The sequence below is a fragment of the uncultured Nostoc sp. genome (assembly GCF_964247315.1).
In the GTDB taxonomy this organism is placed as follows: domain Bacteria; phylum Cyanobacteriota; class Cyanobacteriia; order Cyanobacteriales; family Nostocaceae; genus Nostoc.
Genome location: NZ_CAXTTT010000056.1, coordinates 1 through 50489 on the forward strand (window position 1 = coordinate 1; position 50489 = coordinate 50489).

The 50489-nt window shown below is 41.1% G+C and carries 55 protein-coding genes; 31 read left to right on the plus strand and 24 right to left on the minus strand.

Annotated features, from left to right (window positions below; all coding sequences use genetic code 11):
* Nucleotides 1-261: 261 nt before the first annotated feature.
* The 8 genes from ACFE93_RS17575 to ACFE93_RS17610 form a co-directional block, all read right to left on the minus strand.
* Nucleotides 262-627, minus strand: a complete 366-nt coding sequence (locus ACFE93_RS17575) for a DOPA 4,5-dioxygenase family protein (RefSeq protein ID WP_375474629.1) — start codon at nucleotides 625-627, stop codon at nucleotides 262-264.
* A 97-nt stretch (nucleotides 628-724) separates the two neighbouring features.
* A complete protein-coding gene (locus ACFE93_RS17580; RefSeq protein ID WP_375474718.1) occupies nucleotides 725-1261 on the minus strand; it encodes a universal stress protein in 537 nt (178 codons plus the stop codon).
* 554 nt (nucleotides 1262-1815) lie between these two features.
* Nucleotides 1816-2325 (minus strand): hypothetical protein, encoded by a 510-nt coding sequence (locus tag ACFE93_RS17585; protein ID WP_375474631.1) that lies wholly within the window; start codon nucleotides 2323-2325, stop codon nucleotides 1816-1818.
* 29 nt (nucleotides 2326-2354) lie between these two features.
* Complete coding sequence (thrB, locus tag ACFE93_RS17590; protein ID WP_375474633.1) at nucleotides 2355-3266, minus strand: homoserine kinase; 912 nt, start codon at nucleotides 3264-3266, stop codon at nucleotides 2355-2357.
* Between the two features lie 98 nt (nucleotides 3267-3364).
* Nucleotides 3365-3784, minus strand: coding sequence for a hypothetical protein (locus ACFE93_RS17595; RefSeq protein ID WP_375474635.1), 420 nt, complete (start codon nucleotides 3782-3784; stop codon nucleotides 3365-3367).
* A gap of 6 nt (nucleotides 3785-3790) precedes the next feature.
* Nucleotides 3791-4345, minus strand: a complete 555-nt coding sequence (locus ACFE93_RS17600; protein WP_375474637.1) for a thermonuclease family protein — start codon at nucleotides 4343-4345, stop codon at nucleotides 3791-3793.
* 361 nt (nucleotides 4346-4706) lie between these two features.
* A complete protein-coding gene (locus ACFE93_RS17605) occupies nucleotides 4707-5006 on the minus strand; it encodes a type II toxin-antitoxin system RelE/ParE family toxin (protein ID WP_375474639.1) in 300 nt (99 codons plus the stop codon).
* On the minus strand, nucleotides 4991-5179 hold the full coding sequence (locus tag ACFE93_RS17610) for a hypothetical protein (protein ID WP_292857507.1): 189 nt from the start codon (nucleotides 5177-5179) through the stop codon (nucleotides 4991-4993). Before ACFE93_RS17610 ends, ACFE93_RS17605 begins: the two co-directional genes overlap by 16 nt.
* 149 nt (nucleotides 5180-5328) lie before the next feature.
* On the opposite strand from ACFE93_RS17610, the gene ACFE93_RS17615 reads away from it, so the two are divergent.
* Nucleotides 5329-5568, plus strand: a complete 240-nt coding sequence (locus tag ACFE93_RS17615; protein WP_375474641.1) for a hypothetical protein — start codon at nucleotides 5329-5331, stop codon at nucleotides 5566-5568.
* Between the two features lie 112 nt (nucleotides 5569-5680).
* On the opposite strand, the gene ACFE93_RS17620 is transcribed toward ACFE93_RS17615, so the two are convergent.
* Together ACFE93_RS17620 and ACFE93_RS17625 are read right to left on the minus strand one after the other, a co-directional pair.
* Nucleotides 5681-7369: an NAD(P)H-quinone oxidoreductase subunit 4 gene (locus ACFE93_RS17620; RefSeq protein ID WP_375474643.1), complete on the minus strand. Its 1689-nt coding sequence runs from the start codon at nucleotides 7367-7369 to the stop codon at nucleotides 5681-5683.
* A 186-nt stretch (nucleotides 7370-7555) separates the two neighbouring features.
* Complete coding sequence (locus tag ACFE93_RS17625; RefSeq protein WP_375474645.1) at nucleotides 7556-8275, minus strand: response regulator; 720 nt, start codon at nucleotides 8273-8275, stop codon at nucleotides 7556-7558.
* A 565-nt stretch (nucleotides 8276-8840) separates the two neighbouring features.
* On the opposite strand from ACFE93_RS17625, the gene ACFE93_RS17630 reads away from it, so the two are divergent.
* Complete coding sequence (locus ACFE93_RS17630) at nucleotides 8841-9935, plus strand: response regulator (RefSeq protein WP_375474647.1); 1095 nt, start codon at nucleotides 8841-8843, stop codon at nucleotides 9933-9935.
* Nucleotides 9936-9956: 21 nt separating this feature from the next.
* Here ACFE93_RS17630 and ACFE93_RS17635 read toward each other — a convergent pair whose 3' ends face one another.
* From ACFE93_RS17635 to ACFE93_RS17645, 3 genes are all read right to left on the minus strand, one after another.
* Nucleotides 9957-10136, minus strand: coding sequence for a hypothetical protein (locus tag ACFE93_RS17635; RefSeq protein ID WP_375474649.1), 180 nt, complete (start codon nucleotides 10134-10136; stop codon nucleotides 9957-9959).
* Between the two features lie 4 nt (nucleotides 10137-10140).
* On the minus strand, nucleotides 10141-10272 hold the full coding sequence (psb35, locus tag ACFE93_RS17640; RefSeq protein WP_375474720.1) for a photosystem II assembly protein Psb35: 132 nt from the start codon (nucleotides 10270-10272) through the stop codon (nucleotides 10141-10143).
* A gap of 303 nt (nucleotides 10273-10575) precedes the next feature.
* Complete coding sequence (locus tag ACFE93_RS17645; protein WP_375474651.1) at nucleotides 10576-10758, minus strand: CsbD family protein; 183 nt, start codon at nucleotides 10756-10758, stop codon at nucleotides 10576-10578.
* Between the two features lie 882 nt (nucleotides 10759-11640).
* Here ACFE93_RS17645 and ACFE93_RS17650 point away from each other — a divergent pair.
* The 8 genes from ACFE93_RS17650 (at nucleotide 11641) to ACFE93_RS17685 (ending at nucleotide 18061) form a co-directional block, all read left to right on the plus strand.
* On the plus strand, nucleotides 11641-11874 hold the full coding sequence (locus ACFE93_RS17650; RefSeq protein ID WP_375474653.1) for a hypothetical protein: 234 nt from the start codon (nucleotides 11641-11643) through the stop codon (nucleotides 11872-11874).
* 62 nt (nucleotides 11875-11936) lie between these two features.
* Nucleotides 11937-12092, plus strand: coding sequence for a hypothetical protein (locus tag ACFE93_RS17655; protein WP_375474655.1), 156 nt, complete (start codon nucleotides 11937-11939; stop codon nucleotides 12090-12092).
* 56 nt (nucleotides 12093-12148) lie between these two features.
* The gene (locus ACFE93_RS17660; RefSeq protein WP_375474657.1) at nucleotides 12149-12382 is read left to right on the plus strand and encodes a hypothetical protein; all 234 of its coding nucleotides are present in this window, start codon (nucleotides 12149-12151) and stop codon (nucleotides 12380-12382) included.
* A 530-nt stretch (nucleotides 12383-12912) separates the two neighbouring features.
* On the plus strand, nucleotides 12913-13239 hold the full coding sequence (locus tag ACFE93_RS17665; protein ID WP_190732485.1) for an RNA-binding protein: 327 nt from the start codon (nucleotides 12913-12915) through the stop codon (nucleotides 13237-13239).
* Nucleotides 13240-13356: 117 nt separating this feature from the next.
* Nucleotides 13357-13545: a 30S ribosomal protein S21 gene (rpsU, locus tag ACFE93_RS17670; protein WP_012407716.1), complete on the plus strand. Its 189-nt coding sequence runs from the start codon at nucleotides 13357-13359 to the stop codon at nucleotides 13543-13545.
* Nucleotides 13546-13801: 256 nt separating this feature from the next.
* Nucleotides 13802-15562 (plus strand): serine/threonine protein kinase, encoded by a 1761-nt coding sequence (locus ACFE93_RS17675; RefSeq protein ID WP_375474659.1) that lies wholly within the window; start codon nucleotides 13802-13804, stop codon nucleotides 15560-15562.
* A 413-nt stretch (nucleotides 15563-15975) separates the two neighbouring features.
* The gene (locus ACFE93_RS17680; RefSeq protein ID WP_375474661.1) at nucleotides 15976-16539 is read left to right on the plus strand and encodes a pentapeptide repeat-containing protein; all 564 of its coding nucleotides are present in this window, start codon (nucleotides 15976-15978) and stop codon (nucleotides 16537-16539) included.
* A gap of 337 nt (nucleotides 16540-16876) precedes the next feature.
* The gene (locus ACFE93_RS17685; RefSeq protein ID WP_375474663.1) at nucleotides 16877-18061 is read left to right on the plus strand and encodes a M20 family metallopeptidase; all 1185 of its coding nucleotides are present in this window, start codon (nucleotides 16877-16879) and stop codon (nucleotides 18059-18061) included.
* A gap of 81 nt (nucleotides 18062-18142) precedes the next feature.
* On the opposite strand, the gene ACFE93_RS17690 is transcribed toward ACFE93_RS17685, so the two are convergent.
* The 3 genes from ACFE93_RS17690 to ACFE93_RS17700 all read right to left on the minus strand — a co-directional run bounded on the left by ACFE93_RS17690 (nucleotide 18143) and on the right by ACFE93_RS17700 (nucleotide 22364).
* Entirely contained in the window at nucleotides 18143-19195 is a 1053-nt protein-coding gene (locus ACFE93_RS17690) for a hemerythrin domain-containing protein (RefSeq protein ID WP_375474665.1), read from the minus strand.
* A gap of 262 nt (nucleotides 19196-19457) precedes the next feature.
* On the minus strand, nucleotides 19458-20921 hold the full coding sequence (locus tag ACFE93_RS17695; RefSeq protein WP_375474667.1) for an ABC transporter substrate-binding protein: 1464 nt from the start codon (nucleotides 20919-20921) through the stop codon (nucleotides 19458-19460).
* Nucleotides 20922-20993: 72 nt separating this feature from the next.
* Nucleotides 20994-22364: a protein kinase gene (locus ACFE93_RS17700; protein WP_375474669.1), complete on the minus strand. Its 1371-nt coding sequence runs from the start codon at nucleotides 22362-22364 to the stop codon at nucleotides 20994-20996.
* 613 nt (nucleotides 22365-22977) lie between these two features.
* On the opposite strand from ACFE93_RS17700, the gene typA reads away from it, so the two are divergent.
* The 11 genes from typA to ACFE93_RS17755 all read left to right on the plus strand — a co-directional run bounded on the left by typA (nucleotide 22978) and on the right by ACFE93_RS17755 (nucleotide 32068).
* Nucleotides 22978-24768 carry a translational GTPase TypA gene (typA, locus tag ACFE93_RS17705; protein ID WP_375474671.1) on the plus strand — a complete coding sequence of 597 codons (1791 nt, stop codon included), beginning with the start codon at nucleotides 22978-22980 and terminating at the stop codon, nucleotides 24766-24768.
* Nucleotides 24769-24910: 142 nt separating this feature from the next.
* Nucleotides 24911-26035, plus strand: a complete 1125-nt coding sequence (locus ACFE93_RS17710; RefSeq protein ID WP_375474673.1) for an AAA family ATPase — start codon at nucleotides 24911-24913, stop codon at nucleotides 26033-26035.
* Between the two features lie 117 nt (nucleotides 26036-26152).
* On the plus strand, nucleotides 26153-26362 hold the full coding sequence (locus tag ACFE93_RS17715; protein ID WP_375474675.1) for a hypothetical protein: 210 nt from the start codon (nucleotides 26153-26155) through the stop codon (nucleotides 26360-26362).
* 75 nt (nucleotides 26363-26437) lie between these two features.
* Nucleotides 26438-26704, plus strand: coding sequence for a type II toxin-antitoxin system ParD family antitoxin (locus ACFE93_RS17720; RefSeq protein ID WP_334960677.1), 267 nt, complete (start codon nucleotides 26438-26440; stop codon nucleotides 26702-26704).
* A complete protein-coding gene (locus ACFE93_RS17725) occupies nucleotides 26701-26931 on the plus strand; it encodes a type II toxin-antitoxin system RelE/ParE family toxin (RefSeq protein WP_375474678.1) in 231 nt (76 codons plus the stop codon). The genes ACFE93_RS17720 and ACFE93_RS17725 overlap by 4 nt, the downstream gene beginning before the upstream one ends.
* Nucleotides 26932-27065: 134 nt before the next feature.
* Complete coding sequence (locus ACFE93_RS17730; RefSeq protein ID WP_375474680.1) at nucleotides 27066-28250, plus strand: DUF58 domain-containing protein; 1185 nt, start codon at nucleotides 27066-27068, stop codon at nucleotides 28248-28250.
* Between the two features lie 207 nt (nucleotides 28251-28457).
* Nucleotides 28458-28823 carry a ferredoxin thioredoxin reductase catalytic beta subunit gene (locus ACFE93_RS17735; RefSeq protein WP_334908375.1) on the plus strand — a complete coding sequence of 122 codons (366 nt, stop codon included), beginning with the start codon at nucleotides 28458-28460 and terminating at the stop codon, nucleotides 28821-28823.
* Nucleotides 28820-29212, plus strand: a complete 393-nt coding sequence (locus ACFE93_RS17740) for a DUF309 domain-containing protein (RefSeq protein WP_375474682.1) — start codon at nucleotides 28820-28822, stop codon at nucleotides 29210-29212. Before ACFE93_RS17735 ends, ACFE93_RS17740 begins: the two co-directional genes overlap by 4 nt.
* A 256-nt stretch (nucleotides 29213-29468) precedes the next feature.
* Complete coding sequence (locus ACFE93_RS17745) at nucleotides 29469-29966, plus strand: LptA/OstA family protein (protein WP_375474684.1); 498 nt, start codon at nucleotides 29469-29471, stop codon at nucleotides 29964-29966.
* Nucleotides 29967-29996: 30 nt separating this feature from the next.
* The gene (gene lptB / locus ACFE93_RS17750) at nucleotides 29997-30725 is read left to right on the plus strand and encodes an LPS export ABC transporter ATP-binding protein (RefSeq protein ID WP_375474686.1); all 729 of its coding nucleotides are present in this window, start codon (nucleotides 29997-29999) and stop codon (nucleotides 30723-30725) included.
* A 227-nt stretch (nucleotides 30726-30952) separates the two neighbouring features.
* Entirely contained in the window at nucleotides 30953-32068 is a 1116-nt protein-coding gene (locus tag ACFE93_RS17755) for an LptF/LptG family permease (protein WP_375474723.1), read from the plus strand.
* Between the two features lie 165 nt (nucleotides 32069-32233).
* Here ACFE93_RS17755 and ACFE93_RS17760 read toward each other — a convergent pair whose 3' ends face one another.
* From ACFE93_RS17760 to ACFE93_RS17780, 5 genes are all read right to left on the minus strand, one after another.
* On the minus strand, nucleotides 32234-32854 hold the full coding sequence (locus ACFE93_RS17760; protein WP_335043895.1) for a CP12 domain-containing protein: 621 nt from the start codon (nucleotides 32852-32854) through the stop codon (nucleotides 32234-32236).
* Nucleotides 32855-33375: 521 nt separating this feature from the next.
* On the minus strand, nucleotides 33376-33972 hold the full coding sequence (locus ACFE93_RS17765) for a CPBP family intramembrane glutamic endopeptidase (protein WP_375474688.1): 597 nt from the start codon (nucleotides 33970-33972) through the stop codon (nucleotides 33376-33378).
* A gap of 68 nt (nucleotides 33973-34040) precedes the next feature.
* Nucleotides 34041-35102 (minus strand): DUF3326 domain-containing protein, encoded by a 1062-nt coding sequence (locus ACFE93_RS17770; protein ID WP_375474690.1) that lies wholly within the window; start codon nucleotides 35100-35102, stop codon nucleotides 34041-34043.
* A 147-nt stretch (nucleotides 35103-35249) separates the two neighbouring features.
* Nucleotides 35250-35429, minus strand: a complete 180-nt coding sequence (locus ACFE93_RS17775; protein ID WP_335056742.1) for a hypothetical protein — start codon at nucleotides 35427-35429, stop codon at nucleotides 35250-35252.
* 147 nt (nucleotides 35430-35576) lie between these two features.
* Nucleotides 35577-35897 carry a 2Fe-2S iron-sulfur cluster-binding protein gene (locus ACFE93_RS17780; RefSeq protein WP_375474692.1) on the minus strand — a complete coding sequence of 107 codons (321 nt, stop codon included), beginning with the start codon at nucleotides 35895-35897 and terminating at the stop codon, nucleotides 35577-35579.
* Between the two features lie 187 nt (nucleotides 35898-36084).
* On the opposite strand from ACFE93_RS17780, the gene ACFE93_RS17785 reads away from it, so the two are divergent.
* Nucleotides 36085-36597: a hypothetical protein gene (locus tag ACFE93_RS17785; protein WP_375474694.1), complete on the plus strand. Its 513-nt coding sequence runs from the start codon at nucleotides 36085-36087 to the stop codon at nucleotides 36595-36597.
* A 3-nt stretch (nucleotides 36598-36600) separates the two neighbouring features.
* Nucleotides 36601-37575, plus strand: coding sequence for a GUN4 domain-containing protein (locus tag ACFE93_RS17790; protein ID WP_375474696.1), 975 nt, complete (start codon nucleotides 36601-36603; stop codon nucleotides 37573-37575).
* 103 nt (nucleotides 37576-37678) lie between these two features.
* Here ACFE93_RS17790 and ACFE93_RS17795 read toward each other — a convergent pair whose 3' ends face one another.
* The gene (locus ACFE93_RS17795; protein WP_375474698.1) at nucleotides 37679-38443 is read right to left on the minus strand and encodes a transposase; all 765 of its coding nucleotides are present in this window, start codon (nucleotides 38441-38443) and stop codon (nucleotides 37679-37681) included.
* 1011 nt (nucleotides 38444-39454) lie between these two features.
* Between ACFE93_RS17795 and ACFE93_RS17800 the strand changes: the two genes are divergently transcribed.
* From ACFE93_RS17800 to ACFE93_RS17835, 8 genes are all read left to right on the plus strand, one after another.
* Complete coding sequence (locus tag ACFE93_RS17800) at nucleotides 39455-39880, plus strand: hypothetical protein (protein ID WP_375474700.1); 426 nt, start codon at nucleotides 39455-39457, stop codon at nucleotides 39878-39880.
* Between the two features lie 449 nt (nucleotides 39881-40329).
* Nucleotides 40330-42990 carry a bifunctional aconitate hydratase 2/2-methylisocitrate dehydratase gene (acnB, locus tag ACFE93_RS17805; RefSeq protein WP_375474725.1) on the plus strand — a complete coding sequence of 887 codons (2661 nt, stop codon included), beginning with the start codon at nucleotides 40330-40332 and terminating at the stop codon, nucleotides 42988-42990.
* Nucleotides 42991-43187: 197 nt separating this feature from the next.
* Nucleotides 43188-45080, plus strand: a complete 1893-nt coding sequence (locus ACFE93_RS17810) for an NERD domain-containing protein (protein ID WP_375474702.1) — start codon at nucleotides 43188-43190, stop codon at nucleotides 45078-45080.
* 238 nt (nucleotides 45081-45318) lie between these two features.
* Nucleotides 45319-45513 (plus strand): hypothetical protein, encoded by a 195-nt coding sequence (locus tag ACFE93_RS17815; protein WP_375474704.1) that lies wholly within the window; start codon nucleotides 45319-45321, stop codon nucleotides 45511-45513.
* 4 nt (nucleotides 45514-45517) lie between these two features.
* Nucleotides 45518-45739: a type II toxin-antitoxin system RelE/ParE family toxin gene (locus ACFE93_RS17820; protein WP_375474706.1), complete on the plus strand. Its 222-nt coding sequence runs from the start codon at nucleotides 45518-45520 to the stop codon at nucleotides 45737-45739.
* A gap of 109 nt (nucleotides 45740-45848) precedes the next feature.
* The gene (locus ACFE93_RS17825) at nucleotides 45849-46079 is read left to right on the plus strand and encodes a type II toxin-antitoxin system MqsA family antitoxin (protein ID WP_375474708.1); all 231 of its coding nucleotides are present in this window, start codon (nucleotides 45849-45851) and stop codon (nucleotides 46077-46079) included.
* Between the two features lie 74 nt (nucleotides 46080-46153).
* A complete protein-coding gene (locus ACFE93_RS17830) occupies nucleotides 46154-46324 on the plus strand; it encodes a hypothetical protein (RefSeq protein ID WP_375474710.1) in 171 nt (56 codons plus the stop codon).
* A 236-nt stretch (nucleotides 46325-46560) separates the two neighbouring features.
* Nucleotides 46561-48174 (plus strand): NAD(P)H-quinone oxidoreductase subunit 4, encoded by a 1614-nt coding sequence (locus tag ACFE93_RS17835; protein WP_375474712.1) that lies wholly within the window; start codon nucleotides 46561-46563, stop codon nucleotides 48172-48174.
* 34 nt (nucleotides 48175-48208) lie between these two features.
* On the opposite strand, the gene ACFE93_RS17840 is transcribed toward ACFE93_RS17835, so the two are convergent.
* Nucleotides 48209-48400, minus strand: coding sequence for a hypothetical protein (locus ACFE93_RS17840; protein WP_375474714.1), 192 nt, complete (start codon nucleotides 48398-48400; stop codon nucleotides 48209-48211).
* A gap of 26 nt (nucleotides 48401-48426) precedes the next feature.
* A partial coding sequence (locus ACFE93_RS17845) for a COR domain-containing protein (protein ID WP_375474716.1) occupies nucleotides 48427-50489 on the minus strand: 2063 nt, incomplete at its 5' end.

Sequence of the window (50489 nt, forward strand, 5' to 3'; positions counted from 1 at the left end):
GAGGGTTAGGGAGGGGTATTTTTGTACTTCATTAACTTGCAATCTGCTGTAGCTTAAGTTTTAGTCATGGTCTGAGCCTCGACTTTATCCATTTTTCCTTTATTGCGATACTTGTAGCAAACCGCCAAAGCGCCTACGCATAGGCTGAAACCTTTATTGATTAAGAAATTGGACTTTTTCAATTTCACCAAAATTAGTCACAATAGAAAAAGTTTCACGCCTTAAACCAAAACTTTTACCCAACAACGTCGTTTACTTTCCTTAATTGGATAAAGTCGGACTAAGCTGTTGGAGAAACTCAATATTCAAATCTAGTTTTTCTCCTAACCATAAGGAATGAACTGCGTGGTCTGCCACAGCATTCCCGGTCTCAGGATGGACGAGAATATCTAATCCCTCACGATTGAGCATTAACCAAGGAACGACTTTATCAAACTGATTCGGTAAGAAAGCAACTTGATACATCGCTTTTGGATGTGGCCCGATGGGCTTGTCAAACCAGCGTCCGAGTCGTACGTCAAACCTAGCGCCTAATCCTTCGCGTACATGCGCAGCTACATCCCGACTTGCAGGATCGAAGTAAACATGAGCATGAAAACCAACGATCTCGCTAGTATCTTCTTTCATAGATCCCCTTTTCGCTCTTAACTTTAATTTTGCATAGCGTCACGCCGAAGTATTACCCACCCTAATTATGCAAGTTAGATGTGGAATAGCTTAGTAGTTAGTTAACGCTGAAAGCGCTTGTAGTTTCTTTGACAACTTCATCTATTTTAGGAGTAACTAAAAGATGCACAACATGCACTGAACAAGGAGCATGGTGAAGAACGTAGTTACTCACACTACCGAGAAACAGTTCCATCAACCGAGAATGACCCCGACGCCCCATAACAATTAGATTAGCGCTACAACTATGGGCTAAATCACAAATAATGCGACCAGGATTACCAACATTTTGTGTAAATTCCGTAGTGACACCTGCTGTGTTTGCTTGAGCACAGAAAGATTGCAACATCTGGATTCCTATATTTTTAAAGGTATCCCACTGTTGTTGGTATAACTCAAAGCTTTGATTGGTCAATCCTGGATAGTAGTCCATATTAGACAGCATAGGTACATAAGGACTACCCTCTTCTTCCGAAGATAGGACATGAAGTAACATTAAGCTAGCTTGTGTTAACTTTGCTAAATCCAATGCTTCCTTAAAAACCTGTTGCCCTATTTCCGAGCGATCTAATGCAACTAGAATCTTTTTAAACATCATATAGACCTCCGATTTTATTCATTGGTAATTGGTCTTTACGGTTTCGGGTTTCCAGATGCTGGATTGTCAAAAATGACTAATCCCTCAACTATATTTAGCGACTTTTGAATTTTAAATCTCTTAAAGGTTTTCGCCCTATATTTATATTTATAGCAAAACAATTTGAGAAACTTGTGAGGAAAGTCAGCATTTATCTTTGAGCATCAGGGAGCATCCCATTTTGGAAGAAATATTTATAGGCCCTGAGCCTAAATCCCTCTCTCAAAGTTGCTATGCATTAGTTACATTTTTCTTAAGATTGCTGTAAAGAAGTCAGGAACAGGATTGTAGAACAAGGCGATATGTGGATATTTGACAAAAGCAGAAGAATGTAAATGACGAAAATTTTATCGGCGATCGCTAACCACAAACTGGAGAATTTGAGTGGATAACTATCAATGCTTTTGCTCTTGTTTTAAGTAAGTTATATTTTTGTTGAGAAAGATCAGGGTAATGGATAGCCTAAAAGGAGAGAGATCAATGTATTGCATACAAACGAAAAGGGTAAAGCATTAAACAATCCGGTTAACAATTGTCCACACTTCTCCATCAGAGCGGACATAGGGAACGGAGATTGTCTTAAAGCCAGTAATAAAGGGCTTGTAATAAATCTGCCAATACATTGGACTCAGTTGATTGGCGCAAGCCTTAAGAAAACGGACTTCTGCGGCCAGTTCACTTGCTAGTTGATTAATGCGTTGAGCATGAACCTGAGCCACTTCTTTGGCTTCCTCTAGCTGCTGCTGTTGGATAAGTTGTTTGGATTCACCTTGCCAACGCACTAACTTACCTTGTTTTTGTTTTATCTGGGCTTCCAAGGCGGCGATCGCTGCATCTATGCCTTGGAGTTCAACTGATAATTGGGCATTTTCTCTAGCTTGACGGCGGTAAGCTTCCACCATCGCCTGGGGTGAATCATTCTCGCCAGAGATGACATTATTAATAGTGAGTGCAGCGCGTTCTTCTAAAAGAGCCTGAATTTGAGAGTTAAGCGCCGCTATTTCAGCCTGAGTTTGCTCCATAAATCGAGTTTTAAGTGCTGAGTAAAATATTAAAAGCTTTTTGCGCCTTGGGTATCTAGAGAAAGCGATCGCACCTCGGCTGTAATTCCTTCTTCTTGCCAAGCAGCTAACATTGCTGCCTCCACTGCCTTTGAGTGTAACTTATCCACCAAAGCTAACAGTGTCGACCCCGCACCACTAATCACCATACCATAAGCACCAGCACTAACAGCTGCGATGTTGAGAGCATCATAACCAGGAATCAAAGCTTTACGATACGGCTGATGCAATCTATCTTGTAAAGCTGTCTTTAACCATTGTCCGTTACCAGTTTCCAAGCCGCGCAACAATAAGCCCAAATGGGCTGTATTGAAAATCGCATCAGCGCGACTCACCTCTGTTGGCAGAACGCCCCGCGCCTCTGAAGTGGAAAGTTCAAAATCAGGAATAGCCACAACTGGTACAACATCTTTATGCCAGGGAACATCACAAATTTCCCAACCTGCGCCACTGGTAGCTGCGAGACGACATCCTCCCAACAAAGCTGGAACTACATTATCAGGATGTCCTTCCATTGCGATCGCTAACTCCATCACCTGCGACTGACTCATAGGCGTACCCTCAAGTTGATTAGCCGCAACCAATCCACCAACAATTGCTGTCGCCGAACTACCCAAACCCCTCGCTAAGGGGACACCTAACTTGATCTCTATTTTCACAGTCGGCGGTGTCTGCTCTATATGTTGATAGAACTTGACAAACGCTTGGTAAAGGAGATTATTCTCATCAGTTTGGACTCGTTGGGCTTCTGTACCAGTGACATCAATAGTTAACCCACCTTCTTGGCGAGTGAACTTGAACTCGTTGTACAGCTTTAAAGCTGCACCGATGCAATCAAAACCAGGTCCCAAATTCGCAGTTGTGGCGGGAACGGTAACAGTGATGGCAGAAACAACAGACATTGGCAAAACTCACTAATCATCAACCAGCATCCCATGTAAGTGGTTGATTTGCTCATGAATTATGGTAATTGTCTGTAAATTAGTAAGCATCAAGCTCATTAATCAATCAGACTGCTACTTTTAATAACCCAATTTTCTACCCTACGAATAAGAGTATCTACCCATTCTTGGGTTAAGCGTTTTTCATAGTATCTTGGCAGATGGACTTTACCCACAGCTTTGTACAAAGCTCTTTTCCAAGCCGTGTATTCATAAACCGCTTCCTCATCTCCTTTAGCTGCTTTCATTGCTATTTGGAAGAACAGGATGTTAACCTCGTTTCCTTCTACACCGTTATACCCACTTTTTAAATCCCAATCTACACCTTTACACATTATGGCTGCATATTGTATTTGATCCAAATAAACCTGTTCATAATATCGCATTGGACAGTAATTACGATTAAATTCGCTGCGATTTTTTAAGTCTATAATCTTCTCTTGAATATCTTCATATTTTTTTATCATTGATTCAAACATAGCCCTTTAGTTACGATTAGGTTCCATCAAAAAACTTATCTTTTCACCATTTTCTTCTGCTCTATAAATCCCAGGTGGAGTAGGAAATAAATTGTTAGTCCATAGTCCTAATCTATATTTTTTTCTAGCAAAGTATTGAGCATCTAAGTAGCTGGCTTCAATTTCTATAGTTAAAAAATCATAATAAGCCCAAGCATTGCCTGTTATGACCATAAGCCAGCTTAAGGAATAACCATTTATAAAAACATCAGCAATATGACGTCCATGTTTTTCGTCAAGAGCAATAAATCTTATGGCTATTACAGACGCTGTATTTGAGAACTGATTGTCTAACCATTTTTTTGAGTCTAATCCATATTCTTGATTATGCTCAGGTGCATCGATGTAAGCAAGACGAATATTTAGGCTCTCTTCACCCTTACGGACTAGTAAACCATCACCATCTATAACTTTTATGACTTTACCAGTTTCTAGGTTTCTATACGAGTCAGCATGGATAACTGAGAAATGTTTTTTAACAAGCAATAGGAACTCAGTATTTTTCTGATATGATTCAACCATAAGTATGTTTAGTTACACATAAATATAATCTGTTGTAGCATAGTCTTTGCGCTTTACTCTAATTTAAATAATTGACACTTAGCTACAGACTTAGCACGAAAAATACCTGCAACCAATATAAAAGTGGTAGCGGATTAAGTAATATTAAAGCTGCTTAGATGCCAAAAATTCTTGAAAAAACGATCGCCATATTTTCAAAATTTATGGGTTTAATAGCTTTACTTAATAACTTCCAAAACAGTCTTCGGACGGTGGGTTACACTTTGCTAACACACACCCTACGTGTATGTATTTCAAAAATCAAATATCAGTCCTATAACACTGATTGGAATTACGAATTACGAATTACTTTGACTTACCCTCAATCTGCATCCAGTTTATCCAATAGTTTTTTTCCATGAATCACTGCTGCAATAGTTAAAGTGTCACCCTGAATTCGATAGATGACTCGATAGCTGTATACAAACTTTTCCCTAATATTATCATCGTTAAACTCTGCTACTATTCGACCTGAGAAAGGAAAGTTGCTCAAGTGACGAGTTACATCAATTATCCTCTGAACCATTGCCGCAGCATAAGCAGTCGAATCACGAGATATATACGTGGCGATGTCTTCTACATCTTCTAGTGCTTTGGAAGACCAAACTACTTGATAAGCCATTTGCTCAAACGTTCTTCAGCTTCCTCTTGTGCGATCGCTCCTTCTGTGTCGGCTGCTTCTAATCCACGACTAACTTTCTCAATTACATACAGATGGTATTGGATATCTTCGATTGAGCAATCATCTGGCAATTGCTTCAGCAGAGATTGAATTTTTTCTTTTGTGGTATTCATAGCCTGATTTTTAGTTCATTAATAACTACCGTACAGATCATGACGCTACTGAACGCTCTGGTCGTTTGTGGAGTCCCCCAGTAACATGAGCATAACTTAAATGAGTTAAAACTGAAGTATCCAACTTTTACAAACTACATTAATCTGTTATGGCTTTTTACGTATTGATTCTAAAAGAAAAGGAGGATAAGACTGGCGTTACTTACCGCTTTGGCCCACATGAAGATCGTCTCGGCTCTTTATGGATAGATAAATTGAGTGGAGAAATTAAGGAACTTCAAGAAACCCCAGAGCAGAACTCGCAGGCATTTTTTCAACGAGCAGCAGTAAAGGTTTGGCAAAATTGGAAAAAAGGAGCTTTTCCAGAAAAAACATCTTGGGCATCCTGAGAATGATTTGGCATTGATAGCCTATCCGCAGTGATCGGCTATCAATACTCTGTTATTTCTCAGAAATATACCTAGCTTTGGCTCTTTTCAACAAGTCTATTGGTCAAAAAGCTTACTTCAAAGTTCCCAAAACGGGCGTTACCTCAACCTCTGAAATTTGCGGAACCAAGAAACCTTTGGCATAAATCTGGGGATTGCTTTGCGAGACTATGGCATAAGACTGGCGAAGATTAGCATTCACTGCAACGGTCTTCACATCGTACATCTGCATCGCCATTTTGGGATAGAAACCAATACCAATAATCATCAGCAGAAAACAGGCGGCGATAAATACCTCACGGGGTCTAGCATCCTCGTAGACTGCATCTTCTAGCACGAGACAGTCTGTACCAAAACAAACTGTTCCCTCATCTTCTTGATTTTCTAAGCCTGCATTATTAATATCGCATAGCAGTGCTGCGTCTTTACCATAAAACACCTCTCGCAGCATGGAAAGTAGATAAATCGGTGTAAGGATAACTCCAACTGCGGCGAGAAAAACTGTTACGGTGCAGAAAGTGGAACTGTAAACGTCACTGCTTGTTATACCAACAAATACCGAGAGTTCGCCAGCAAAGCCGCTCATACCGGGAAGTGCCAGAGATGCCATCGCGCCGATTGTAAACAGGGCAAAGACTTTGGGCATAACTTGACCAATACCGCCCATATCTTTCATTACCATTGTGTGGGTGCGATCGTAAGTAACACCTGCTAAGAAGAACAGCACCGATGCTATCAAACCATGCGAAATCATCTGCAACATCGCGCCGTTGATTCCCAAATCAGTGAAGGAGGCAATCCCCAGCAGTACAAACCCCATGTGAGAAATCGACGAATAAGCTAAACGCCGCTTCATATTGGTCTGAGCAAAGGAGTTCAATGCACCATAGATAATGTTGACAACACCGAGAATGGCTAGAACCGGCGCAAAATAAATATGTGCATCGGGAAGCAACTCAAGATTCAGGCGAATCAGTCCATATCCACCCATCTTCAGTAACACACCAGCCAAAATCATCGATACAGGAGATGATGCTTCGCCGTGAGCATCAGGCAACCAAGTATGCATGGGGAAAACAGCAAGCTTGACACCAAATGCAATCAACAATCCTGCATAAAGTAGCAGTTGTAGACCAAGGGGATATTCCTTCTTGGCGAGAGCGGTTATATCAAATGTCATATCACCGCCGCCATATAACCCCATTGCTAGGGCTGCCACTAAAATAAATATAGAAGCAGCTGCGGTATACAACAAAAATTTCGTAGCCGCATAACGACGCCTTTGCCCACCCCAAATGCAGACTAGTAGGTAGACGGGAATCAGTTCTACTTCCCACATGATGAAAAATAGCAGCAAGTCTTTAGCAACAAACACCCCTACCTGTGCCGAATACAGCACCAGCATCAAAAAATAGAAGAGGCGGGGTCGGCGATCAACTTGCCAAGCTGAAAAAATCGAGAGTGTGGTGACAAATCCGGCTAAAAGTACAAGTGGCGCTGAAAGCCCATCGACTGATACCGCCCAGTTAAAACCTAACTGAGGCACCCAGGCATAATTTTCCACCATTTGAAAGCTAGCACTGCTGGCATCGTAATGCTTCCAAAATGCGTAGCACATTAATGCAAAATCTGCAATACCTACACCCAGTGCATACCACCGCACGCGCTTACCATCTTTATCAGGTAACACAGGGATGAGCAGGGAAGCAACAAGTGGCAGTAAGACAATTGCAGTAAGCCAGGGAAATTGATCCGCTATCATGTATGTATATAAAAATACTTATTTAGTCAATTATGTCATTCTACTAAACTTTGTAACAATTTCTTCATAAATATTTGTCCCAGTTAACTGCTTTGACTGAAAAACAATTGACTGGAGACTGGGAAAGAAATATTTTTATTTGTTAAGTGTTCTTGTGTACGCACTTGATGATGGTTACTTACTTGCTCACGGTACTAATCCCGCCCGCAAAGCACGGACAGCAGCTTGTGTCCGGTCAGCAACACAGAGTTTATTGAGAATACCTCGAACATGAGTTTTGACAGTTCCGACTGTTAGATAAAGCCTTTTAGCAATTTCTGCATTGTCACAGCCAGCGACAATCAACTCTAAAACATCCATCTCTCTATGAGTTAAAGGATAGGTGACTATACTTTTCTCCACATCTGGGTCAATACCTTCAATCAAAACTCTTTTTCCAGATGCGCCTCTGCTACCGTCGGGGAAATCTTGACGTATTTGTTGTAGTACAAGGTCTGCGATCGCTGGATCGATCCATGAGCTACCTGCATAAGTCGTTTGCACAGCCTCTACTAATTTCTCTGTTTCGATATCCTTCATGCAATAAGAATCTGCACCTGCTGCAAATGCTGCTAAAACTGCTTGTTCGCTATTTTGCATCGTTAAAATTAACAGCTTTGTTGTGTAGTCCTCATTCTCTGCCTGATATTGCCTAAATATGCGTGTTAGCTCAATACCATCCATGTCAGGCAAACCAATGTCAATAGTAGCAACATCCGGCTTAAGAGTTTTCAGAAGCTTAATGCCGTCGGCTGCATTGGCTGCTTCACCAACAATGTTAAACTCTGCCTGGGTTTGTAAAGCAGACCGCAAGCCAATTCTTGTCAGATTGTGATCTTCAATTACAAGGATCTTGATTTCACTCATAGTTGCTTAACTTTACTGTTATTTATCTAAAGTACAGATTAAAATAATCTCGTTCTTCTATTCGGGATCTTATACAAAAAGCAAGGCGTTTGGTATTATTCCCGGAACTTCATCTACCATTAGACATAGATAACCTTATCTTGTAAGCCTTTCTAAGGCAAGAGTTTCAATATGACAATATAAGTAGGTGGGCGTAAATATTTGTGGTTGGGATAAGGTAAGAGCAAGAGGGAAGAGGGTTTGAGCCTCGTTCATTTTTGTTAACATAGTTTGGCTTTATTCTGCCGACCTACTTAATTTAATCAAAAAATATTTCTATACATTAACCTGACGCTTGATGTTTTATGCTAAACAATTTTTCATCAAAAACCTGGTAGCCAGCAAAAGTAGGTGACTATTAAGTAGTTATTCTTGCTTTGAGTGGCATTATGCACAGAAAAGGGACTAAAATAACTCACCAGGAAACTCCAAAAGAAAATGTTAATCCTTAATAATCTCAACGCTGGTGAAGTAAGCTATTACTAGATTTGCTAGGGATAGCCAAGCACTTCTTTTTTATTTAGCCATGTCTTTACCTAAAACTGTTAAAAAAGATAAAATTCTCGTTGTCGATGATATTTTTGACAATCTACTGGTCTTAGAAGCAGTCCTAGAAGATGAGGACTATGAAATTAGCTTGGTAGAAGATAGTAAAATTGCTCTGGCTATGGTTGAAGAGTCACCGCCAGACATAATTCTTTTAGATGTGATGATGCCGGAGCTAGATGGCTATGAATTTACTCGGCGCATCCGACAGAATCAAGCGTTGCCATTTATCCCGATTCTGCTGCTTACGGCTCACTATGAGTCTAGCGTTGTTGAAGGACTTGACGCTGGTGCAGATGACTTCATTCGCAAACCATTCGATCCTGATGAACTACATGCAAGGGTGCGATCGCTCCTGCGCCTCAAGCATAGTATCGACGAACGAGATCAGATGGCGAACCTCCGGGCAGATTTCGTCTCGCGTTTTACTCACGATTTACGCATACCGCTAGTAGCCTCCAACCGCGTATTAAAATTATTGCTGGAAGGCAGGTTTTGCGATGTTTCGCCACAATTGCGAGACATAATTGATACCATGATTGGCAGCAATCAAGACCTGCTGGAAATGGTAAATACCTTGTTAGAAGTTTATCGTCATGAAGCGGGCTGTAAAACCTTAAAAATTTCTCCCTGCAATATTCAGGAATTAGTTAGTGAAGTTTCTCAAGAATTAACTCCTTTAGCTGAAGAAAAAGGATTAGCTGTAAACATTGGTCGAGGTGAAACTGCAAGCACCATTATGGGCGATCGCTTAGAACTGCGGCGAGTTTTGACAAATCTCATCGGCAATGCTATCAAATTTACAGACAAAGGCTCTGTAAATATTCACTGTTATCTGACTTCGGTAGCTGTGAATATTGATATCCAAGATACAGGGCCAGGAATTTTTAAACCAGATCAGGCAATATTATTCGAGCGATTTCGTCAAGGGAAACACCAACGTTCTGGTAGTGGTTTGGGACTATATCTCTCTCGCTGTATTATTGAAGCACATCAAGGCACAATCGATGTGACATCTGAACCAGGCAAGGGTAGTACATTTACTATACGTCTACCTTTAGCTGACAAAAACTAAAAGTAAGCAGACAAAAAATTATTACCGATCAATTTCTGGAACAATATCAGGACGCTCTTTATTAAAACAGAATTCAGGAGTCAGTCGCCAGAATTCAGAATTGAATTCTGAACGAAAAAGCGGATGAATAAATGGGTTTAATACCCCTACCAAATCATAGATTTGGTGGTCTACAATCAGTGGCGGGTCTGAATCCCTCACTGATTTATTCTGACTCCTGACTTCTGAATTCTTCTTCAACTTCCCAACCTACAAGACGTTTGGAATTGTACCAGGCAATCAATCCTATAGTCACAGCAGCGATAAAGCCTAATCCTAATAACGCTGTTAGTACAATAGAATAAGTAGAGTTACCTTATGATGTTGAGATGTCTGTTAAAAGATAGGTAAATAGAATATTAATTATGAATTAGTATCTTTGAAAAAATCAGTAAGAGATTGAAAAAATGTTTTGCGATCGCTATTTTCAAAATGGCTGAAAATCTTAGGTAAAAAACAGAGTAAATAAAGAGAGAAGGTTCAGTAAATAATTATTTAACTTAAACCTTCTTCCTAAATAAAATTTCACCTATTACATTACCACCAAACTCTAACTCCTTGAACAACTTGTTACAGCCAGGAAAACCTCTATCACGCTGTACTATTCTAAATTCTTTTTAACTTCATCTTTGATATTCTCAGCGGTGTGACGGGCTTGAGCTTCAGCTTGTTTAGCTTTACCTTCAGCTTTATCTTTAGGATCGCCAGTTACTTCGCCAATTTCCTCTTGTACTTTTCCTTCGATGTTTTTAGCAAAAGCTTTTGCTTTATCTTCGATACTCATATTTTTTGTTCCTAAAGTATGTTAAGTGTTGATTACTTCTTGCTTGCTCGGAAAGCGCTGCAATGTTTGTAGATTACTTCTAAAAAACTTTTAATTCTTCTATCTGACGATTTTTTTATAACAAATCTTTGTATCCATTGTACATAGTTATTTAACCTTGAAATTCATCTTTGGAAATTAAAATAATATCCAAAAGAGGGAAAGGATAATTTTATTGTTCTATCTTCAGACAAAATTATTTATTACTTCAGCTAGACAGCCATGATCATAAACTGCAACTTGGCTTATTACCACTGGATATGGTAAATACAGCGCTCTTTATCTAAGTCGAGTACACTATCCACCCGCCCCAATACTTCTCAGTTAAGGGGAAAAGGGGAAAGAGAAAGGGGAAAGAAAAAACCTTTAACCCAAACCCAGTAGCCTTTTCCCAAAACCCGATTCCGAATTAAAAATGCCTAACCGAGAAGTATTGCCACCCACCCTATCGGGCACTCCCCGATAGCTTGGTTATACATTAGTTACATCTTTCTTAACAGTCACTTATGAACTTGCAATCCGCTGTATATTGCTTCTGCAACTCTGACTACTTAAGCAAGTATTAGAAATAACTGGCACCAAAAATAGTTAAAATCTCAGTAAATACTTTAGAAGTAGTAGCTTGCAGAACAAGGATCTTGTCACAAAATTTAGCAGAAATCAACATAATTTTTCAGGTTTTAACTGAAGAATAGTTTAGCTAGTGCAAGAAGGCATAGAGAAGTCTAAGCAGCGGCTTTGAAGTACCTAATAGAACTTGTGACTAATTTCTGCTCAAAGACAGCAGGAACAATTATCCACGTTTTTTATAGCTTCTTACTTGTAGTATTTATGAAGATATTTATGCAATCAAATTCTAGTACTCAACCAACTCCCAACTCCCAATATATAGACTCTAGGATGCAAACTGATTCATCTGTTAACATTTTCATCGGATATTCTATATTGATTCCAATGATTGTGTTTGTAGGGTTTAATCTTTATAAGAAACACCGGGCTGCTGTTTTCTGCCGACAAGTTGCTTCTTTAGAGAAACTGTGGCATTTGAATATTAAAAAAGAGCTTGAAGAAAAATAATAATGAAGTACTGATTTCTAGTTTGGCTGCTTATATTCTCTTTAGTCGCTCCTAGTGCGGCGATGTCTGACAAAAAGCCGCTTCTCGACGAGAGTGTACACCAACACGTCTATGCTGATGTAAAACAGCCATACAACTTAATATCTGGACTTGGCACAATCCCCCATCCAGTTTCTACTTCTAAGGGACTTCCAGTTAAAAAAAACATCCCATTGTAGGGGCGCAAGGCCTTGCACCCCTACAAATATACAAATAATTTGGGATAATTTATTTTTTGCAAGTCCCTAATCCCCAAGCCCAAGAGTTTTTCGATCAGGGATTAAATTTAATTTACGCTTTCAATCATGATGAGGCAGTGCGTTCTTTTCAATATGCTGCCAAACTCGATCCGCATTTAGCGATCGCATATTGGGGTGTTGCTTTAGCCTTGGGGCCCAACATTAATTCACAAATAGACCCCAATCAGGAATTAGCTGCTTACCAAGTTGGGTTAATTAGCCGAATATGATATTACGCCACTTACTCCTTTTTTCCCAAAGGAGAGGCTAGCGCCAAAGAAAAAGACTCGCGTAGCTTGCCGCCGTAAGCATCGCAGTTGCTTTCACAGCAGGTTCTCCAAAAGAGTACAAGTCACAATAGTTTTATATTTGTTGCCTGACTTTGCCTTTCGTATTAAAATTTTGAAGTAATGCTTCATGGTTAATGCAGTCAAACGTTCAATTCGGATATTAAAGATGCACCCCTGCATGTCTGATTTTCTATATCACCCTACAGAATTTATCTTCTTCCATTTCCAACCCCTTTTTGCGGTGGACTGTACTTAGGGTATGCGGGGGCGGGCGATCGCACCTAAGCGATCGCGTCACTGGTTAACTATCTACTGGGTGCAAAGAGTTGGCTCGTGTGTCATCCTAGATTTATGAGAGTTAATTCAGTGATGTCTTTGGTTTTAGTATTGAAAGGCTTTTTCCTTTTAGTATTTACAGACTTCTGAGAGAAATTAAAATCTCTACACAGTGATGATTTTGGAGAGAATCGATGTCAATTTATGTAGGTAACCTCTCTTATGATGTTACACAAGAAGATTTAAGTGGTATTTTTGCAGAATATGGTACTGTAAAGCGCGTTCAAGTACCTACTGACCGTGAAACAGGTCGTCCACGGGGCTTTGCCTTTGTGGAAATGGGAACTGAAGCTGAAGAAACTGCTGCCATTGAAGCTCTCGACGGTGCTGAGTGGATGGGTCGTGACCTGAAAGTGAATAAGGCTAAACCCAAGGAAGACAGAGGTGATAGAGGCTCCTTTGGTGGTGGTAACAGAGGAGGATACGGCGGTGGCGGCGGTGGACGTGGCGGACGCTACTAATCTTGGAAACAAAAAACTTACCAAGAGTCTTAAGGTCAGACAAACAAGAGTCTGTCTTTTTTTTGTAATGTTAGCGCCTGCATAGCCATTGATGAAGTCAACTTAGTAGGAGAAATAATGACCCAAGTAATTGTAGGTGACAATGAACACATTGAGTCAGCCTTACGACGATTTAAACGAGAAGTTTCCAAGGCGGGAATTTTTCCAGACATGAGAAAGCATCGTCATTTTGAAACACCCTTAGAAAAACGCAAGCGCAAGGAAGTTGCCAAGCACAGACAAAGTAAGAGAAGTTTTCGTAATTAAGGGCTGACATACAGCAGAATTCAGGAGCAAAGCCGGAGACGCTCCGCCAAGGCGTCAGAATTCAGAATTCAGAAGTAAAACAGGCTTTATATCTTGTTTTGACAGGAATAGTTGTGTACTTCACCTTCTTTGAATTCTGTTGTAAATATAAACGAATGCCCTCATAAAATTTATGAGGGTTTTCCTTTTGTCTATTTTAAAATCAGGAAACCTAAAGAAACGCTAAAATCAAGTCAGCCTTTGTATTGTAGCGGTTGTGTCCCACATCACTCAGAGTGCGGTTCACTGCATAAATCCTGATTGTCAACGTCCTTATCCTCAGCCTTGGGGAAACAAATTTTGCAACAGCTGTGGCGCACCGCTAGAGTTGTTAGACCGCTATGTTCCACTTCAGCCCTTGGGATCGGGAGGATTTGCTCAAATCTACACAGTTTGGGATGAAAAAACTCAAACAGAGAAAGTGTTGAAAGTATTGGTAGAAGATTCGCCCAAGGCACTGGAATTATTTACCCAAGAGGCAGCAGTTTTATCTAGCTTGCAGCATCCGGGTGTTCCTACAGTCGATAACAATGGTTATTTTCAGGTACAACTGTTTAACCCCAAACCGCACCAATTGCCTTGTCTGGTAATGGAAAAAATCAATGGGCGGACTTTAGAGGAGATATTAAAAAAGTTTCCCCAAGGCTGTCCAGAGGATTTGGTCTTAAACTGGTTTGCCCAAGCTGTGCAGATTTTACAAGAATTACACAAACGTCAGATTCTTCATCGGGATATCAAACCTTCTAATTTAATGCTGGGCACTTCTTCGCTATCTGTAACCCCGTCTCAAGGGCAAGCAGAGGGCGATCGCTTGGTACTAATTGATTTTGGCGGGGCAAAACAATTTAGCGCCTCTAAACTGCGTTCTGTGTCTAGTTCCACGCGATTATTTTCTTCTGGCTACAGTCCACCAGAACAAGTGACTGGAGGTATTGTTGGGCCAAGTGCCGATTTTTATGCCCTTGGTCGAACGGTGATTGAACTACTAACAGGCAAATACCCGCTAGAGTTGGAAGATCAGCAAACGGGTAAATTGCGCTGGCGAACTGCGGTGAATGTCAACCCGCAACTAGCAGATTTGCTGGATGAGATGGTGCAGGAGGATGTGCGATCGCGTCCAGCAAATGCAGCTATAATTCAAAAACGTTTGGCGAAGATTTCTCAACCATTACCGCCAGCAGGGGTATTTGCTCAACTGCGAGACAAAGTTAAGCAAACCTCAACGCAAGCTTCCCAGAGACTTACACTGATAACACAAGCTATTGAACAAGTTTTAGCTAACTTTAGCCAAGCTGTTACCAAAACCGTTATTTTTATCGCTCAGACAATTATCAAAATTTTCCGAGCTTGTTTGGCGACGATTTGGGCAATGATCCTGAGTAGTATCGGCGCTTGTTTTGGTGCGATCGCTGGTTTTATTTTGGCCTATCGCACCAGCTTGGGGCGTCAGGTTGTGGAATTGATTGGGAGTCAGCTAAACCAATTAGTACCAAATACTCAACCCGTCTTTGGGGCAGATATTTTGGTGTTCGTCGCAGCAGGCTGGGGAACCGCATGGGGGCTGACAGTATCCGGGTGTTTTGGTCAACGGCGGCGGTTTTTAGTGGCTTCCCTGATGGGCATGATTAGCTATGGCTTTGGCTGGTTAATTTTGCAATTAATCACCCCAAAAGATAGCGGCGAGGGCTTAGTGGCAGTGATTTTAGTAGTAGTTTGTCTACTCACCTTGAGTTTAGGACTTCGCAGCCATCATCTAGTGTACGCAGTGTTCGCGGCCTTTGGCAGTGCGATCGCCTATGCAGTTTTGATTCTTTTGAAGTTAGCACCTCCAATTTTCCAATTTACTAGTCAACCAGGCTGGTCAGAGTTATACTTGCCTCTGACTTTTTTTGGCTTTGTAGGCTTCTTTACCAGCTTCTGGTTAGGAGTGAGTTATTACCTAATTGTCCCTGGACTGCGCCTTTTAGGATGGCGATGAAGAAAGCAGAGGAGCAGGGGAGACGAGGAGACAAGGGGACAAGAGGTGAGAACTTACTTGCAACAAGTCTTTTTCCTTGTCCCCAATGCCCAATGCCCCATTCCCAATGCTCAATGCTCAATGCCCCATTCCCCATGCCCAATACCTAAAAACAAGATCCCCCTAGTCGTATTTTTAATCGAGCTAGGGGGATCACATATTTGGTAGTCTATAATTGGTTCGGTATAGTTCCTTACGATTTGATTCTATAGCCTATATTTCCGTTTGAGTAGTCTTGCTATTATAATTTATAGTATTTTTACAGCTTCTTAATCAATGCTTCATCCCTGCACTTCCTTAGAGAAGCAGTATATGTAAGGATGACAATACGTGATGTTCGTAACTTGTCATTTTTGTAAATATCAGTAAAAAGTATGAAACTTAAGATTGTTGCCACCGTCTCCTTGTTAGCTTGTTTAGGGTTTGCAGAGCAGGCTCTTGCATTAAATCAGCTAGACTTGGATCAGTTGAAAGCAACAAGTGCCTGTCCTCGGTGTAATTTGAGTGGCGCTGACCTAACTAAGCTGAATTTAACTGGAGCAAATTTGCGAGGGGCTGACTTGAGCGGCGCTACATTATCTCAAGCTAATCTCATGAATGCCGATCTCACCGGTGCAAATTTAGAAGGTGCGGTTTTGAATTCGGTTAATCTCAGTGGTGCTTCCTTAACAGGAGCAAATTTGAAATCAGCATCTCTGGAAAATGCCGATCTGTCTTATGCCGGTTTCATCAGTGCCAATTTAGAAGCAGCGAACTTAAAAGATGCCAAATTGCAATTTACTAATTTTCGGGGGGCTAACTACCGACTAACAACTTTAAATAATGGTGTTGTCACCTCCGACAAACCTTATGGTTGGTCGTTAGAGCGTCAAAATCCCAGAGAATGTAACGAATACAAACCCGAAAATACTTTAGCCACAACCTGCTACTCAAAATAAACTGGGGCATTGGGCAAAACAGTTCCGTTAGCGGAAAGCTAGGGTTTAGCCCGTTTCGAGTTCCTCGGCAAGCGAGTAAAGAAGTGAGATTCCCCACTCAGCACTCAGCACGGGCTAAACCCTAGCTTTCCGCTAACAGCACTCAGCACTCCTGAAGGGCATTGGGCATTGAGAAGAGACAAGGTAGCAAGGAAGAGGGGGGAGATAAGGGAGAGACTTGTTCAATAATTCCCCCTTGCCCCTCTGCTTGTTCTCAACTATCCTTGTATGGCAAAGAGCATTTTGTTTGTTAACATTTCTTTATCATGGGAAAAAAGCCTATAGATTAATTAAATCGATGCTTACCCGTATTAAAGACTTAGCAGCAAAACTAGCGCCCCGCTTAATTGAAATTCGCCGCCACATCCACTCTCACCCAGAACTCAGCGGTCAGGAGTACCAAACAGCAGCCTTCGTAGCTGGTGTTTTGTCTTCCAGTGGTCTGCACGTACAAGAGGGAGTTGGTAAAACGGGCGTGATTGGAGAACTACAAGGCACTAGCCAAACTGACCGTTTATTGGCAATTCGCACTGATATGGATGCCTTGCCAATTCAAGAGGGCACTAATTTAGAATATGCTTCTCGCGTAGATGGTATTATGCACGCTTGCGGTCACGATGTCCACACCACAGTGGGGTTGGGAACGGCAATGGTGTTGTCCCAAGTCGTAGAGGAGTTGGGTGGTAAAGTGCGGTTTTTATTTCAGCCTGCGGAGGAAATTGCTCAAGGGGCAAGCTGGATGGTGAAAGATGGAGCGATGGAAAACGTCTCAGCTTTATTAGGGGTTCATGTTTTCCCTTCTATACCCGCAGGCTCTATTGGTGTGCGTTATGGGGCATTGACAGCCGCCTCTGATAATTTAGAGATTCTGATTATGGGAGAATCTGGGCACGGGGCGCGTCCCCATGAGGCGATTGATGCGATTTGGATTGCTTGCCAAGTGATTACTGCACTGCAACAAGCTATCAGCCGCACACAAAATGCCTTGCGTCCTGTAGTATTGAGCATCGGGAAGATTAATGGTGGCAAAGCGCCGAACGTCATTGCGGATAAAGTGCAGTTATTAGGAACTGTGCGCTCGCTCCATCCTGAAACTCGTGCCTATCTCCCAAACTGGATTGAAAACATTGTATCTAATGTTTGCCATACCTACGGGGCAAAGTATCAAGTCAATTATTGCCAGGGCGTACCCAGCGTTCAAAATGATTATAACTTGACGCAATTGTTACAATCATCCGCAGAAGAAGCTTGGAGTAGCGATCGCGTTCAAGTTTTACCCGAACCCTCTCTTGGATCTGAAGATTTTTCTATTTATTTGGAACACGTCCCCGGTTCCATGTTTCGCTTGGGTGTAGGCTACAAAGAAAGAATCATTAACCACCCATTACACCATCCCCAATTTGAAGTCGATGAATCTGCCATTATCACCGGCGTTGTAACTATGGCTTATGCCGCTTATAAATACTGTCAGCAAAATTTGTAAACAAAAACTCCCAGCGCTGATGTGCTGGGAGTTTTTGTTTAACTAACTTTTTTTAGCGGATATAGAAAGCTCGAAAGCATCCTACGCATTGGATTCGCTAACAACGCCCAATTTCTCTTGAATTCGGGTCTTAGCGGCTTTGAATTCAGTAGCCAGCTGCTCGGTTTGCTCAGTGCTTAAGTTGTTGCGAATGGCAGCAAACATTGTGCTTTCTTCTTGACGAATATGGTCGCCAACAGCTTCCATAAGCTGTTTGACTCGATCTTTGAATTCAGATGAAGAAGGGCTAATAGCCTTAATTTGGTCTAACACCCGCTTCATTTCAGCTTGTTCATCAAACAGTTCTTGGGTGTTATCTTGACCGTAGAAAGGACGTACTTTTGGATAGACAACTTCTTCTTCAGCTTCAGCGTGGGCAGTTAAATCCTTGTAAATTTGACCGAAGTACTCTTGGATCTTTTGTGGATCGTTGCTTTGTAGTATTTCGGTGAATAGGGTATTTACCTTGTTGTGATCGAGGCGGATGACATCTTGGATATTTAGATCCTTTTTGTCGCTGTTTTGGGTGACAGCACTACCTACTACACCACTAACTGCGGCCAAAGCGTCTTGAACACGTGCCCAAATTCCTTGATCTGCATCTTGTCCTGTGAGTTCGCGGACACCCAGAATTTCCAGAATACCTTTGAGTTGCTCTTGGTGAGCGCGGTTCTCAAAGTTAATCGTATTCAAAGGTGCGATCGCTAACAAAACATCAGCACCAACTTTTTGAGCAGCTTTGTGAACTATTAAGCCACTCATTACTAATTGATGTTTCAACAATTCATGCTGAGAGACTTTTTCATAGAGGCTCAACTCAGAGCTTTTGAACATTTCGCGAGCTTTTTCAATGAATTGTGTGATATTTTTTTTGGGTTCAGCTTGAATCCCATACTGAACAATTACAGTTTCTAAAATACCAAGATTTTTTTGATCGTCATTGATAAAATTTCGGAGACGATCGGCAATTTCGGCATCAAGTCCTTGTGTCAAAAGCGATTGTTCCTTTTCGATAGCTAACTGTTGGAGAGCTTTAAGAGTTGCAAGTTTTACAGCAATTGCATTGCGTTTCGCATCATCTAATGTAGCTACCATCCGTGTTCTCCTCGGCAAAGTGTTCGTAATTCTTACTGATCTAACCTTGACACAGAGATTAGGGAGATTCCCTCTTTCTTTTGAGCGATCGCTCTCACAACTCTGGGTAGATAAACAAAACTTTTCATTAGAAAAAAATAGAAGCGATCGCTTCTATTTTTGATTGCAATTAAATCAAGCAGTTTAGTATGACATTCAAATTGTATAGATTACCTATTTGAAGGCAACCTATATCTTTGGAATGAAAATTAAATTAAAAAAACTACTTCTTATTTAAGAGGGCAAAATCGTAACCAGTTCCACTAGAGCAAGACTCACAACGCTCAATTTTGACTAGCATTGCTTCTCCTTGACGCTCACCGGAGGGCGAAAACTGAATCCTTCCAGTTGCTCCAGATGTTGAAAAATTGGGATTAGATAATACCCTTTGTAATCCTTCGCGGGTACTGTCTTGTTTTAAGCCAGTAATAATTGCTTGAAGCGCATCATAAGCTCCCGCCGTTCTCTGATTTACTTGTGCATTCCAAAGCTGAAAGGCATTTTTCGCAAAGGGATTATTTTTATTAGCATCACGATGCCAATATACAGGTAAAACCATTCCTTCAAGATCCTTACCATTTTGTAAAGTTGTAGCACTGTACATAGTTTCAGAAGCAAACAGTGGCTTTCTACCTTTAACTTCTTGTGCTACCTTGGTGGCAAAGTATATATTTCTGATTGAAGGCATTAGTAAAAAGCCACTTGCATTTTCTGTTTCTATGGCTTTATCTACAAAAGCTTTAGGGTCAAAATTCTTATCTGCTAAATTGCAAGGTGTACTAATAACGTTGCTGCCATATTTTTTGATAGCTTGAGTGTACTGTTCTACAAGTATCTGATTTGATGAAAAAGTTGAATTATCTCTTGAACTACGAACATCGCCACAAATAGCGACATTTCTTGCTTGTCGAGCAATGTAGCGAGAATGAGTATCTATTAAATTATCATATAGCGGATTTACATGAAACAAGTAGTTAGTGTTGGAATTATTTAGCTGACTATTTACTGTATTATTCTCTAATTTTTCTGGATTTTCTGCTTGATTTGGTAGCTCGACGGGCAATACTAAAACCAAACCTTTCTCTTTATATATTTCTGCTTTACGTCTAACACCCACAGCAGCTACAAGGCTTTTATCTTGAACTAATTCATTATCTAGCCGGGCAGAATCTTCTCTATTATCAGCACTTGCAATCACAATTTGCAATTTTTTACCATTAATTCCTCCTTGGTTATTAACTTCATTTTGAGCTTGAGCTACACCACGTAAAATTTCCTCTGCTAAACTAGGTTCAAAGTTAATTGGTGCGACGATCGCAACTTTTATAGCTTCTGAATTATCTCGTGCTATTTTGGCATTGTTTAAATAAATTAAAGTTTCTGGGTCATTGCGATTATTTTTCAGAGAATCAGTAAATTTTTTAACGGCAGTACTGAAATCTTTCTCAGCAAAAGCTTTAACTCCATCTATTTTTTCAGGGGATGTTTGCACTTTCACCAAAATCCTTGTACCTAAATTCATTAGTGAAGGCTTATTTGTAAATGAAGACGAAGTTTGTGTCGGGTTTGATGGTGTTATTACGATAGTAGAAGAAACTTTGCTAATTAACCATAAAATAGCTGCTACCATTACCCCAGCTAGACCAAGAGAAATAAGCAGTCTCAAGTTTTCTTTTTTATCTTTCATGAATAATTACCAAAATTTTACAAAGCTTATCTTAAATAAATAGATTTATGAAAATTGAGTAAAAGCAAAAAATTAAAAATATTTAGCAATAATTTTGTTGATTATTTCAGACACACCTAAAATAATAACTGTCAATAAACCTGCCAAAATAACTAGCAATCCTACAAGTAACAGTCCATTTAAACCAGATTTGAGAAGATTATTGGTTAGAAGATTTCTAAAAATCCAGACAACGAGTAAGTTTGCGATGATAGCAATAATAATTAAATAAGCTTTTTCTAGAAGCGGGCGAGATTGAATAAAGACTAATCCTCCAAAAATTAGCAACCACAGTCCCGAACTAATCCAAGTAGTTCCAAGAAAACTGATAAGTGCTATTGCTAAAAATGAACTACCCGATCCAGCTATTATTGCTCCAGACAATAATTTACTGTTAGAGAATTGCGGTAGATATCGAGTTGATTTATGTTTATTTTGTGGTTGCGCTCTTGATGGCATAGTAGGTGGAATAACTGTAGAAGCTAATGTATACCTTAGCGGTGGCAACTTACTCAAGTCTTGTAAGACAGCCTGTGCAGATTGATAACGCTGTTCGTGATTTTCTTGTAGTGACTTATTAAGAATCATCTCTAATTCTGGACTTATGGGTTGCGTTAAATGCTGCCGCCAATTAGAAGTCCAACCATAGCCTTGTTTCATCCACAAACTCGAAGGAGAAATATTGATCAGCAGTTGAAAGCAAGTTATTCCTAAACTATAAATATCACTAGACAGAAAAACTTTACCCGTTTGCATTTGCTCAATCGGTGCATAACCTAATGAACCAATAATTGTCCCTATCGTAGTGTTTGTAGGTTCCGTCCTTTGCTTTGCTACCCCAAAATCAATTAGTACTAATTTTCCATCATTTTGACGGCGAATAATATTTTCTGGCTTAATATCTCGATGAATTACTTGCTGTTGATGTATATCTACCAGTACAGATAATAAATTATTTAAAAAATCTCGAATCTTGGCTTCATCAAAAACTCCCTGCTGTTTTAACTCTTGCAACAGATTTTGCCCTTCGATAAACTGCTGCACTAAATACAGATATTCAGCTTCCTTAAAATATGCATATAAATTGGGAATTTGGAGATGTTCTCCTAGTTCTTTGAGACGTTTGGCTTCTCGTTCAAACAACTCAGTCGCTTTTTTGTGTGCCTGACTACCCTGACTGCCATAAAATTGACTTAGAACCAGTTGCTTAACAACACATCGTTCATTGAGTTTGTCTATATCTTCTGCGATATATGTGCGTGCAAACCCTCCTCTTCCTAATGGTGTGATGATTCGGTAACGGTTTCTCAATAGCGATACCAACTCTGTGCCACAACTGAGACAGAAATTTGCCCCGTCAGGATTTTGGGGGTTCTCGCAATTAGGATTTAGGCAGCAGACCATATAATTATCGCTGTCATTTTATTAGTTTTTAGAATATAGCTTAAATTCCCTAAAGGCGTTACATTGTAAAGTCTCTACATAGATAATGACGTAGGCGTAGCCCGTCGTAGACATCGCTTCTTGCTCTTCTAAACAATTGACCTAACTCTACATTGTGATAATTCCGTGTAAGTTGAATATTTTTGTAGAGATATCCATCCTATTCTAGTCAAGAAAAACAAGGCTTGGCGATCGCTTATCTTTGATCCCAAACAGGAAATAACCTGACTTTTAGCAGCCAAAAACTTTATCTCTATCAGTCAAAGATTGCACTTTTCATCAAAGCATTTCTATGACTAAATTCCTCTATACGAATCAACCGCAATTCTCAAAACCAATACTGCCCTTCAGGTGACACCTGTTTGTCACAGAAGCTTTTTTTTATCCCACCAACGCGGTAATTACCACAGATATCCATTGTAGGGTTTACAAAACTCCCCGCAATTGTGACGATTACGCTAGAATTATTAAAGGTTCTTTACAGAATTTGCCGATTATTCTCAATTCTGTTAAAACAGCCTAGCATTCAAATGTAAATCTTATAAACCCCCTCTAGAGTTCACCAAAAGCTTCTATGACGCTCCCAATTCGCAACGTCGCCATTATCGCCCACGTTGACCACGGCAAAACCACCCTGGTTGACGCACTCCTCAAACAATCCGGCATTTTCCGCGAAGGCGAAGACGTTCCGGATTGCGTTATGGACTCCAACGCCCTAGAACGGGAACGGGGTATTACTATCCTGTCCAAAAATACGGCGGTTCGCTACAAAGAAACATTAATTAATATTGTTGATACTCCTGGACACGCTGATTTTGGTGGCGAAGTTGAACGGGTACTCGGCATGGTTGACGGATGTCTTCTGATTGTCGATGCCAATGAAGGCCCCATGCCTCAAACACGCTTTGTTCTGAAAAAAGCTTTGGAAAAAGGGCTGCGCCCCATCGTTGTGATTAATAAAATCGATCGCGGCCAGGCTGACCCCCACGTTGCAGTTGATAAAGTCTTGGATCTGTTCTTAGAATTAGGGGCAGATGAAGACCAGTGTGATTTTACCTATCTGTTTGCCTCCGGTATGGGAGGTTTTGCCAAAGAAAGCTTGGAAGCAGAATCGGTAGATATGCAACCCCTGTTTAATGCGATTCTGCAACACGTTCCATCACCAGTGGGCGATCGCAATAAGCCTCTACAATTACAAGTTACAACCCTAGATTATTCTGAATATCTGGGACGAATTGTGATTGGCAGAATTCACAACGGTACTATCCGTTCAGGACAGCAAGCAGCTTTAGTAACAGAAAACGGCACTATTGTCAAAGGTAAAATTACCAAGTTGATGGGCTTTGAAGGACTCAAGCGCGTAGACCTGGAAGAAGCAACCGCAGGTTATATTGTCGCAGTAGCTGGTTTTGCTGATGCTTATATTGGGGAAACGATTACTGATCCTAACGAACCCCAAGCTTTACCACTAATTAAAGTGGATGAACCGACCTTGCAAATGACCTTCTGGGTGAATGATTCGCCCTTTGCAGGTCAAGAAGGTAAGTTGGTGACATCAAGACAAGTGCGCGATCGCCTATTCCGCGAACTTGAAACCAACGTGGCTTTGCGCGTCGAAGAAACTGATTCTCCCGATAAATTCCTCGTTTCCGGTCGTGGTGAACTCCACCTGGGTATCTTAATTGAAACCATGCGCCGGGAAGGCTTCGAGTTTCAGGTATCTCAGCCACAGGTAATTTACCGTGAAGTCAACGGTCAACCTTGCGAACCTTATGAACTCTTGGTGTTAGACATTCCTGTTGATGGTGTGGGTAGCTGTATTGAGCGCCTGGGACAACGCAAAGGCGAAATGCAAGATATGCAACCAGGTAGTGGCGATCGCACTCAGCTAGAGTTTGTCATTCCCGCCCGTGGATTGATTGGTTTCCGGGGTGAATTCATGCGGATGACTCGTGGTGAAGGCATCATGAACCACAGCTTCTTAGACTACCGTCAACTCAGTGGCGACATTGAAGCCCGTAACAAAGGCGTTTTAATCTCCTTTGAAGAGGGTGTTTCTACCTTCTACGCCATGAGGAACGCTGAAGATAGAGGAGCATTCTTTATTGTTCCCGGCACAAAGGTTTACAGAGGCATGATTGTCGGCGAACACAATCGTCCGCAAGATTTGGAATTGAATATCTGTAAGACCAAGCAGTTGACCAACCACCGCGCTGCTGGTGGCGATGAACTAGTTCAGTTGCAAGCACCAATAGACATGAGCCTAGAGCGTGCTTTGGAATACATTGGCCCCGATGAATTGGTAGAAGTTACACCCCAATCGATTCGTCTGCGGAAGATGTCGAAGAAGTTGGCAAAACGGTAAGTCAAGCAATAACTTAATTGATTTAGAAAGCCCGCTCATGCGGGCTTTTTATTTTGTGGTAATAGGAAAATGAATATCTTGATACCTGAGTGGGTAACATAACACTGTGTAATTCATTGTGTTCACTGTCTAGTGTGTATATATGTCGTGGAATTCTACAGTCTTTAGTATCTGTGCTTCAGGCAATTCTTGGTTATGGGCTGCTTGGAGTACCATTGATGATGCTTATAATTTTCTAGAAAAGCCGGAAAAACAGTTAGAGATTGATTGCTTGTTTTTTGCTGAAGCTCCTTCTAAAGAAAATGCAATAAAAACAGCTCGTAACCTATTGGGTACTCACATTAAACAAATAAGCAACGAATGGGCAGCAGAAGTCTGTAAAGAGATTCACAAGCAACCTCACATTAATGCTAATCAACCTGAAGTAGTCACTAATGAGCTTCAGCTATGTTTAGATCAACTTCATTCATTAACTGGATTAAGTGCTGTGAAATCTACCGTTCAAGAGTTGGTAAATATTGCAAAAGTAGCCCAGATGCAAGCTCAAGCGGGTATAAAAGCTCCTTCAATCACTAGACACCTCGTATTCACGGGAAATCCTGGAACAGGCAAAACCACAGTAGCTAGGATTTTAGGTGAGATATACAAAAATCTTGGTGTTCTATCAAAAGGCCATTTTCTTGAAGTAGACCGGACTAATTTAGTTGCAGAATACTTGGGACAAACAGCACCCAAAACAGCAAAAGTAGTTGAATCTGCTCTCGGTGGTGTACTTTTTATTGATGAGGCTTACTCCCTTGTTCCAGACGGGCGTGGCGATATGTACGGACAAGAGGCAATCAATACTCTTTTAAAAATGATGGAAGACCACAGAGAGGATCTGGTAGTTATTGTTGCAGGATATAAAGGGGAGATGTCTCGATTTGTTGAATCTAATCCTGGTCTAAAGTCCAGATTTGCAAGGTCGATTCACTTTGAAGACTATTGTCCGTCCGAGTTAACCGAGATTTTTAAAGTCAGGTGTGAACAGCACGGCTATCTGTTCTCAGAGAAGACTCTGGAAGCAGTGCGTCTCTTAGTTAATCAATTTGAACATCAAATAGGAAAACTTGGAAATGGTAGATTTGTGAGAAATATCTTTGATCGTTGTATTGCCATTCAATGTAACCGTTTAGCAGCATTAGCCCAACCATCAAAAATAGACTTAAAAACCTTTCTACCTGTTGATGTTCCCACTCATGAGCAACTGGCGCAGTATCTTCTTTAAGAATGTCAGAGTATCTAGTACCACCTAGCTTCGTCATTAACTCATTGAATTTTTGTGGACATACATTTAGTCAAATCCTTGAGTAAAAATGAAGAGGACTGAAAAAGGATTATTCCCATGACTATTCGTGAAACTGCGATGCCTTCGGCGAGCTTCGCTAACGCAAAATTGCAGCAACTTTCCGAACCACTCCTACAAGAAGTGACTGATTTCATTGATTTTGTTATCCACAAACATCAAGTTAAAATTGCTGACAGTCAGCCTGATGAATCACTCGTGGAAAAATGGTCACAATGGTTTGAGGCTGTGGATTCCTTGTTTCTTTAATAAACTTTAACTGAACGAAAAAGCAGGGTGCGTTTTTTAACTTAAAATGGTGAATAATCTGAATACAGGTTTTCTATGAGCATCAGTCTCACACCCGATCAAGAACGCTTTATTCAAACCAAGCTCCAGTCTGGAAAATATCGCTCCGCAGAGGAAGCCCTTGAAATTGCCTTACGGTTGCTTGATGAATACGATCGCGCCGATGCTGAATGGGTTGAGGATGTGCGAGAGAAAATTGATGCGGCGATTTTAGCTTCAGACCAAACGCCACCTATTGATGGAGAGACATTCGTAAACCAAATTCTAGAGCGGTTTCGACAAGGACATCAGGCGCAAGCATGAATCGCTACGTCATCAACATTCTTGCCAGCCGAGATATCAATGAAATTGCCGACTACTTTGCTGAAACTAGCGTTGAAGCAGGAGAGCGATTTTTCAGTGAATTCAACCGCAAGTGCCAACAACTTGTTGCCTTTCCAAACAGTGGTAAAAGTTACGCAAAAATTCGTCCAGACCTCCGAGGTGTATCTTTGCAAGGCTATATCGTTTTCTACAAAGTAGGTAGATGATGGTATCGAAATTCTACGGGTTGTAAGTGGTCGTCGTAACTTTCCATCTCTTTTTGAGTAATCCAACTAAAAGCTTTTTTGGCAAACTCCTGAAACACTGTGAATTTTTGGTGGTGTTGGGTTAAAAAAGAAACATGAAAATCATTAAACCCATTACCAATTGGTTAGAAACCCGCGCCAGTGCCCCTGCTTATGGCGGTTGGGTACTGGCGGCAACGGCTATTTGTTTTTTTGGCGCAGGTATCAATACGATGGCTGGTTGGCTTTACGCCATTAGCGGCATTAGTTTTGCCCTTTTGGGTGTAGCAGCCATCTTACCGCCGCGATCGCTCACAAATCTATCTATCACCCGCCGTCCCATTCAGCCTGTGTCAGCAGGCGACGATCTAACGGTGGAATTAGAAATCTGCAATCAGACACAGCAGCCTGTAAACTTGTTGCAAGTTGAAGATATACTGCCCTTCGTCTTAGGGAAACCAGTACAAAAGGCAATCGAAACAATTCCTAGCCAAGGCAGTTACCGTTGGATATACTACCACCCGACTCAACGCCGGGGTGTTTATCGTTGGCACACAGTCGAACTTGGTTCTGGTGCGCCTTTGGGATTGTTCTGGTGTCGCCGTCAGCGTGATTGTGCTGCTACAGCGATCGTCTATCCTACAGTGTTACCCTTAGCTACCTGCCCCCTAGTGGATGAAATGGGACAAGAAGAGAGCAAAAGGGGCGATCCTCGTGGTAGACCATTGCAGACAGCAACAACGGGGCTAGTGCGATCGCTCCGTCCTTACCGTCTAGGAGATCCCACCCGTCTGATTCACTGGCGGACTAGCGCCCGTTATGGCGAATTAAGGGTGCGGGAGTTGGAAATGGTAACAGGCGGACAAGAAATAGTTATTGCCCTAGACAGTGCTAGCAATTGGGAAGAAGAAAACTTTGAACAAGCAGTAATTGCCGCAGCATCACTGTATTTTTATGCACAGCAACAACAATTACAGGTGCAATTGTGGACAGCATCAACAAATTTAATCAAAGGCGATGCCTACGGCAAGCCCGGAGGTCTACGCTTTGTTCTAGAAACCTTAGCAGCAACCAGAGCCTTAGAAGATGCCAGTTCAGTAGTTCCTAAAAGCTATCCTTTGATTTGGCTGACTCAAAACCCCCTTAGCCTTACTACTCTTCCTCAAGGCAGTCGCTGGGTTTTGTGGCCAAATATTTTCTCACCAGCAGAACAACAGGTAATCAATTGGGATCATCCTGGTATAGTTTTGCAAAGTAATTGCCCACTGCAACTCCAACTACAAAAAACATTACATTCATAAATCAATTCAAATTTTATAATTTCAAAGACTGCTGACAAGTTAAACTTCTGCGATTTCTGAGATTTTCTCTGATCCCAGTACACCGGACATATCAGCCTTTGAGCAAAGGTTAAGATAATTTGAGCAGGTAAGGTTGGGGAAATACACCCAGTAATCCCTTAGTGAGGCTGAGGTACAATGCAAAGAAATATTTAAATTATGAGCGACATGATCACATCAGAACATAACACAAAATCCAGCGATAAAAGCCTAGAGGCAATGCGGCATTTTTCCGAACAATACGCCAAGCGTACTGGAACATACTTCTGTTCTGAACCTTCTGTCACCGCAGTTGTGATTGAAGGACTAGCCAAACATAAAGACGAACTGGGTGCGCCTTTATGTCCTTGTCGCCATTACGAAGATAAAGAAGCTGAGATTCACGCCACATATTGGAACTGTCCTTGTGTACCAATGAGAGAACGCAAAGAGTGCCATTGCATGTTATTCCTCACCCCTGACAACGAGTTTGCTGGAGACAAACAAGAAATCTCTTTGGAAACAATCAAAGAAGTACGAGACAGCATGGGATGAGCGAAATCATCCCCCAAGAGTTTTGGCAAGGCGTAGAACAGTTCAATTCTGGACAGTTCTACGCCTGTCATGACACTTTAGAGGCTTTGTGGATTGAAGCTGGCGAACCGGAAAAAACCTTTTATCAAGGAATTCTCCAAATTGCTGTGGCACTCTATCATTTAGAAAATCGGAACTGGCGAGGTGCTGTAATTCTATTGGGAGAAGGCAGCAATCGCCTACGCCGTTACCCATCTACTTACGGCGGCGTTGACGTAGATGAGCTATTGAGTCAGAGCGCAGTTTTGTTGACGACTTTACAACAAATAGGGCCAGAGAAAATTACATCTGGTGAGTTGGGTGAAAATCAAGTCTTATCTTTGCCTAAAATTGTGCTGACTACTGATTAGACATCTGGTGAAATTATGCGTTGCCCGAAATTCCTGGTAAGCACAATTCATGTAGACGTAAAGCGGCTTAAGGCAGGGTATTGTTATATACGTCATTTTTACTCAGATGTCAATTACCTGAAACCTTAAGGTTGGGGGTAGCGTCACTATTTCAGCCAGTAGTTATCGGAAATCACTCCAGATTGGATATTTCATATCTGGATAAAGTACTTGAGATAATTAGAATGCAAGCTGAAATCCTAAATCCCCAATTGCTATGATGCCCTGCTATCAATTGCCCTTATCCCAAATACGTCGCTTTGGATTAGCTTTAATGCTGCCAGCTGCACTCTTGGGCACTTTTGCTTTCCCTACCCAAGTGCAAACCGCTACTGCACAAACATCTCAGGCAAATCGCCCCCTGACTATCCGCGCTGATGTGCAAGAATATGACGCGAAAAATCAAATAATCACCGCTCGCGGTAATGTGCAAATGTTGTATCCGGCTCGCCAAATTCAGGCAACATCTGCCCAAGCACAGTATTTTAGTAAAGAACGCCGAATTGATTTCAGTGGCAATGTCTATATTTTGCAACAGGGTGGTAACAGTATTCGGGCGGAGAAAGTAACCTATTTAATTGATGAAGGGCGATTTGTCGCTTTACCCCAATCCAACCGTCAGGTAGAGTCCATCTACATGGTGCAGGAGTCAGATAATAATGGACAAACTGCGACACCTGCCCCAAAGACACCACCTTTGAAGCCTTCTAATTAGTATTCACCACCAATAAAGGGTGCTTCCAGAGTGAAAATTGTTTTAGAGAATATTCACAAATCTTACGGCAAGCGAGTAATTGTCAATCGTGTCAACCTTTCTGTTGCTCAAGGTGAAGTTGTTGGTTTACTAGGCCCCAATGGGGCTGGTAAAACCACAACCTTTTACATTGCCACAGGTTTAGAAAAACCCAATCTAGGAAAAGTCTGGCTGGGTAATGTAGAGGTAACGGGAATGCCAATGCATGAAAGGGCACGACTGGGTATTGGCTATTTAGCACAAGAAGCAAGTGTTTTTCGCCAACTCTCGGTAGAGGATAATATTCTGTTAGTGCTAGAACAAACTAATGTGCCACGATGGGAGTGGTCAAGGCGACTCAGAACTTTACTGCGGGAGTTTAGGTTGGAAAAATTAGCTAGGAGTAAAGGAATTCAACTTTCTGGTGGTGAGCGACGGCGGACGGAATTAGCAAGGTCTTTAGCTGCTGGACGAGAAGGGCCAAAATTTTTACTTTTGGATGAACCATTTGCAGGAGTCGATCCGATCGCAGTCTCAGAAATTCAGCAAATCGTAGCACGACTGCGCGATCGCGGTATGGGAATCTTAATTACAGATCATAATGTCCGTGAAACTCTAGCTATCACCGATCGCGCCTATATCATGCGTGAGGGACAAATTCTCGCTTTTGGTGCTGCTGACGAACTCTACAGCAATTCTCTCGTGCGGCAATATTATTTGGGGGATAATTTTCAAGTCTAAATTAATAATTATTTAGTTAATAATTTCAAAGGATATTTTGATTTTTGATTCTTCAGCATGAATTTATTAGTTAGCTTTTAGCCATTAAGTATTTAATTTTGATAATAAATACAGTAGAGATACTTTGCTTTCCCAGGGTTGCCAATTTTTAACTTTTAAAATTGCTTATGATATCAAAGAAGCTCACGTCTTTCAACAGTCTCTATTCGCTGCTGCCTTTTACGCTCATGGATCGCTACCTTGCCAGCGAATTGTTAGCGCCGTTTTTCTTTGGTGTCGGAGCTTTTTCATCAATTGGCGTCACCATTGATGCTGTATTCGATCTTGTCAGAAAAATTGTCGAATCTGGGCTACCCATAGACATTGCTATTCAAGTTTTTTTGTTAAAATTTCCCAATTTTATTGTTTTAGCTTTCCCCATGTCTACGCTGCTGGCTACTTTGATGACCTACAGTCGTCTTTCTAGCGAGAGCGAACTAATTGCCCTACGTAGTTGTGGCGTCAGTGTCTATCGTCTGGTGCTAACTGCTGTGATGTTAAGTCTTGTAGTCACAGGAATAACATTTGTGTTTAACGAAGAAATTGCACCAGCAGCAAATTATCAAGCGGCGATGACTTTAGAGAAAGCCCTGAAATCAGACAAGCCAACTTTTAAACAGCAAAATATTTTCTATCCTGAATACCAGGATGTTGCCCAGCCAGATGGCTCTAAGAATCGGATATTGACACGCTTGTTTTACGCCGACCAATTTGATGGTAAGCGGATGACAGGATTAACAATTATAGATCGCTCAACAAAAAATCTGAATCAAATTGTAGTATCAGAATCTGCTAAGTGGAATCCTTCTCAAAATGTCTGGGATTTTTACAACGGTACAATCTATTTTGTTGCTGCCGATCGCTCTTATCGTAACATCGTCAAATTTGAACACCAACAACTGCAACTACCGCGTACGCCATTAAGTTTGGCAGAAAAAAGCCGAGACTACGGTGAGATGAATATTTCGGAAGCACTACAGCAACTAGAAGTGGAAAATCTTGGTGGCGATCGCCAAAAAATTCGTAAACTTGAAGTGCGGATTCAACAAAAAATCTCTTTGCCGTTTGTATGCGTGGTTTTTGGCTTGGTAGGCGCAGCGATGGGAAGCATACCCCAGAGGACGGGGAGAGGTACAAGCTTTGGGATTAGTGTCCTAGTTATATTTTCGTACTACTTAATTTTCTTTATTAGTGGGGCGATCGCACAAGCAGGTGTCGTCTCTCCCTTTATGGGGTCTTGGTTGCCCAACTTTCTTTTTTTGGGAATAGGTTTATTTTTATTGATACGAGTTGCCAGACGGTAAATCGAGGGGGATGCAAAAGAATAATAATTGTTTGCTTGCTCTCCTAAAAAACAAGGCAGGAGGCAGAAGGGAAGAGGATTTGACTTGTTTCTTCCATCGATAACGGAAGCAAGCGCGTCCGTAAACAGCTTCCATCTCCCCCCGATCCTCATCTCCCCACTTCAATTACGGATGATAATTTCGACATTCTGGTGCATTAGGGTTTTCCTTGCAGTATTCTTCAAAAGAGACTTTAGCTGATACCATACCCTCAGCTTTCTGATGAGCTGCTTCTGCCTGAAGTTCTTCTACCTCATCCCAGGCAGATGCACAGCGTTTAGAATAAGCGCCTTGTTCAGTACAAATAGCACGAGCCTGCTCAATTGCTTTTTGAATTCTCTCCTCTAGCAGTAGCGCTTTTGGTGCTTCCACAAAGTCGCTTTTAGTCAAAATGTCGGTAATCGAGATGATGCCCAACAGCTTACCTTGAATTACAGGTGCGCGATGAATACCAGTATTAGCAAATAACCGCGCTACATATTCCACACCCAAATCGGGATTGACTACGATGCAGGGCTTGCTCATAATTTCATAAACCCGCACTTGCTTTGGATCTTTCCCGTAGGCTGTTATCTTATACACAATATCCGTTTCTGTGACAATGCCATAAGCATCATTGTCATAGCGACGATCCACAACCAGCGCCCGCAATCCTTTATCCTTCATTAGCCCCACCGCTTCAGCGACAGTTGCCGAACCGCGAATAGTAACTACGTCTTTGGTCATGATATCTTCAGCTTTCATCATTGCTGTAGTCTCCTGGTTAATAGTCCGGTGCAACACAGCGCCCTCATAGACGTATCGAAGCATTGCAACGCACAGTTGGCTAACTAGAAAGTAAAAAAGTTGAACTTTTGCCCCAATACGGTTCAGTTAGCGCCAAAAGCCTTAAAGTGTGTAGGTTGGGTTGAGGAACAAAACCCAACATTTCCGGGGCTTTGTTGGGTTGCGCTTTGCTTAACCCAACCTACAATTTTTCTTAACTGAACCGTATTGACTTTTGTCCAGCTACAACAATAAATTAGACCAGTTGTCAATTTATGATGTTATCCAATGTAACCAATGCCCAAAAACTAAGCATAAATTGTGTTGAAGAAGAATCCAGAAGTCAGAATTCAGGAATCAGAACAAGAAAGTGGGGGATTCAGACCCACCACTAATTGTAGACCGCTAAATTTTCAATTTAGCGGGGGTCTGAAACTTCCTTATTCATCCGCCAGTCGTAGAGAATTTATGCTGAATTCTGACTCCTGACTCCTGATTTCTATTTATTTTTTAATTGCCGAAAATTGCTGCATTTTCCAGAAATAGCTAGAAATCCAATTGGTAATAATATGAGCAACAATCGGCACTAACAAGTTGCCCGTGAGCAGGGCACTATATGCCAATATCATCCCGACAATCGTTGCCCAAATTACATAAGGCCATTGTTGGGAACCGCTAAAATGCAAAATGCCAAAGCAAAAACTGGATACAATTACAGCTGTAAGATCGGAGCCTAAAGCTGGTAGCATCACACCTCTAAATAACAATTCTTCACTCAACCCTGGTAGCAACCCCAGCCAAATTAAATCTGGTAAGGTTAAAGGCTTCAGTACCACTTCTAAGTAATAATCTGCACTTTTACGATAGGCAGTCCACAGGCGATAAGTGAAGCCACTTAACGCAGTGATGAAGAATCCCAACCCTACACCTAATAGCAACTCTTTTTGGTTCAAATCCCAAGAAAATAGTGAAAATTTGCCAAAATATAACGAAAGTTTGGCGACTATCAACAAAATGATTGCAGTCGCTCCCATTGCCCCAAGTATTTGGATGCGTGTCAGGTATGGAATTTCTGGCTCTTGCTTTTGTTGTTCAATCACAGGTTTTTAGAGAAAGTGGGGAGTGAGGGGTGGGAGAGGTAGAGGGAGAATTAACTAATGACCAATGACTAATGACTAATTGACTGCAAAGGTAATAATTTGGGACAGAGAGCGGAGGGATTGATGCCTGCTTTGTGTGCTACCAATACACCTATTGCTTCTAAATATGAGTTTACCTGTATAGATTTGATCCCCAGTGGTTGAGGAGGAACTTTTATGAGAGTTTTATTTTCTTCTACTGTAATTATTTGGCATCGTCTTTGGCTTAAACTCAGTAAAGCACTGCTACCACAGGCAGTTGCAGGTACGATCGCAGCATCCACTTCATCTACCCAAATATCTTCTTGCTGCGATCCGATTGCTCCTCTCTCTACTATAAATTGTGGGGCACGACTTAATCCGACTAGGACGCAGGGCAAAAAGGTATAGCCCAATTCTTCGGCGGCGGAACGGGGTGATAAATCAGGTTCTGGAGGTGCGCTCAAAAGGGCGGGAGAATGGGCGCAAGGAATTTGAAAGGTTCGCACTAGCAAATGACTAATTACGGCTTCTGCACCCGCTAAAGGATCTACGCCTTCACCTTGGCGGTATTTTTGTACTGCCTCTTCATCCATATCATCGGGGAAACGGGCAACAACTGCGATCGCTTCTGCCCCCGCTTTTTTAATTAATATCTCACCTGCTCTTAACAAGCTATCCGGGTTGCCAATTGTTCCCCAACTAGCTCCCGATGCTGTAGTCCGTAATTCTACATTTAATGGTGCATCTGTAATTACATAATCTGTTAAGGTCAATCCCAGAGTTGCTCTGACTGCATCGGCGGCTTGTATATGTCGTAGCCGTAACTCTGGCTCAATACCTTGGTCTAAAAGCAAACCTACTTTGTTAGTGCGAACTTGACGTAAACCCCAGCATCCAGAGGCGAATTTGTCAAGTCCGTAACCTTCAACATACAAAGCATTAGGGAGATTCCAATACAAACTTGCGCCATTCAGGACATTGGGGTGAGTAATTAGGCGATCGCAAACCTGTGCTATAACCTTGGCAACAGGTAAAGCATCTCCTGCATAACCCCCAATGGCAGCCCCAACGCCAGTTGGTACAATTAAGATAGCGGTGTATGGACGCATATTGAGTGCTGTTAGCGGTAGCAAGGGGTTGAGCCAGTGCTGAGTTATAAATCAAAAACCATTAAATACTAACTCCTCATTCCCAATTCTCAACTTTACAACTTCCATCTCTCAACTCTCAACTTTTAACTCACTACTCAGCACTCACTACTCAGCACTCTTTGTCACCACTGCTTCAACTGTCGCTTTTTGTTCGTCAACATCTACAGAGGTAACAGCCCAACGCAGGGGTTCGCCTTGTTTTTTCAACTCTGTTTCAATTGCTTCTAGTAATTCTGCCGGAGTTTCTTGTAAATCAATTTCTGCGGTAATAAAATGAGTTGTCATCTTGGTAAATCCTGTTGATTTGTAATTTCTAGAATAGCTGATATAAGTTGCGATGAAATACTTATGTAATTTATCAGATTTAGTAATCTGAGTGAACAGTTATTCAGTTATGAATAATCATTCAATCTCCTGATAACTGTTCGCTTATTATTTACTTTTACCAAATTGCAACTGATAAACTACATCTTCTTTTTCTGTCTCAAGTTTCAAATCAGAAAGGGGTTTGGCAACACAAAGCAATACGTAACCTTGCTTTTGCAAATCTGGACTAACGCCCATGCCATCAGTTTGATCCACAGTTCCCTTAGATAGTTGACCGGCGCAAGTTGTACAAACACCAGCATTGCAAGAACTCGGCAGTTCCAAACCAGCAGCATCGGCAACTGATAAGATTGTTTTATCTTCAGGAACTTGCAAGGTATGAATTTCGCCTTGGTGATCAATTTCTACGGTGTAAGTTTTGGGCATATTACAAAATCAGGTGATGCAACGAACAAATTTATTATTTTATCTGAATTAGTTAAAAATCTCTAGATACTAGCATAAAAATTTAGGTTAAATACTGAGATTATAGTCACTAATTCGGAACAATTTTTAGACTAGTAACATTAATTACTATAATTAGAACTATTAGTTAAATTTACTATAAATATATATGCGCGATCGCGTTTCTTTAGAGACTGTATCTGTAAGTCTGCCTTTTGGCATTGGTTCGATGTCTTGGAAAGTTGACACCACACAAAAGAAGGCGGCTTGGTCGCTTTATGTGGAATTGGTGACACGGATTGCTGTACAACCTTTGGAAGTTGACCAGGGTTTGGTACGAGAAGCGATGAACTCTCTTTATAGTTTATTTGGCACTACCCGCGAAGTTCTCAAAGCAGCCGGGCCGGATGTGGGTGCTTCTCGTGATTCTGTGGGGGGAATTGCGTTGGCGCAGCCCGCCGCAGGCATCGCAGTGTTGAATAATGGGTTAAGACCGTTTTTAGCTAAATGGCATCCGTTGTTGCAAGCGTGGGAAGCTAGACGACCTGTGGGGGTGAGTCCCAAGGAACATGAGCAGAGTTGGTCGGAGGAACCCAAGTTGCGAAGTGAGTTGGAAGTTTTGCGCGGTGGGTTGGAAGATTACGCGAAGGCGTTGGCAAAAATTGCTGGTGTGGAGGAGTGATAAATGCAACAGCCTATGTTTGATGTGTTTCTTGCTCACAATAGTTTGGACAAGCCGGAAATAAGGATTATTTATAAGTATCTAAAAGAATTAGGTTTGAATCCCTGGCTTGATGAAAAACAAATTAGACCAGGGCAACTTTACCAAGATATTATACAGAAGGCAATCCAGCAAATCCAATGTGTTGCTGTCTTCATCGGGACAACAGGTTTAGGAAAATGGCAAGCCCTTGAACTTCAGGGTTTTATAAGCCAATGCGTAGAAAAAGACATTCCGGTAATCCCAGTTTTATTACCTGGAGTTAAATTTATTCCAGAAAATCTAATTTTTCTGAAGCAGTTTCATCAAGTTTGCTTTGAGTGTGAAATTGAAAAAGACTTTGAAGCTTTTTGGAGATTGTATTGGGGTATTACTGGAGAAGAACTGAAAATAGATAAGACAGTTTTTTCTCAACTCGTTCAGCCACACACCTCAGTAGTTCAGTCTATAGAGATTCTTAACTCGAATCCTGTTATTCAGTCACCACCTCAAACAGATGACCTAGCCTCGGAAAAAGGCATAGACTACACCAGACTACGCCACTTACTAGCAGCAAAAAACTGGAGGGAAGCCGACCCAGAAACCTATCGGGTGATGATTCAAGCTGTAGGTAAAAAAGATGGCGACTGGTTTGAGGAAGACGAACTCTTAAATTTTCCTTGCACTGACTTACGCACAATTGACCGCTTGTGGGTAAAATACAGCAATGGACACTTTGGCTTCAGCGTCCAGAAGGAAATTTACTTGAGCGTATTCGGCGGTAAAGCAGACGGCAAGTATTACGAAAAAGCCTGGAAAAAGTTTGGCGATCGCGTAGGATGGAGAGTGGAAAGTAGTTTGATCGATTACTCAGAAGTAACTTTTGATACCTCTTCCCCAAGAGGACACCTCCCGTTCTTGTTGGGGGGTGTGGGGTGTGTTTTGTTTCGGTTCGCTTAAGGCTGGTGGTGGTTTTCTCTCGCATCGAGACTTGTAAACTGTAACATCTAAGGCTTTCAGACATTTATAAAGATTTCTTACAAACCCCAGATGAACGCTAGAATCAACCTTCCCGAATTCCGATACCTGGCACTGCGGGGTTATAACAGTTCGCTTGAATAAACTTTTCTGCTACCTCATGCACCTCAGTATCTTCAGTGACTTTCTGCTTATCCCAAGGTAAACTTATCTGTCCCGGCGACTTCTTCTTACCCTTATTCTTCAAAGAAGGCAAAAAACGACTACCCCAATGATTCCTTGTTTCAGGCTTGGGCTTTGGTCGATATTTCTTACAAAACTGGCGATATCTAGCGGCACATTCTTCCAACGTCCTCCCCAATTGCAAAAATGCCAAATGCCACTGAGTGATACCATCATTACTCAAGCGGTCATGAGTGCCGTAATTGCTGAAGTCGTAGAAAAATCCCTGCTGTATTCCTGCGGCTTTCGGATTAGCGTGGATATATCGCAGAGTATTTAATGCACGACGTTGGTCTGTATTGGCAAAACCTGTACTGTGGTAGCGCTTTTCCCAAAAATGCCCCGTGCGGTTGAGCATTCGGTTAAAACACATAGCAGTATACCAATTTAACCAGTGCATAATTTTCGGTAAATCTTCTGGTTGTTTTGGTTCCAGCAGATAATGCACATGATTGCTCATAATGCACAAAGCATAGAGTTTAAACTTATACTTTTCTTGTGCCTTCTTGATGGCATACAGAAAAACTTCGCGGCATTCTAAGCGCGTTAGACGAAATTCGCGGTTATTGCAGCGAGTAGTAATGTGGTAGCAAAAGCCAGGTTGAAAGTTACGTTGAGGGCGAGACATGAAAAAAATTGTTAAAATACTACGCTTGCCATAATGCACTCACCAACAAACTTTGGTCGTTAATATTATAAGGTTGACTCTTAAGGTTACAACATTAAGGCTTGAGGTTATAACATTAACCCTTAAAGCTAGAACATTAAGGCTTAAGGTTACAACATTAAGCCTTAGAGCTAGAACATAAAGCCTTAAGGTTACAACATTAAGCCTTAAGATTAAAGCGATCGCTCATAGCGCTTCTCAATTACATAGAATACAGACCATTTGTAGGGGCACGGCAATGCTCATTGGTGTCAACTTACAGTAGTTTTCATGTATTTGAACCATATCTCTTGTAGGGGCGCAAGGCCTTGCGCCCCTACCGCGTGGTCTATTTACCTGAAAATAGCTGTAAGCTGAAATGCTTATCCAATATACGTTTTACCGCACCCCCAACCCTTCCCCTTACCAAGCTACAGGGTACACAAAAGTCGAATTACCCCCCTTAATCCCCCCTTATAAAGGGGGGAAATAAGATTTCCGGTTCCCTCCCCTTTCCAAGGGGAGGGTTAGGGTGGGGTAAAACTGACACAAAAACTCAGTGAGTAAACTATAAGAGACTTGTGTATACACCGTAGTTTTACCTTACCAAGGGGAGGGGCGGTTTTGGCTTTAGACAAAACCGGGGTAGGGTGACGCGGTAAGTAATGGTAAGTGAATGAACTCAATTTTACGTCTTGACAAGGGTTTCACGTTAAGTTGACACCAATGAGCTTTTTCTGTGCCCTATTGTGTATTGCATCCAAACTAGAACCGCTATAGAAGTAAAAGTGCGATCGCTTTTGCAACAACATTGTACTTTTCGTGCAACTTAAACATAATATTATTTTGCTGAAAATGCCTTTGGTGATTAAATTCCGAGAAATCACGGGCATGAATAAAAACTTTTACTAAGAAAAATGTGCTTTTTGCTGAACCAGAATACAGGTTAATTGAGACAAAATAGCTCTGTAAAGCTCTTACAAGTATAAATTTATGCCTCGAAGAAAACGTAGTTCCCGGATTCTAGAAAAAGCTGAGTTTAGAGTTGCCGGACTGAAAGCTATCGATCCAAATATCAATTTTGATGATACTTACAACTTGCAAAACCTGACTCAATTAATAGAAAATTTTCACAATATGCTTGATGATTATAACGCTGCTATAGCTATGATTGACTCTTCTAGAAAAAAGCTGGATGAGATGGAAAAAACCTTAAGTCAGGTTTCAGATAAAATGCTGACTGGGGTTGGTTTCAAGTATGGCAAAAACAGCAATGAATATGAACTTGCAGGTGGCGTTCGAGACAGCGAACGTATCCGTAAAAGCAGATTGACACGCTTGAAAGCTAACACAGATAAAACATTAGATGAAAATGCAATAACCACCCTAGTACCGTTAGGCAAAAGTTTAAGCGAGTAAAGTAAACCCTTAGAACTTGAGTAACCCCACCTTTTACGTTATCAGCAACAGATGGGTAGGGCACGGCATCCATAATCTTTTTGTATATTATTTTATTTGACTGGTGGCGTGCCCCTACAAATAATTTATGTGTCCCAAACATGATTGAAATTGGTAGAAATTAGGTTTTCGGTAGTTCTGTACCTACTCAACTAATCACCGCAAATTTGGATTAATTAATTTTTAAGCAACTTGGATTCTACAGCAACCCTGTTTAGTATTGCTCGTATTCTATCAAAGTGTAAAAATATTCGGTTGACGAAAACTAAACTTTCAGTATAAAAAAAATTGCAAACAACCAATTACCAGTAAGGCTTTTAGTAATAAAAGTAAGCTAAACTTTTATAGCCAAGTATTGCCTAAAAATATTTCATAATTGAAGGTAGAACATTCCAATGGAGAACATAAAAATGCTGGAATCATATCGTAAACACGTTGCCCAAAGAGCAGCACTCGGTATTCCCCCTTTACCATTGGATGCGAAGCAAACCTCAGAATTATGTGAATTACTGAAAAATCCGCCAAAGGGTCAAGAGGAGATATTATTACATCTATTAAGCGATCGCATTTCTCCTGGTGTTGATCCAGCAGCTTATGTCAAAGCTGGATTTCTCACCGCGATTGCCAAAAAGGAAATCACCAGTCCCTTGGTTTCGCGCATAGAAGCGGTGCAATTGTTAGGAACCATGATAGGTGGTTACAACGTACAATCTTTAATCGAACTGCTGCAATGGCCCACCGTATCTGTCTCAGACTCATCTGAAACACCTCTAGTGATGGGTGGACAAGGAAAGGAACCCATCGCCGCTTATGCCGCCAACGCCTTAAGCAAAATCCTTTTGGTGTATGACGCCTTCCATGATGTTTTAGAGTTGTCTAAAACCAATCCTTTCGCCAAGCGAGTGATTGACTCTTGGGCGGAGGCTGAATGGTTTACCACTCGCCCCACAGTACCAGAAGCGATTACTGTCACCGTTTTCAAAGTTCCTGGCGAAACCAATACCGACGATTTATCACCCGCCCAAAGCGCCACAACTCGCCCAGATATTCCTTTACACGCTTTAGTGATGTTAGAGTCACGGCAACCGGGAAGCTTGGCAACCATTGCCGAACTGAAGAAAAAAGGGCATCCTCTAGCTTACGTGGGGGATGTAGTTGGTACAGGTTCCTCGCGTAAATCTGCTATTAACTCAGTATTGTGGCATACAGGAAGTGATATACCTTTTGTGCCAAACAAACGCGCTGGGGGTTATGTTTTAGGTGGTGCGATCGCGCCTATCTTCTTTAACACAGCAGAAGATGCCGGTGCTTTGCCTATCCAGTGCGATGTCACCAAACTTGAAACCGGCATGGTAATTACCATCCATCCCTACAAAGGCGAAATCACTAACGAAGCAGGCGAAGTCATTTCCACCTTTGCCCTCAAACCTGATACCATCCTCGATGAAGTTCGTGCAGGTGGACGCATGCCCTTACTTATCGGACGTACCCTTACCGACAAAACTCGTCTTGCACTCGGTTTAGAACCCAGCACAGTATTTACCCGTCCACAGCAAGCCTTTGATACAGGCAAAGGCTACAGCCTAGCCCAGAAAATGGTAGGTAAAGCTTGCGGATTACCAGGTGTGCGTCCCAGCACATCCTGCGAACCGATCATCACTACCGTTGGTTCTCAGGATACCACAGGCCCCATGACCCGCGACGAATTGAAAGAACTTGCCTGTCTTGGTTTCAGTGCAGACTTAGTGATACAAAGTTTCTGCCATACAGCTGCCTATCCCAAACCAGTAGACATCAAAACTCATCACGAACTCCCTGATTTCTTTGCTTCTCGTGGCGGTGTCGCCCTCCGTCCCGGTGATGGTATCATCCACTCTTGGTTAAACCGGATGCTGCTACCCGACACCGTAGGAACTGGCGGCGACTCTCACACCCGCTTCCCCTTGGGTATTTCCTTCCCCGCAGGTTCTGGGTTGGTAGCCTTTGCAGCCGCCTTGGGTGTCATGCCTTTAGATATGCCAGAGTCAGTATTGGTAAGATTTAAAGGTGAATTGCAACCAGGTATCACCCTGCGGGATGTCGTGAATGCCATTCCCTACGTGGCAATTCAAAAAGGTTTGCTCACAGCAGAAAAGCAAAATAAGAAAAACGTTTTCTCCGGGCGAATTCTGGAAATAGAAGGTTTGCCAGATTTAAAAGTTGAACAAGCCTTTGAACTCACCGATGCTAGTGCCGAACGTTCTTGTGCCGGATGTACAATTAAACTGAGTGTAGAGACAATTTCTGAATATCTGCGTTCTAACGTTGCGCTGCTGAAAAATATGATCGCACGAGGCTATCACGATCCGCGTACCATGCTGCGCCGTGTGGCAAAGATGGAAGAATGGTTAGCAAATCCCGTGTTATTGGAAAGCGATGCCGATGCGGAATATGCCGAAGTAATTGAAATTGATTTAAAGGAAATTAAAGAACCAATTGTTGCTGCTCCCAATGACCCCGATAATGTGAAATTATTATCGGAAGTTGCTAATGATCCAGTGCAAGAAGTATTCGTTGGTTCTTGTATGACAAATATTGGTCATTATCGGGCAACAGCAAAAGTTTTGGAAGGTGCAGGTGAAGTGAAAACTCGCCTGTGGATTTCACCACCAACGCGTATGGATGAACACCAACTTAAAGAAGAAGGTGTATACAGCATTTTTGGGGCTGCGGGTGCGCGGACAGAAATACCAGGATGCAGTTTGTGCATGGGTAATCAGGCGCGAGTTGCTGACGGCACAACAGTGTTTTCTACCTCTACCCGCAACTTCAATAATCGCATGGGTAAAGATGCGCGAGTGTATCTTGGTTCAGCAGAATTAGCCGCAGTTTGTGCGCTGCTGGGACGGCTTCCCACAGTGCAAGAATATTTAGATATTGTGGCGAGGAGAATTCATCCTTTTGCAGATGATTTGTATCGGTATTTGAACTTCGATCAAATCGTCGGTTTTGAAGATGAAGGGCGGGTGATTGCGTTGGAAGATATGCCGAAGATTGAGGATATTTTGGGTATGCCTACGGCGGCGAGGTAGGTAATAACTGTTATTCTATATATGCCGACAGGCTTTAGCCTGGGGCGTTGCGAACTAAGCCCACACCTGTGGGCTTTTGTAATTTCTATAGTATTTTTAGGGATTACTACTGAGGTCATTGCTTGAAAATGAATAATAATCTGAGTTTAAGTCTAAATGAACAAAGCAATTTTTTACTCTTTTTCAAGGAATAACAAATGTCAACACTATTACCTTCTGAAGAAAATATTACACGGCTCAAAGTTCAACCAACTGAGGGAGAAAAACATTTACTAGAGTTCTTGAAAAACCTTCTTCCAAACAATTATGAAATATACTATCAGCCATTTTTAAATGGAGACAAGCCAGATTTTATTATCATGCGAAAGAATTACCGAGTGATGATAATAGAAGTGAAAGATTGGGATTTAGAATCCTACTACATAGATAGTAATAAAAAATGGAGATTAAAGCATAATGGTGCAATTATAAAATCTCCTATTGAGCAAGTAAAAACTTACAAAGAAAATTTATATAATTTACACATTGAAAACTTGTTAGAGAACCAAATAGACAATCAAAGCTTTTTTGGAATTGTTTCTTGTGCAGTTTACTTCCATAATGCAAACCAAGAGACATTAAACAACTTTCTATTAAATTCTTTATCAGATAATGACAACAGATATGTAAAAGTATTTGGGAATGACTGTATTAATATTGAAAAATTTAGAGTAATACTTAGTGAACAAGGGCTTTATAAACCATCAGCACTTTTTAATGATACTATTTATAATAGTTTCAGGCGCTACCTTCAACCACCACTTCATACTTTGGAACAAGGTATACCAATTCAGTTTAACCCACAACAGAAAAAATTAGTTAAGAGTGAGGTTACTTTTGGAGGCCGAAAGATTAAAGGAGTAGCTGGTTCTGGGAAAACGCAGATATTAGCACAAAGAGCAGTAAATGCTCATAAAAGAACTAACAGCAAAGTTTTAATTTTGACTTATAATATAACTCTTAAAAACTATATTTACGATAAAATTAGTGATGTGAGAGAAGAGTTTACTTGGGATAATTTTTATATAACTAACTATCACAATTTTTTAACAGCAGAATTTAATAATTTAGGGATAGAAATTAAATTACCACGAGATTTTGAGAACTGGAGTGGTGAGGATAAATCAGAGTATTTTGAAGACAAATATTATTCTAATGAAAAAATCTTTGAAGATGTAAAAGAGAAAATACAGAAGTATCAGGTAATTTTAATAGATGAACTTCAAGACTATAAGGAAGAATGGCAGCGAATTATAAGAAAATATTTTTGGAATGAAGGTGGAGAGTATGTAGTATTTGGTGATGTCAAGCAAAATATTTATGATAGACCATTAGATGAAGATAAAGGTTTTAAAGCAGTAGGTATACGTGGTGATTGGAATGAGCTAACACAATCATTTAGACTTACAACGAAGATAGCAAATATAGCTTTGAAGTTTCAAAAAGATTTTTTCAATGACAAATATGAAGTAGATAAACTCATTCAAGCTAATTCTCAGGGGAGTCTTTTCGATCTAGAAGAATATTTTCAATATTTTTATTATGACAAATTAACGAATATAAAAAATATAGTTGATGATATTTATTCTCTAATATTTCAATTAAACAAACATCCTAATGATATCTGCTTTTTATCACCTCGATTAGAAATACTCAAAGAAATAGATTATTTAATCAGAAATCATAAACATGAAAATACTCAGACAATATTTGAAACGAAGGAAATGTATGAGAAATTACAAAGCCAGAGCAAAAACCCTGAAAGTGACATAAAAAAACTTAGGGAAAACAAAAAATTTAATTTTTGGATGAATTCGGGAAATGTTAAGTTATCTACCATTCATAGTTTTAAAGGCTGGGAGATCAATACACTTTTTCTTATTATTGAAGCTGGTGTTACTGAAACCAGTGAACAAGAAATTTCGATAGATGAGTTGGTATACACAGGACTGACAAGATGTAGACATAATCTCATAATAATTAATATTGGAAATTCTCGATATCACAGTTTCTTTAAAGAACTGATTGAGGATGATTTTTTGAAAACTTGAAAACTCGTCAAGATTATGAAATGCGATCGCATCCTCGCACTTTGCACACAGACCTAACCCCCCAACCCTCTTCCCTACGAGGGAAGGGGGAGAAATCTGGCTCCCCTCTCCGCTTCAAAGAGGGGTTGGGGGAGAGGTCAATTCATGCGATCGCGATAAACTGTTAAAATCTAATTACCTGACACTAAAATTTTCACAGGTGAATACCAATGGATTTTTACACATAGGAATTACTAAAATGCTTGAAGTTCACAAAAATTATGTTCTTGACGAAAATCAACAACCTATTGCCGTACAAATTCCTATCGCTGAATTTGAAAAAATTGAAGAAATTCTTGAGAATTATGGTTTAGCAAAACTCATGGAGGAAGTAGAGAAAGAAAAACCACTATCAAAAGATGAAGCCCTAAAATATTATCAATCACTAAAATAAGAAAATGTGGCAAGTTGAATATACCAAAAGATTTCTGAAAGAACTTGCTGCTTTACCAGTTGAGATTCAAAGCCGCATAGAACCTATCGTGTTTCAAGAACTGGAGTCAGAGAATCCCTTTGAATTAGGATATCTTGAAAAACTGAAAGGCTATAGTGATAAATATAAGATTCGAGTTGGTGATTATCGGATTGGCATTACTCTTGAACAAGAAACAAAACATTAATCTGCCAACGAGTTGCTCATCGCAAAGACATCTACAGAATTTTTCCTTGAAGCACTGTAAAACTTATTAGCATTAATGTATACACACACTAATACCAAGAAAGCGGCAAATGCTATGTGATATTTGTGGAAGCGAAGGTGTAAAAGTCCGCCGAATTACTAAAACTTACAGTAAGGGGAAAGACCTGCTAGTAATAGAAAACATTCCAGTAATAACCTGTACTCATTGCGGCGAAAGTTATTTAACTGCTGAAACTCTTCACAAAATTGAACAAATTAAAACTAACCGGAAAAAATTAGCTGTTGAACGTCCTGTAGAAGTGGCTAGTTTTGGATCGTGAATAATTGCCAAAATTAAATATTGCTTTAGCTATTGTCTCACTAATAAATATTTATAGACTTCTACACAACGGTTTTGCGAAAGAGTGCGGGTTATTGGGTTGCTTTATGCTTAGAAAATAGACTGGTAGGACAAGGGATAAATCAAGAAGCAGCAATCAAGCAGCTTAATGAAGCGATCGCCTCTTTTGTCAAAGTCTATAAACTGACAATTCGGCTAAAGCAGAAAATTGTAACTGTATTGTAACGGTGGCTTTAGCTGCCGTTTTTTGTTGACGTTGCAAAAGTTTACATTTAGAATGGAATCGTCAAAACTCGATAAGTATTTATTCTTATTTATCCTGAAAATTTGACATTCAATGAGTATATGTTCTTATCTTTGTCAAAAATTTAATATTTTAGAGTTAAAGAATGTTTACAAAAGTATTGATTACTTAATATAGTGAAACTAAAAGTGATAACGCAAATTGATTGTCAGAAGTGATGAATACTATTGAATTTCCCTGGCTAACAGCCATAATCCTCTTACCCTTGGTGGCTACCTTAGCCATCCCCCTAATCTCAGATAAGGAAGGTAGAACTGTTCGGTGGTATAGTCTGGGAGTTGCGATCGCCGACTTTGCACTGATGATTTATGCCTTTTGGTATAAGTACGACTTCCACAGTTCAAGACTCCAACTTATAGAAAACTATCCTTGGATACCACAGTTAGGTTTGCATTGGGCTGTGGGGGTTGATGGTTTATCAATGCCCTTACTGCTTCTGACAGGCTTAATAAATACCCTCGCAATATTCGCGGCTTGGAAAGTTACCACCAAGCCGCGATTATTTTATGGTTTGATGTTAGCGATGTACAGCGCCCAGCTTGGTGTATTTGTTGCCCAAGATTTGCTGTTATTCTTCCTGATGTGGGAAATCGAATTAGTGCCGGTTTACCTGCTGATTTCCATCTGGGGAGGACAAAACCGCCGTTATGCCGCTACTAAGTTCATTCTTTATACCGCCGCTGCATCAATATTTATCTTGGTTGCTGGTTTTGCACTTGTCTTCTCTGGAGATACTGTCACCTTCGACATGGCAACTCTAGGAATGAAAGAATACCCCAAAACCTTGCAATTGTTGGTTTATGCAGGTTTCTTGATTGCCTTCGGTGTGAAGTTACCGATTTTCCCTTTACACACTTGGCTACCTGATGCCCACGGTGAAGCATCAGCACCCGGTTCGATGATTTTGGCTGGTGTGTTGTTAAAAATGGGTGGTTATGCTCTCATCCGCTTTAATGTGGAAATGTTGCCCAATGCCCATGTGACTTTTGCCCCAGTGTTAGCAGTTTTGGGTGTGGTTAACATTGTCTACGGTGCTTGCTGTGCCTTTGCTCAAACCAATCTCAAACGCCGCTTGGCTTACTCTTCAATTGCCCACATGGGGTTTGTGCTGATTGGGATTGCCTCTTACACAGAGCTGGGTATCAGTGGTGCAGTGTTACAGATGGTTTCCCACGGCTTGATTGCTGCTAGCTTGTTCTTCCTATCTGGCGTGACTTACGATCGCACCCATACTTTGATGATGGATAAAATGGGCGGTATGGCTAAGGTAATGCCCAAAACCTTTGCTCTGTTTACCATTGGTTCTATGGCTTCTCTCGCCTTACCCGGAATGAGTGGTTTTGTGGGTGAGTTGATGGTATTTCTGGGTATCGCCAGCAGTGATGTTTACAGTTCCAGCTTCAAAGTTGTAGTCGTGCTGCTGTCAGCAGTTGGCGTGATTTTGACACCGATTTATTTACTGTCAATGCTGCGTCAAGTGTTCTACGGAGAGCAAAATAAAGAGTTGCACTTGGATGCTGTAATATCTGATGTCAAACCCCGCGAAATATTTATTACCGCTTGTTTGCTACTACCAATCATCGGAATCGGGTTTTATCCAAAATTAGCAACGCAGACTTATGATGTGAAAGCGGTAGAATTAGCCGCCCATGCTCGTCAAGTTCTACCAGTTGTTGCTCATCAACAACCATCAAGTGTGTACTCGCGGATTTTCTCTGCACCAACATTGGCTACTTCTCAAGTTGAAAGTTCGATTAAAATTTCTGAATAAATTAACTTCCTATTAAGGGGTCTGCAAGTAAATTCTAAATATTAGGAGAATAAAGGGGTGGTTTCATAACCACCCCTAAAATTTTGGCATTATTGAGTTGAAATAGATTTTTAGGTAAGGGCAATTCATGTAGACGCATTCGCAAAGCGTCTCGTAGAGAAGCGGCTTCCCGCAGTGTATTGCCCCTATTGCGTGTTGCTTTTGCAAGAGGTTTTGCAATTTTCACAATTCAAATAGGATTTTTCTATACTCTTATTTGTTGCCTTGAAACTGCTTAATTATATTGCTAATTAGAGGCAACTGTTCTAGTACCATTTTTGTCAAATCTACAAAAGATTTCTCAGAAAGGCGGTCATCTTGACGGAGTTGCAGAACGCCTATTAAGACGATAAATATTGCTGTACCAATAATTGCTAAAGCTAGATAATGAAAGGGTAGCGAACCACCAAAAAATGCAATTAGACAAAATACAACTACAAATACAAATAAATAGAACATTCCATTTCTAAACGCAAACGGAAGTTTAACTATGTCTTCTGACTGAGAATTTTCTTCCTGTTTAGATGGTTCTGTCATAAAATTATTCTCTTGCTTTGATGGCTGAATTACATTGTTAATTGTTACAACGACATTTTCCCTTCTTGTCTCAGAGGAATTAGGTAGAAAATCGCTACTCATCTGCTGTTCTGCTTGAAGTAACTCCCTTCTGTCCATCACATCATCAATTAAGCCTAAAACATCAAGCATTTGATAGCTTTTTTGACATTGAATGCGTTCTTGCTTATCGGCTACAAACTGTCGCAATATTTCAAATTGGTAAAAGTGTGGCTCTTGGCTATCTTTGCAGGTGTGGCAATTACAGGGGATTAACTTGTTGTACTTCAGTCGCTTGTACGAGTCATGAATTTTATCGAGTTCATGTGTGACTATGGTCATCAAATCTCTTTTGTGACGACCTGAAACTCGAATTTTAATCTCCCGCTTGCCGTAATATTCAATCACCTCTGCCTTCGTCTGGTCTTTGCTGAGAACAACGCCGCTTTTCCAGACACATTGTTGTTCATTTATCAACTCATGGATGGCGACGATGAATTGGCTGATGATCCCCTTGGGCATGAACTCATAGGTGTAACGCAGAATCAGGTTGTTGCTTTCATCCCAGTTATAGGGGGGTTGATTAGCAGATAGCAGTTGTGGGGCAATATATTTTCCTTTGCTTCTAGGAATTTCGTAGCACAGTTTGAAGTTGATCATCAAGCGCAATAGTTCATCATGCATCGTGGCGTATTCGTCTTCACACCAGATGTTTGCCAAGTCAGACCGGGTGAAACTGCCCAGGTTGCGAATCACTTTTTCATTATCCAGCACTTTGTAGACTGCATCAGTTCCCCACTTGGGTTTGAGGATGACAGTCTTGTTCAAAAGTGGGTCTTCTTGGAAGTGCAAGCATACTCCTAAATCGTGCAGATAACCACTCAACTGCAACTTGTCATTTCTTTGGGTGAACCCATTTTGTTCGCAGATGCTCAGGTATTCATCCAAGCTAATGTAATTGCGTGCGTCACTCTCCAAAGCTTCCCGGACTCTAACCCAGGTTTTTGGAAGGGGACTGCCAATATGGGGCAGGCTTTTAACGTAATGCTTGATTTTTTCTAAAACTAGTTCTAAACCTCTGTTAGTAGCAAGGTTTGTTGATAGAGTCTCTTTCAAGTTAGTAAACTGACCCCGTAACTGGAGTTCATTAATTTCGCGGTGGCGGTTTTGCTTCTCCTTTTTGATGATTAGCAACGGACTGTTATCACTCAACAGTTCTACTACATTCAACCAGTAATAAAAATCCGTGTCTTCCTTGCGATTATCTGCCACTAAAACGTAGAGGGAACGCTTGGTGAGGAAAAACTGGTGAGTCTCATGGTAAATCTCTTGCCCCCCAAAGTCCCAAATGTTGACTCGAAATTCTCGCCCGTTTTCCATTGGGAAACCCCACTCGATGACCTTAATTCCCTTTGTAGTGTCTTCCTCTCGAAGTTGATAATTTTGGTCTTCAATTTTGTTCGCCAGTGTTGTCTTCCCTGCTCCTGCTTCGCCGATAATTACTAACTTTGCTTCACACAGATAATCTCTACCTTCTACTTCTAGTTGTCGGAAATAATCTTTAATTGCCTCAATACCTTGTGCAACAATTTCTGGCGGTGGCTTCTCGATGGGGTTGAAGCTTAAATACAGGGAAGTGAGTTGTTGCAGGCGGGCGATCGCTTCTGGCAACGTCGTTATTTGATTGTGGCTTAAATCCAGGGAAGTGAGTTGTTGCAGGC

Excerpts from the sequence above, each read along its gene's own strand:
- typA (WP_375474671.1), top strand. The coding sequence starts at position 22,978 with ATGACGCTCCCAATTCGCAACGTCGCCATTATCGCCCACGTTGACCAC.
- ACFE93_RS17745 (WP_375474684.1), top strand. The coding sequence starts at position 29,469 with ATGATGCCCTGCTATCAATTGCCCTTATCCCAAATACGTCGCTTTGGA.
- ACFE93_RS17740 (WP_375474682.1), top strand. The coding sequence starts at position 28,820 with ATGAGCGAAATCATCCCCCAAGAGTTTTGGCAAGGCGTAGAACAGTTC.
- ACFE93_RS17780 (WP_375474692.1), bottom strand. The coding sequence starts at position 35,897 with ATGCCCAAAACTTACACCGTAGAAATTGATCACCAAGGCGAAATTCAT.
- ACFE93_RS17595 (WP_375474635.1), bottom strand. The coding sequence starts at position 3,784 with ATGTTTGAATCAATGATAAAAAAATATGAAGATATTCAAGAGAAGATT.
- ACFE93_RS17700 (WP_375474669.1), bottom strand. The coding sequence starts at position 22,364 with ATGGTCTGCTGCCTAAATCCTAATTGCGAGAACCCCCAAAATCCTGAC.
- ACFE93_RS17715 (WP_375474675.1), top strand. The coding sequence starts at position 26,153 with ATGACTATTCGTGAAACTGCGATGCCTTCGGCGAGCTTCGCTAACGCA.
- ACFE93_RS17630 (WP_375474647.1), top strand. The coding sequence starts at position 8,841 with ATGTCTTTACCTAAAACTGTTAAAAAAGATAAAATTCTCGTTGTCGAT.
- ACFE93_RS17710 (WP_375474673.1), top strand. The coding sequence starts at position 24,911 with ATGTCGTGGAATTCTACAGTCTTTAGTATCTGTGCTTCAGGCAATTCT.
- ACFE93_RS17695 (WP_375474667.1), bottom strand. The coding sequence starts at position 20,921 with ATGAAAGATAAAAAAGAAAACTTGAGACTGCTTATTTCTCTTGGTCTA.
- ACFE93_RS17685 (WP_375474663.1), top strand. The coding sequence starts at position 16,877 with ATGCTTACCCGTATTAAAGACTTAGCAGCAAAACTAGCGCCCCGCTTA.
- ACFE93_RS17770 (WP_375474690.1), bottom strand. The coding sequence starts at position 35,102 with ATGCGTCCATACACCGCTATCTTAATTGTACCAACTGGCGTTGGGGCT.
- ACFE93_RS17820 (WP_375474706.1), top strand. The coding sequence starts at position 45,518 with ATGTGGCAAGTTGAATATACCAAAAGATTTCTGAAAGAACTTGCTGCT.
- ACFE93_RS17575 (WP_375474629.1), bottom strand. The coding sequence starts at position 627 with ATGAAAGAAGATACTAGCGAGATCGTTGGTTTTCATGCTCATGTTTAC.
- ACFE93_RS17785 (WP_375474694.1), top strand. The coding sequence starts at position 36,085 with ATGCGCGATCGCGTTTCTTTAGAGACTGTATCTGTAAGTCTGCCTTTT.
- ACFE93_RS17810 (WP_375474702.1), top strand. The coding sequence starts at position 43,188 with ATGTCAACACTATTACCTTCTGAAGAAAATATTACACGGCTCAAAGTT.
- thrB (WP_375474633.1), bottom strand. The coding sequence starts at position 3,266 with ATGTCTGTTGTTTCTGCCATCACTGTTACCGTTCCCGCCACAACTGCG.
- ACFE93_RS17755 (WP_375474723.1), top strand. The coding sequence starts at position 30,953 with ATGGATCGCTACCTTGCCAGCGAATTGTTAGCGCCGTTTTTCTTTGGT.
- ACFE93_RS17645 (WP_375474651.1), bottom strand. The coding sequence starts at position 10,758 with ATGAGTATCGAAGATAAAGCAAAAGCTTTTGCTAAAAACATCGAAGGA.
- ACFE93_RS17795 (WP_375474698.1), bottom strand. The coding sequence starts at position 38,443 with ATGTCTCGCCCTCAACGTAACTTTCAACCTGGCTTTTGCTACCACATT.
- acnB (WP_375474725.1), top strand. The coding sequence starts at position 40,330 with ATGCTGGAATCATATCGTAAACACGTTGCCCAAAGAGCAGCACTCGGT.
- ACFE93_RS17600 (WP_375474637.1), bottom strand. The coding sequence starts at position 4,345 with ATGGTTGAATCATATCAGAAAAATACTGAGTTCCTATTGCTTGTTAAA.
- ACFE93_RS17680 (WP_375474661.1), top strand. The coding sequence starts at position 15,976 with ATGAAACTTAAGATTGTTGCCACCGTCTCCTTGTTAGCTTGTTTAGGG.
- ACFE93_RS17725 (WP_375474678.1), top strand. The coding sequence starts at position 26,701 with ATGAATCGCTACGTCATCAACATTCTTGCCAGCCGAGATATCAATGAA.
- ACFE93_RS17690 (WP_375474665.1), bottom strand. The coding sequence starts at position 19,195 with ATGGTAGCTACATTAGATGATGCGAAACGCAATGCAATTGCTGTAAAA.
- ACFE93_RS17620 (WP_375474643.1), bottom strand. The coding sequence starts at position 7,369 with ATGATAGCGGATCAATTTCCCTGGCTTACTGCAATTGTCTTACTGCCA.
- ACFE93_RS17760 (WP_335043895.1), bottom strand. The coding sequence starts at position 32,854 with ATGATGAAAGCTGAAGATATCATGACCAAAGACGTAGTTACTATTCGC.
- ACFE93_RS17655 (WP_375474655.1), top strand. The coding sequence starts at position 11,937 with ATGTCTGACAAAAAGCCGCTTCTCGACGAGAGTGTACACCAACACGTC.
- rpsU (WP_012407716.1), top strand. The coding sequence starts at position 13,357 with ATGACCCAAGTAATTGTAGGTGACAATGAACACATTGAGTCAGCCTTA.
- ACFE93_RS17610 (WP_292857507.1), bottom strand. The coding sequence starts at position 5,179 with ATGAATACCACAAAAGAAAAAATTCAATCTCTGCTGAAGCAATTGCCA.
- ACFE93_RS17825 (WP_375474708.1), top strand. The coding sequence starts at position 45,849 with ATGCTATGTGATATTTGTGGAAGCGAAGGTGTAAAAGTCCGCCGAATT.
- ACFE93_RS17665 (WP_190732485.1), top strand. The coding sequence starts at position 12,913 with ATGTCAATTTATGTAGGTAACCTCTCTTATGATGTTACACAAGAAGAT.
- ACFE93_RS17585 (WP_375474631.1), bottom strand. The coding sequence starts at position 2,325 with ATGGAGCAAACTCAGGCTGAAATAGCGGCGCTTAACTCTCAAATTCAG.
- ACFE93_RS17790 (WP_375474696.1), top strand. The coding sequence starts at position 36,601 with ATGCAACAGCCTATGTTTGATGTGTTTCTTGCTCACAATAGTTTGGAC.
- ACFE93_RS17835 (WP_375474712.1), top strand. The coding sequence starts at position 46,561 with ATGAATACTATTGAATTTCCCTGGCTAACAGCCATAATCCTCTTACCC.
- ACFE93_RS17775 (WP_335056742.1), bottom strand. The coding sequence starts at position 35,429 with ATGACAACTCATTTTATTACCGCAGAAATTGATTTACAAGAAACTCCG.
- ACFE93_RS17625 (WP_375474645.1), bottom strand. The coding sequence starts at position 8,275 with ATGAGTGAAATCAAGATCCTTGTAATTGAAGATCACAATCTGACAAGA.
- ACFE93_RS17650 (WP_375474653.1), top strand. The coding sequence starts at position 11,641 with ATGCAATCAAATTCTAGTACTCAACCAACTCCCAACTCCCAATATATA.
- ACFE93_RS17605 (WP_375474639.1), bottom strand. The coding sequence starts at position 5,006 with ATGGCTTATCAAGTAGTTTGGTCTTCCAAAGCACTAGAAGATGTAGAA.
- ACFE93_RS17800 (WP_375474700.1), top strand. The coding sequence starts at position 39,455 with ATGCCTCGAAGAAAACGTAGTTCCCGGATTCTAGAAAAAGCTGAGTTT.
- ACFE93_RS17735 (WP_334908375.1), top strand. The coding sequence starts at position 28,458 with ATGATCACATCAGAACATAACACAAAATCCAGCGATAAAAGCCTAGAG.
- ACFE93_RS17730 (WP_375474680.1), top strand. The coding sequence starts at position 27,066 with ATGAAAATCATTAAACCCATTACCAATTGGTTAGAAACCCGCGCCAGT.
- ACFE93_RS17580 (WP_375474718.1), bottom strand. The coding sequence starts at position 1,261 with ATGTTTAAAAAGATTCTAGTTGCATTAGATCGCTCGGAAATAGGGCAA.
- ACFE93_RS17815 (WP_375474704.1), top strand. The coding sequence starts at position 45,319 with ATGCTTGAAGTTCACAAAAATTATGTTCTTGACGAAAATCAACAACCT.
- ACFE93_RS17720 (WP_334960677.1), top strand. The coding sequence starts at position 26,438 with ATGAGCATCAGTCTCACACCCGATCAAGAACGCTTTATTCAAACCAAG.
- ACFE93_RS17615 (WP_375474641.1), top strand. The coding sequence starts at position 5,329 with ATGGCTTTTTACGTATTGATTCTAAAAGAAAAGGAGGATAAGACTGGC.